38 protein-coding genes are annotated in these 42,482 nt (G+C 31.0%); 29 read left to right on the top strand and 9 right to left on the bottom strand.

Annotated elements, in window-relative coordinates; all coding sequences use genetic code 11:
* Positions 1-105: 105 nt before the first annotated feature.
* Positions 106-1,059 carry a 2-hydroxyacid dehydrogenase gene (locus tag IF125_RS11815; RefSeq protein WP_171623389.1) on the bottom strand — a complete coding sequence of 318 codons (954 nt, stop codon included), beginning with the start codon at positions 1,057-1,059 and terminating at the stop codon, positions 106-108.
* Positions 1,060-1,226: 167 nt separating this feature from the next.
* The gene (locus IF125_RS11810; RefSeq protein ID WP_225542648.1) at positions 1,227-2,099 is read right to left on the bottom strand and encodes a diacylglycerol/lipid kinase family protein; all 873 of its coding nucleotides are present in this window, start codon (positions 2,097-2,099) and stop codon (positions 1,227-1,229) included.
* A 111-nt stretch (positions 2,100-2,210) separates the two neighbouring features.
* Between IF125_RS11810 and IF125_RS11805 the strand changes: the two genes are divergently transcribed.
* Genes IF125_RS11805 through IF125_RS11790 form a run of 4 tightly spaced genes read left to right on the top strand, consistent with a single transcriptional unit; the run spans position 2,211 to position 6,608 of the window.
* Positions 2,211-2,639, top strand: a complete 429-nt coding sequence (locus IF125_RS11805; RefSeq protein ID WP_225542647.1) for a SufE family protein — start codon at positions 2,211-2,213, stop codon at positions 2,637-2,639.
* 26 nt (positions 2,640-2,665) lie between these two features.
* On the top strand, positions 2,666-4,516 hold the full coding sequence (locus IF125_RS11800; protein ID WP_225542646.1) for a monovalent cation:proton antiporter-2 (CPA2) family protein: 1,851 nt from the start codon (positions 2,666-2,668) through the stop codon (positions 4,514-4,516).
* Positions 4,497-5,501, top strand: a complete 1,005-nt coding sequence (locus IF125_RS11795; protein ID WP_225542645.1) for a glycosyltransferase family 9 protein — start codon at positions 4,497-4,499, stop codon at positions 5,499-5,501. Before IF125_RS11800 ends, IF125_RS11795 begins: the two co-directional genes overlap by 20 nt.
* 57 nt (positions 5,502-5,558) lie before the next feature.
* On the top strand, positions 5,559-6,608 hold the full coding sequence (locus IF125_RS11790; protein WP_225542644.1) for an alkaline phosphatase family protein: 1,050 nt from the start codon (positions 5,559-5,561) through the stop codon (positions 6,606-6,608).
* A gap of 32 nt (positions 6,609-6,640) precedes the next feature.
* Here IF125_RS11790 and IF125_RS11785 read toward each other — a convergent pair whose 3' ends face one another.
* The 4 genes from IF125_RS11785 to rpiB all read right to left on the bottom strand — a co-directional run bounded on the left by IF125_RS11785 (position 6,641) and on the right by rpiB (position 11,527).
* Complete coding sequence (locus tag IF125_RS11785) at positions 6,641-7,324, bottom strand: LysE family translocator (RefSeq protein ID WP_225542643.1); 684 nt, start codon at positions 7,322-7,324, stop codon at positions 6,641-6,643.
* Positions 7,325-7,365: 41 nt separating this feature from the next.
* Positions 7,366-9,525, bottom strand: coding sequence for a ribonuclease R (gene rnr, locus IF125_RS11780; protein WP_225542642.1), 2,160 nt, complete (start codon positions 9,523-9,525; stop codon positions 7,366-7,368).
* Between the two features lie 332 nt (positions 9,526-9,857).
* A complete protein-coding gene (asnA, locus tag IF125_RS11775) occupies positions 9,858-10,862 on the bottom strand; it encodes an aspartate--ammonia ligase (RefSeq protein ID WP_225542641.1) in 1,005 nt (334 codons plus the stop codon).
* Positions 10,863-11,086: 224 nt separating this feature from the next.
* Positions 11,087-11,527, bottom strand: coding sequence for a ribose 5-phosphate isomerase B (gene rpiB / locus IF125_RS11770; protein WP_171623402.1), 441 nt, complete (start codon positions 11,525-11,527; stop codon positions 11,087-11,089).
* Between the two features lie 541 nt (positions 11,528-12,068).
* Between rpiB and IF125_RS11765 the strand changes: the two genes are divergently transcribed.
* From IF125_RS11765 to IF125_RS11755, 3 genes are all read left to right on the top strand, one after another.
* Positions 12,069-13,259, top strand: coding sequence for a phosphoglycerate kinase (locus IF125_RS11765; RefSeq protein ID WP_225542640.1), 1,191 nt, complete (start codon positions 12,069-12,071; stop codon positions 13,257-13,259).
* Between the two features lie 575 nt (positions 13,260-13,834).
* Positions 13,835-14,986, top strand: coding sequence for an ABC transporter ATP-binding protein (locus tag IF125_RS11760; protein ID WP_225542639.1), 1,152 nt, complete (start codon positions 13,835-13,837; stop codon positions 14,984-14,986).
* 13 nt (positions 14,987-14,999) lie between these two features.
* Positions 15,000-16,733 (top strand): hypothetical protein, encoded by a 1,734-nt coding sequence (locus IF125_RS11755; protein WP_225542638.1) that lies wholly within the window; start codon positions 15,000-15,002, stop codon positions 16,731-16,733.
* Positions 16,734-17,017: 284 nt separating this feature from the next.
* Here IF125_RS11755 and IF125_RS11750 read toward each other — a convergent pair whose 3' ends face one another.
* Positions 17,018-17,614 carry a hypothetical protein gene (locus IF125_RS11750; protein WP_225542637.1) on the bottom strand — a complete coding sequence of 199 codons (597 nt, stop codon included), beginning with the start codon at positions 17,612-17,614 and terminating at the stop codon, positions 17,018-17,020.
* A 243-nt stretch (positions 17,615-17,857) separates the two neighbouring features.
* On the opposite strand from IF125_RS11750, the gene IF125_RS11745 reads away from it, so the two are divergent.
* From IF125_RS11745 to IF125_RS11690, 12 genes are all read left to right on the top strand, one after another.
* Positions 17,858-18,859 (top strand): AAA family ATPase, encoded by a 1,002-nt coding sequence (locus IF125_RS11745; protein ID WP_394369891.1) that lies wholly within the window; start codon positions 17,858-17,860, stop codon positions 18,857-18,859.
* A 23-nt stretch (positions 18,860-18,882) separates the two neighbouring features.
* A complete protein-coding gene (locus IF125_RS11740) occupies positions 18,883-19,755 on the top strand; it encodes a DUF58 domain-containing protein (protein ID WP_225542635.1) in 873 nt (290 codons plus the stop codon).
* The gene (locus IF125_RS11735; protein WP_225542634.1) at positions 19,755-20,720 is read left to right on the top strand and encodes a BatD family protein; all 966 of its coding nucleotides are present in this window, start codon (positions 19,755-19,757) and stop codon (positions 20,718-20,720) included. Before IF125_RS11740 ends, IF125_RS11735 begins: the two co-directional genes overlap by 1 nt.
* A gap of 2 nt (positions 20,721-20,722) precedes the next feature.
* Positions 20,723-21,739, top strand: coding sequence for a vWA domain-containing protein (locus tag IF125_RS11730; RefSeq protein ID WP_225542633.1), 1,017 nt, complete (start codon positions 20,723-20,725; stop codon positions 21,737-21,739).
* Positions 21,739-22,749, top strand: coding sequence for a vWA domain-containing protein (locus IF125_RS11725; RefSeq protein WP_225542632.1), 1,011 nt, complete (start codon positions 21,739-21,741; stop codon positions 22,747-22,749). Before IF125_RS11730 ends, IF125_RS11725 begins: the two co-directional genes overlap by 1 nt.
* Before the next feature lie 17 nt (positions 22,750-22,766).
* Positions 22,767-23,618, top strand: a complete 852-nt coding sequence (locus tag IF125_RS11720) for a tetratricopeptide repeat protein (RefSeq protein ID WP_225542631.1) — start codon at positions 22,767-22,769, stop codon at positions 23,616-23,618.
* Positions 23,618-25,417 (top strand): BatD family protein, encoded by a 1,800-nt coding sequence (locus IF125_RS11715; protein WP_225542630.1) that lies wholly within the window; start codon positions 23,618-23,620, stop codon positions 25,415-25,417. Before IF125_RS11720 ends, IF125_RS11715 begins: the two co-directional genes overlap by 1 nt.
* Positions 25,418-25,576: 159 nt before the next feature.
* Entirely contained in the window at positions 25,577-26,203 is a 627-nt protein-coding gene (locus IF125_RS11710) for a tetratricopeptide repeat protein (protein ID WP_225542629.1), read from the top strand.
* Positions 26,204-26,269: 66 nt separating this feature from the next.
* Complete coding sequence (locus IF125_RS11705) at positions 26,270-27,511, top strand: sensor histidine kinase (RefSeq protein ID WP_225542628.1); 1,242 nt, start codon at positions 26,270-26,272, stop codon at positions 27,509-27,511.
* 7 nt (positions 27,512-27,518) lie between these two features.
* Positions 27,519-28,271 (top strand): LytR/AlgR family response regulator transcription factor, encoded by a 753-nt coding sequence (locus IF125_RS11700; protein ID WP_225542627.1) that lies wholly within the window; start codon positions 27,519-27,521, stop codon positions 28,269-28,271.
* 46 nt (positions 28,272-28,317) lie between these two features.
* Positions 28,318-28,932 carry a MarC family protein gene (locus IF125_RS11695; RefSeq protein WP_225542626.1) on the top strand — a complete coding sequence of 205 codons (615 nt, stop codon included), beginning with the start codon at positions 28,318-28,320 and terminating at the stop codon, positions 28,930-28,932.
* 14 nt (positions 28,933-28,946) lie between these two features.
* The gene (locus tag IF125_RS11690; protein ID WP_225542625.1) at positions 28,947-29,147 is read left to right on the top strand and encodes a hypothetical protein; all 201 of its coding nucleotides are present in this window, start codon (positions 28,947-28,949) and stop codon (positions 29,145-29,147) included.
* A 46-nt stretch (positions 29,148-29,193) separates the two neighbouring features.
* Here the strand turns inward: IF125_RS11690 and rnpA are convergent, their stop codons facing one another.
* Positions 29,194-29,574: a ribonuclease P protein component gene (rnpA, locus tag IF125_RS11685; RefSeq protein ID WP_171623417.1), complete on the bottom strand. Its 381-nt coding sequence runs from the start codon at positions 29,572-29,574 to the stop codon at positions 29,194-29,196.
* Between the two features lie 112 nt (positions 29,575-29,686).
* Between rnpA and IF125_RS11680 the strand changes: the two genes are divergently transcribed.
* From IF125_RS11680 to IF125_RS11655, 6 genes are all read left to right on the top strand, one after another.
* Positions 29,687-30,097, top strand: a complete 411-nt coding sequence (locus IF125_RS11680) for a BrxA/BrxB family bacilliredoxin (protein WP_171623418.1) — start codon at positions 29,687-29,689, stop codon at positions 30,095-30,097.
* Positions 30,098-30,248: 151 nt separating this feature from the next.
* Positions 30,249-31,166 carry a T9SS type A sorting domain-containing protein gene (locus tag IF125_RS11675; RefSeq protein ID WP_225542624.1) on the top strand — a complete coding sequence of 306 codons (918 nt, stop codon included), beginning with the start codon at positions 30,249-30,251 and terminating at the stop codon, positions 31,164-31,166.
* A gap of 252 nt (positions 31,167-31,418) precedes the next feature.
* Positions 31,419-32,414 carry an aspartate-semialdehyde dehydrogenase gene (locus tag IF125_RS11670; RefSeq protein WP_225542623.1) on the top strand — a complete coding sequence of 332 codons (996 nt, stop codon included), beginning with the start codon at positions 31,419-31,421 and terminating at the stop codon, positions 32,412-32,414.
* Between the two features lie 111 nt (positions 32,415-32,525).
* Complete coding sequence (locus tag IF125_RS11665) at positions 32,526-34,781, top strand: CotH kinase family protein (RefSeq protein ID WP_225542622.1); 2,256 nt, start codon at positions 32,526-32,528, stop codon at positions 34,779-34,781.
* A 134-nt stretch (positions 34,782-34,915) separates the two neighbouring features.
* Positions 34,916-35,458: an RNA polymerase sigma factor gene (locus IF125_RS11660; RefSeq protein WP_225542621.1), complete on the top strand. Its 543-nt coding sequence runs from the start codon at positions 34,916-34,918 to the stop codon at positions 35,456-35,458.
* Positions 35,455-36,492 carry a hypothetical protein gene (locus IF125_RS11655; RefSeq protein WP_225542620.1) on the top strand — a complete coding sequence of 346 codons (1,038 nt, stop codon included), beginning with the start codon at positions 35,455-35,457 and terminating at the stop codon, positions 36,490-36,492. Before IF125_RS11660 ends, IF125_RS11655 begins: the two co-directional genes overlap by 4 nt.
* Before the next feature lie 26 nt (positions 36,493-36,518).
* On the opposite strand, the gene IF125_RS11650 is transcribed toward IF125_RS11655, so the two are convergent.
* Positions 36,519-37,451 (bottom strand): bifunctional riboflavin kinase/FAD synthetase, encoded by a 933-nt coding sequence (locus tag IF125_RS11650; RefSeq protein ID WP_225542619.1) that lies wholly within the window; start codon positions 37,449-37,451, stop codon positions 36,519-36,521.
* A gap of 188 nt (positions 37,452-37,639) precedes the next feature.
* Between IF125_RS11650 and atpD the strand changes: the two genes are divergently transcribed.
* The 4 genes from atpD to IF125_RS11630 all read left to right on the top strand — a co-directional run bounded on the left by atpD (position 37,640) and on the right by IF125_RS11630 (position 42,326).
* A complete protein-coding gene (gene atpD, locus IF125_RS11645; RefSeq protein WP_188319401.1) occupies positions 37,640-39,148 on the top strand; it encodes a F0F1 ATP synthase subunit beta in 1,509 nt (502 codons plus the stop codon).
* A gap of 87 nt (positions 39,149-39,235) precedes the next feature.
* Positions 39,236-39,529, top strand: a complete 294-nt coding sequence (locus tag IF125_RS11640; protein WP_225542618.1) for a F0F1 ATP synthase subunit epsilon — start codon at positions 39,236-39,238, stop codon at positions 39,527-39,529.
* Positions 39,530-39,983: 454 nt separating this feature from the next.
* Complete coding sequence (locus IF125_RS11635) at positions 39,984-41,291, top strand: O-acetylhomoserine aminocarboxypropyltransferase/cysteine synthase family protein (RefSeq protein WP_225542617.1); 1,308 nt, start codon at positions 39,984-39,986, stop codon at positions 41,289-41,291.
* A 27-nt stretch (positions 41,292-41,318) separates the two neighbouring features.
* The gene (locus IF125_RS11630; protein ID WP_225542616.1) at positions 41,319-42,326 is read left to right on the top strand and encodes a homoserine O-acetyltransferase family protein; all 1,008 of its coding nucleotides are present in this window, start codon (positions 41,319-41,321) and stop codon (positions 42,324-42,326) included.
* The last annotated feature ends 156 nt before the right edge of the window (positions 42,327-42,482 follow it).

Here is a 42,482-nt window from a genome sequence, read left to right as displayed (position 1 = left end):
TAAATGCTACATCATATTTTACTTTTCTTGTCATAAAAAATGCCCCCAAAAGTGTCTAACTTTTTGGGGGCAGTGTAAATTCGGAACCTTTTTTATTCTATATGATTAACAATTATTCTTCCATTGAATAATTTTATCTCGAATAAATTCTGCTAATTTTATTTTACTTTGGTGTGTCCAACCTGCAATATGTGGTGCGAGAACTGCATTATCTGCTTCAATTAAATACTGAAATTCTTCTGGTAATTCTGAAGCAACTAATTTCTCGAAACTTGATTTTTCAAATTCCAAAACATCTAACGCAACACCCATTACTTTTCTATCTTTCATTGCTTCAACTAAATCTTTTGTAACGACAGATTTTCCACGAGCTGTATTCACAAAATAAAATGGCTTCTTGAATTTCGAAATAAATTCAGCATTTACCATTTTCATCGTTTCTGCTGTTTGCGGCGTATGCAAACTTACGACATCAACTTGTTCAAAAAAATCAGCTAATGAAACTTGTTTCGCAAAATCATTTCCTTTGTTTGGTAAAATATCATAACAAATGACATTAACCTCAAAGCCCTGCAATCGTCTCGCAAAAGCATTTCCCATATTTCCGTAACCAATAATTCCGACCGTTTTACCTTTCAATTCGTCTCCACGATTTTCTTCGCGTTTCCAAATTCCGTTACGAACTTCGTTATCAGCTCTTCGCAGATGATGCATTAACATCAAAAGCATACCAATTGCATGTTCTCCAACAGAATCTCTATTTCCTTCTGGAGAATTAAATAAAATAATATTCTTTTGCGCTGCAAAATCTTCATCAATATTCTCCAAGCCTGCCCCTACTCTACCAATAAATTTTAAGTTAGTTGCTTTACCCAAAAAAGTTTTATCGATTGGAAATCTACTTCTAACAATTAATCCATCATAAAGATTAATTTTTTGTTCAATAATTTCTTTGGGTGAACTATAATCTTCATCAACTATAAATCCTGCTTCTCGAAGTCCTTTATTCAAACATTCATGATTAGAATCTATTGCTAAAATTTTATATGCCGTATTCATTGCAAAAGTTTTATCAAAGTTACAACGATTGACTTTATCTAAACAGAAATAGTAAAAAAAATGGTTGTAAACAAAACGTTTATAACCATGTTAATAAGCTTTTAAATAACTTATAATAAAAAGATTAAATTGTTAATTAAATCATTATTTATCGATCAATTATAAACTTAATGAATAATTTTTAACGCATTTGGTAAGACTTTAACTTTCACTTGAGGTGAATTAGTTTGATGTATTTCTCCATCAAGTTGATACGTAATCGGTAAACCATCTAAGGTTTCAATTTTGAATTTTTTTACTTTACGGTATTGAGCTTTTTCTAACAAATCAATTTTTTTAGCCAAAACTAAAACGGAAAAATAAAATTGTTCGAAAACATCTAAATCTTCAATCATCAACAAATCCAACTCTCCATCAGATAAATCTGCTTTTGGTGTAAAAGAGATACCATATCCCGCAATGTTTGAATTAGAACAGAAAAGATAATAAAAACTCTTCTCGATTATAACATCATCTATATAAAGACGAAATAATTTTGATTTGTAATTCAACAATGTTTTAACAGAAGCATCAACGTAACCAGTAATTGTTCGCTTTTGATTCTCTTCATACGTTTTGATTACTTCAGCATCAATTCCAAAACCAAGATTACTAAAAAAATAGTTATCCTCTACCCGACCAACATCTATTGTATGTACAGAATTTGTTTTGATAATTTCAATCGCTTTGTTGATATCTTTCGGAATATTCAAATTAGTTGCTAAACCATTTCCAGAACCTGCAGGAATAATTCCTAAAGCAATATTTGTATTCACCATTGCACTCGCTACTTCATTGATTGTTCCATCTCCACCGCACGCAACAATCACATCCGATTTTTCTGCTATTGCTTCTTGTACCAATTCTTTTGCATGAAATTGATAAGCGGTTTCTTTTAAAACTATTTCGTCAGAAGCATCAAATTTTGATTGTAGAAAATCGATTGAAATATCATGTTTTGCATTTCCAGAATTTGGATTTACAATGAAAGTGTACCTCATTTTTTAGGAATTGAATCTTATTGGACAACAAAAATAAGAAAACTAAAAGAATCGAGCGATTTAACGTGTTTTTTTGGATAAAAACTATCAAAAACTTTCTAACTTTGTCTTATGAAAATTAAAGAAATTCAAAACGAAATAGTAGACGAATTCTCATTTTTTGATGATTGGGAACAACGTTACGAATATTTAATCGAATTAGGGAGAAGTTTAGAAGCATTAGCTGAAGAAGAAAAAACAGATGATAAAATTATCAAAGGCTGTCAGTCTTCTGTTTGGTTAGATGCAAAACTTGATGGAAACACCATCAAATTTAAAGCTGATTCTAATGCCATTTTACCAAAAGGAATTGCTGCTTTATTGGTAAGAATGTACGACAAGCAAACACCAAAAGATATTTTAGAATCGGATACAGATTTTATCAACGAAATTGGTTTATCAGAATTTTTATCTCCTACTCGTGCAAACGGTTTATTGGCGATGATTAAACAATTCAAATTTTATGCAATTGCATTTCAATCGAAACAAAATAATAGTTAAAACTATAATCAAAGCAACCTAAAATAATGGACGATTTTCTTGGACAAGCATTTATATTTTTATTTTCAGCTGTAATCTGCGTACCGATTTCTAAAAAACTTGGTATGGGTTCGGTTTTAGGATATTTAATTGCGGGTGTTTTAATTGGACCTTATGTCCTAAAATTTGTAGGTAATGATGGAGCAGATATCATGCATGCAACAGAATTTGGTGTAGTAATGATGCTCTTCCTTGTAGGATTAGAACTTGATCCGAAAGAATTCTGGAAGATGAAAGATAAAATCATCAGCTTAGGAGGAATGCAAGTTTTGGGAACAATTCTAATTGCAACATTGGTTGGAGTTTTTGCGCTGAAAATGAATTTACCCTTGGCTCTTTCCATCTCATTTGCTGTAACGATGTCTTCTACTGCGATAATTATGCAAACACTTAGCGAAAAAGGATTGACCAAAACTAGTATTGGTAAGTCGACATTCTCGGTGCTTTTGTTTCAAGATATAATGGTTATTCCAATATTAGCAATCATTCCGCTTTTGGTTGGAGATTCGCTCATACAATCAATCGGAGACGATTCAAAAAGCTTACTTGTTGGAGGTCCAGCCTTCATGAAAACTTTAGTAATTGTAGGAGCTATCACTTTTATTTATGTAATTGGTCGATATATTATTACACCTTATTTCAAATATGTAGGACAGTTACAAGTACGTGAAATTTATACAGCATCTGCGTTACTTTTGGTAATTGGCGTTTCAGTTTTAATGCAAAAAGTAGGTATTTCACCTGCTTTAGGAGCTTTCATCGCTGGTGTAGTTTTAGCAAATAATGAATATAAACATCAGTTAGAAAGTGATATCGAGCCGTTTAAATCATTGCTATTAGGAATCTTTTTTATTGCAGTTGGATCAACAATAAACTTCAAATTAATTGCAGATAAACCATTTATGATTCTTGGATTAACATTCGGAATTATGTTAATAAAATCTTTGGTTTTATGGCTAATTGGAATCAAACACAAATTTGATTTTGATCAAAAATGGTTGTTCATTTTATTATTATCTCAAGTCGGAGAATTTGCTTTTGTAATTTTAGCATTAACTCGAAATTTAGATATTTTAAGCAAAGAATGGTATGATATGATGTTGGCTACAACGGCCATTACAATGGTTATCACGCCTTTACTTTTGGTATTAAATGAAAAATTAATTCTAAAATATTTTGGAGTCAAAACAAAAGTTAAAACCATTATTCAAAACGATAAAATAACGCCAAATTCTGCTGACGGAGAAATTATTATTGCAGGTTTTGGTGATTTTGGGAATACCATAAGCCGTGTTTTGAAAAGTACTGGAATAAAATCGATTGTATTAGATAATGACAGCGAACGTGTGGAGAAAATGCGTAAACAAGGATTTAATGTATTTTATGGCGATGCAACAAATATTAATTTATTAAAATCTGCTGGAGCCGAACATGCAAAATATTTTGTAGCTGCTTTAGATCCACCAGAAATCAATCAAAAATTAGTGTATATCGTTCGTAAAAACTTTCCAAATCTCGAAATTATTGTCCGTGCAAAAAACCGTAGTTATGCCTACAATTATTTAAAAGATGGGTTGAATGAAGTGTACAGAGAAAACTTTTTCTCATCTGTTTATGTAGGAAGACAAATTCTAATGAAATACGGTTTTAGCTATGATGAAGCTGCTAAAATTGGAGAAATTTTTATTAAAAGTGATCGTAAATCATTGCGAAAAATCGCAAAACATGCCGAAAATTCAGATCAATATTTTGAAGCTTCTAAGCAAGAATTTGAGAAACAAATGAAAATGGTTGCAAAAGAAATTAACAACAGAAATCATGGAGAAAACGAATCGTAAAAAACTATTAGTTTTACGTTTTTCTGCTTTGGGTGATGTTACGATGATAGCTCCTGTTTTACAAGAATTTATTGAACAAAATCCAAATATTGAAGTTTATGTTGCTTCGCGTCCTTTTATGGAAAATATTTTCAAACAATTTCCACAAATTAAATTTATTCCGGTTGATTTAAACAACAAATACAAAGGCTTTTTTAGCTTATTCAAATTATACAATGATTTAAAAAAATATAACTTTGACTATATCGCTGATTTACACAACGTTATCCGTTCAAAAGTTATTACCGCTTTATTTAGATTAAATGGAACGAAAACAGCAACTTTAGACAAAGGACGTGCTGAAAAAAAAGCATTGATTCATCAAGAAAATCGCGTTTTTAAGCAATTAAAATTAACGACAGAACGTTATGCAGATGTTTTGCGTCAACTCGGTTTTAAACTCAATTTAACACATCACATCAAACCAAAATCAATCAAAGAACCAAAATCGATTGGTATAGCGCCTTTTGCTGCATTTACAAGTAAAATGTATCCAATTGAAAAGATGAAAATCGTAACGAAGAATTTAGCCGAAAAAGGTTATAAAATCTATCTATTTGGTGGTGGAAAAACTGAAACAGACGAATTAAAAAGTTGGGAAAAATTCAATCATAATATCACTTCTTTAGCTGGAACCGTTTCTTTTGAGGAAGAATTACAAGCAATTGCAAAGTTAGAAGCGATGATTTCGATGGATAGTGCAAACATGCATTTGGCTTCGTTGATGGGAACGCGAACAATTTCTATATGGGGCGGGACACATCCTTATGCAGGATTTTTAGGTTATGGTCAAGCAATGGAAGATGTGATTCAGGATGAAACGTTAAAATGTCGACCAACTTCTATCTTTGGCAAAGATCCAAAAGGTTTTGAAAATTTTGATTATTTTCAAAATTTAAGTGCAGAAGATGTTTATCTACAAATTGTTAAAAGACTAGAAAAATAAATAATTTAAAAGCATCATTAAGATGCTTTTTTTATTTTTTAAAAAAATTAGAATCAAATGAAATATACCGTTCTTATTCTTGCCTTTTTCTCCAATTTAATCTTTGCACAAGAACCAAAAGTTATCGTCATAACTATGGATGGAGTAAGGTGGAAAGAAGTTTTTCGTGGTGCTGATAAATACTTAATTAATCGTCCAAATTTTACCTCTTCAATGAATTATCATAAAGAAAAATATTTTGTTGAAGATTCTCTACAACGTAGAAAATTATTAATGCCTTTTACATGGAACTATATTGTAAAAAAAGGTGTTATTCTAGGAAACAGAGACGAAAAAAATCATGTCAATTTTACGAATAAACCACTTTGGTCGTATCCTGGTTATAATGAAATTATTACTGGAAAACCTGATGATATTAACATTATTAACAACGATGATATTTTAAATCCTAATATTTCTGTTTTTGAAATTGCCAATCAAGAAAAAAACTTTATCGACAGAGTAATGGTTTTTGGTAGTTGGAGAATGTATCCGTTTATTTTTAATCAAGAGCGTTCAAAATTAAAGGTTAATGCGGGCTATGCGGATAGTTTTAACACCACTAAATCTGAACGAGAAATTCTTATCGAACGCTTTCAATCAGAAACACCAAAACAATGGTGGGGAACAAGATTTGATATTTTTACGCACGAATTTGCTTTAGAAGCCTTGAAAAATCAAAAGCCTAAATTACTTTTTATTGGTTACGGAGAAGCAGATGACTACGGGCATAATGCAGATTATGATCTTTATTTAAATGCAATTAATCGCAATGATCGTATGATTGAGGAATTATGGAATTATGTACAAACTGATCCTTTTTACAAAGATCAAACAACTATTATCGTAACAACTGATCATGGTCGTGGAGATTTTTACGAATGGGTAGATCATTCAAAACACGTAAAAGGTTCGTCAAACAGCTTTATAATGCTTTTAGGCCCTTCTATTAAAAAGGAAAATTTTACAAAAAAAGACTATTATTCTACTCAAATTGCGCAAACAATAGCTGATTTATTGGAAATAAAATGGCATAATCCTGATGCAGGAAAGTCTTTATTCAATTAAAAAAACCACCTTTTTGAGGTGGTTATATATTTCTAATGGGTTTGTTCTTGATTAATAAGCTGATGCTCTATCTTTTGATCGATTTCTTTGAAGAATCCGAAGCCTTTCAGAATGATAATTAATCCAAAGATTAATAGACAAATTCCAACTCCTTTTCGTACCATAAATACTTTCTGATCGGTAAATCGTTTTTGTAATTTTCCAGCTAAAAATATTTTCCCCAAATCAATTACAAAATAAGTAGTCAACACCACTCCCATATAGAGCATAAAATCACTAGGATTTGGATATTGAATCATGATTGAAGAAACAATTACAAACCAAAAAACAATCACACCAATATTCAATAAATTCATGATAAATCCATTGATGAAAGTCCTCATATAATTATTGGTTACAAATCCTGCTTCACCTTCCATATGTAATTTTGGTTTAGAGAAATACATAAAAATTCCATAAATCAAAACAAAGAAACCAGCAATAATATAGATGCGATAAAACTTAGGATGACTTGTTACATAATCTGCAAAGTCTTTGCTCCCAAAATAAGCAGCAGCAATACATAGAATATCCGCTGCTATTACTCCCAAATCCAATACTACAGCGGTTTTCCAGCTTCTTCGTAAACTTGTTTCGATAAGCAAAAAAAATACTGGTCCAATAAGGATTGTACTCAATAAAAAACCTATTAGTATGGCCGAAAATATTATTTCCATAACTTAATTAAGGTCTGCAAGATAAGTTTTAATTATGAAACTTAAGCATCAACCAATTCAAAATCTAATTGCTTCTTAATTAAATCTGCACTTAAAACTTTGATTCTAACTGGGCTTCCTAATTGATATTTAACTCGTGTACGTTTTCCAACTAAGGCATGATTTTTTTCATCAAAAACAAAATGATCACCTTTCATCGCACGCGATCTGATTAATCCTTCGCAACGAGTTTCTGGAATTTCAACGAATATTCCATAATCCTGAACTCCTGTAATAAACGCATCAAAAGTTTGACCTACGAATTGCTCCATGTATTTAACTTGCATGTATTTAATCGATTCTCTTTCGGCTTCTGCTGCAATTTTCTCACGAGAAGAACAATGTTTTGCCTTCTCTTCATAGGTAGAAGCTAATGGCGATTTTTTACCATCCAAATAATCTTGTAACAAACGGTGTGCAATCATATCTGGATAACGACGAATAGGCGACGTAAAATGAGTATAATAATCGAATGCTAAACCGTAATGTCCTATATTTTCTGTTGTATATTTAGCTTTTGCCATTGTTCGCATTGCCAAAGTCTCAACCATATTTTCTTCTGGTTTGCCTTTTACATCAGCTAACAATTTATTCATCGAATTGATGGTTGTTTTACGATCTCCAATTTCTAATTCGTAACCAAACTGACGAATAAAATTCTTTAAATCTAGTAACTTATCTGGGTTTGGATCATCGTGAATACGATAAATATAAGTATTCGAGTTCTCTTTGCCGTTTTTATCTAAACTAATAAATTCTGAAACTTTTCGGTTACATAACAACATGAATTCTTCAATTAGTTTATTCGAATCTTTCGAAATTTTAAAGAAAATTCCTTGTGGATTATGCGCTTGATCCAAATCGAATTTTACTTCAACTTTATCAAAATTAACTGCTCCATATTTTAATCGCTTTTGGCGCATTGTTTTCGCTAAACGATCTAAGGCTAAAATCTCATCTTTAAAATCTCCATCTTCTCCTTCGATAATAGCTTGTGCTTCTTCGTATGTAAAACGTCTGTCCGAATGCGTTACAGTTCGACCAAACCACGTGTTTACAATCTTCGCATTGTCGTCCATTTCAAATACTCCTGAAAAGGTAAATTTATCTTCGTTTGGACGTAAAGAACAGGCAACATTCGACAAAACTTCTGGTAACATTGGTACTACTCTATCAACTAAATAAACAGAAGTTGCACGTTTGTAAGCTTCTTGCTCGATTAACGAACCTGGACGAACATAATGTGTGACATCGGCAATATGCACACCAATTTCCCAATTTCCATTATTCAATTTACGTATAGATAAAGCATCATCAAAATCTTTTGCATCCTTCGGATCAATCGTAAATGTTGTTACATTTCGCATATCTCGGCGACGGGCAACTTCATTTTCTCCGATAGTTGTATCCAACTGATTTGCTTCTTCCTCTACTTCTTCCGGAAATTTAGCTGGTAAATCATATTCAAATAAAATTGCATGAATTTCAACATCTGTATCGTCTGGATTTCCTAAGACTTTAGAAACTTCTCCAAACGGAGAATTAGAACCTTCTGGCCAATTCGTTAAACGAACCACAACTTTTTCTCCTGATTGAGCTCCATTAATACGCTCTTTTGGAATAAAAAAATCGTGATTTCCATTTTGCATCGTTACAAATCCAAAATTTCCGTTTTTTCCTAATTCGAAAATTCCAGTAAATTCTGTTTTATTACGTTCTACAATTTCAACAATTTCACCTTCTGCACGAGAAGAATTTTTGTTCTTTTTAGGATAAACATAAACACGAACTGTGTCGCCCTTTAAGGCATTTTTTGTTTTTCCTTTTTGTACAAAAACATCTTGTTCCAAACCATCAATCACAATGTAAGCACTTCCCGAAGAAGTTAAATCGGCAATTCCAACCATATAATCATTGGTTGCATTAATCTTGTATTTTCCTCTTTCGACTTCAGTTATTTTTTTATCAGCTAATAAAACATTCAAATTTTTGATTAATAATTCGACATCAATTCGATTCGTTAAATTTAAAGCTGCTGCGATTTGTTTGTAATTTAAAGGTTTATTTGGATTTTGAAATAAAACTTCGATGATAGACTTCGTAAACTTTGTTATGTTTTTGTCTTTTTTCGCCTTTGTATTTTTAAAATTTTTTCTTGGCATAATTTGTTTTCTGTAAAATCTCGAGATTTATTTTCGAGATTTATTTTAAAATAGTTAATAAATAAACATCTTAATTCATTGATTATTAATTTAGTTTTAATAACTATTGATAAGATGTTAATAAACAACATAACCACTGCAAAGGTAATATATCCTTTTTCTAAAATAACAATTTACAGCCAATTCTATGTTACATAAAAGATAAGATTACTTTTAACACTTCGATTTATTGCGAAAATTGAGCCAAAATCATATAATATTTAAAAACAATGTTAATTGCTATATTAAAACCTAAAAAAAGCAGTTTCTTAAGTTGAAACTGCTTTTTCTATTTATAGTAATTCGATACTTTCCTCTTTTAATTTTTCTTTAATTTTACCGTCCCAAATACTTGCTTGTACTTCGCCGATGTGACGCGATTTTAACATAAACATACACAAACGAGATTGACCAATTCCTCCTCCTATGGATTCTGTTAATTGATCGTCTAACAACATCGAGTGAAATAATAAGTTTTTACGGTCTGTTGAGTTTCTAATCTCCAGTTGTTTAGTCAATGCTTTTTTATCTACACGAACTCCCATCGAAGAAAGTTCAAAAGCAGTTTCTAAAATTGGATTCCATACTAAAATATCGCCGTTCAAACCTTTAAAACCTTCGCTGTTTTCAGTACTCCAATCATCATAATCTGCAGCGCGCGAGTCGTGTAATTCTCCGTTACTTAGTTCACCTCCAATCCCATAAATAAACACCGCTCCAAATTCCTTACAAATTGCATTTTCTCGCTGTTTAGGAGTAAATGTTGGGTATTTTTGTAACAAATCTTCTGATGAAATAAACGTAATTTTATCTGGTAAAATTGCTTTTAAGCGAGGATACTTAGCCTCTACACCTTGTTCTGTTTCTTTAATTACTTTGTAAATAGATTCAACTGTTTGGAAAAGATAAGCTAACTGACGGTCTTGAGGAACAATTACTTTTTCCCAATCCCATTGATCCACATAAATAGAATGTATTGGCGAATAATCTTCATCAGGTCGTAATGCGCGCATATCTGTTATAATTCCTTCTCCTGGTTCTATCTCCAACTCTTTCAAACGAATACGTTTCCATTTAGCCAAAGAATGTACAACTACAGCATGCTGATCATTTAAAGATTTAATCGGAAATTTTACAGGTCTTTCGATATTATTCAAATCATCATTAATTCCTGTACCATCCAAAACTACCAATGGTCCTGACACAGGAATTATGTTTAATTCTTTTTGTAATCCTTTAGAGAATTCTTCTTTAACATAAGAAATTGCTTGTTCCCGAAGTAATAATGCTCTGCTCATCTTTTAATCTTTAAATTCTTTCTGGGTGTAAAAATAGAACAGCTTTTTATATAAAATTTACTATTGACTTAAATTGGTTTAAAAATAGTTAATTAAAAATGCAATTTATTAATTATTATTTAATATTTAAACTTATAAATCACTTTAGGTTTAATATTTAAAATAAAAATCGATCAACTCTTACGAATTGACCGATTTTTTATCTTATATGTACCTATATAAAATTATCCGTTACAAGAACACGCTATTTTATCTACACGTCCTTGATGTCTACCACCTTCAAATTCTGTTGCTAAAAATGTATTCACAATTTCTTCTGCATATTCATACGCAATAAAACGAGCAGGCAATGTCAATACATTTGCATTATTGTGTTGACGAGCCAAACGAGCTATATCCGTCATCCAACACAATGCAGCACGAATTCCTTGGTGTTTATTTGCAGTTATGGTAACGCCTTGCGCACTACCACAAATCAAAATTCCGAAATCTGCTTTTCCATCTTCTACAGCTTGTGCCGTTGGATGTGCAAAATCAGGGTAATCAACACTTGCTGTTGAGAACGTTCCAAAATCCTCAACTTCAAATCCTTGACTTGTTAAAAAGGGTACTAATTTCTCCTTATAATCGAACCCAGCATGGTCCGCTCCGATTGCAATTTTCATTTAATTAACAGGTGTTTTTTGTTTTTTGTTTTAAATAATTGTAAATCAAACGTTAAGTAAAAGTAACAACTTGTTAAAAGATGATTGAATAAAACTAATAACTTTTCGACACAAAAATTTGGAAATCTGATTCAAAAAATCAATTAGAAATAAATCAATACAAGTCAAGTAAAAGTTTTCATTTTGGCACAAAAGATTTGCACACGGTTATTGATAGTTTTCACAAAACTTCTTTTTAACAAAAGTTGTTTATCAACCAAAATGATAAATTGTTGATAGCTGATCTAACTCTTTCATTACAAAACAAAATTACGAATAATAGCTTGTTAATTGCTATTAAATAAAATTTATCTCACTTTAGTTATCCACATATTAACAGTGCTAATAGTAGTAACATTTTTCTTTTTTTTAAAATTTAAAAATTAATTAATCTATTATAATATTTATGAATTGTTAATAGTTGAAAATTGTATTGAATGATTTTAAGTGCGAAAATGAAACTTTGATTACTTTTGTGAAGTACAAATTTCAAAAGCAAAAAATGAAAACAATCAACGACTACAATTTCGAAAATAAAAAAGCATTAATCCGTGTAGATTTCAATGTTCCACAAGACGAAAACTTAAATGTTACCGATGATACACGAATTAGAGCTGCCAAACCAACGATCGATAAGGTATTGAAAGATGGTGGAGCAGTTGTCTTAATGAGTCACCTGGGACGTCCAAAAGGAGAATTCAGTGATAAATATTCATTAAAACACATTGCCTCTAAAGTTTCAGAAATTCTTGGCGTTGATGTAATTGTTGCAAATGACGTTATTGGCGATGATGCAAAACAAAAAGTTAATAATCTAAAATCAGGCCAAGTTGTATTATTAGAAAACGTCCGTTTCCACAAAGAAGAAGAAGCTGGTGACAAAGATTTTGCACAAGCTTTGGCTCAATTTGGAGATATTTATGTGAATGATGCTTTCGGAACAGCACATCGTGCGCATGCTTCTACAGCAATTATTGCAGATTTTTTCCCAGAAAATAAATGTTTTGGTTTGTTAATGGAACAAGAGTTAACAGCTATTAACAAAGTGTTAGCTGATGGTGAAAAACCTGTAACAGCGATACTTGGAGGAGCTAAAGTGTCTTCTAAAATTACAATTATCAACAATATTTTACCTGTTATTGATAACTTGATTATTGGTGGTGGAATGACATATACTTTCGTTAAAGCGAATGGAGGAAAAATTGGAAATTCGTTGGTTGAAGATGATAAATTAGATTTAGCGAAAGAAATTTTAACTGAATGTGAAAAACATAACGTAAAAGTATATTTGCCAATCGATAATTTGATTGCTGATAATTTTAGTAACGAAGCGAATACACAAGTGACAAAAGTTGGTGAGATTCCTGATGGATGGATGGGAATGGATGTTGCTGATGAAACAATCAAACAAAATGCAGAAGTGATTAAAAATTCGAAAACAATACTTTGGAATGGTCCTTTAGGTGTTTTTGAAATGTCAAATTTCGCAAAAGGAACGGTTGCTTTAGGTGATACAATTGCAGAAGCTACAGCAAATGGCGCTTTCTCTTTAGTTGGCGGTGGAGATTCTGTTGCTTTCGTAAAACAATTTGGTTACGACAACAAAGTGAGTTACGTTTCAACTGGAGGTGGTGCAATGTTAGAATCGCTTGAAGGTAAAGAATTACCAGGAGTTGCTGCAATTCTAAATTAAGAAACAGCATTTTTTCAACATAAATAAAAGTCGAGCTTTTGCTCGGCTTTTTTTATGTTTTTGAATTCATTGAACTTTACTTTTTCATCAGTAGCTTCTTCACTTTACTATCGTTTCGTTCAGAATAATATTTTTTTGAATGACATTAAATTTCTGACATTTCAAAGTATTGAGAAATCTCAAACTCTTTTCACAATGTGATTCTAAAAAAATCAGTTTTGATAATTGTTGATAGTAATATATTTATAATGAATGAATTAACTACTATTTAACTGAGTTATCAAAAGATTGTTTGTAAGATAGAGTTGATACTATTTTGTTAATAGTAAATAATTGTATTTAAATAAATTAAAAGCTTATAAACGTAGTTTATTAAAACTTGTGAATAAGTCATTTTTTTGAATTTAAATAAGACAATTATGCTAAAATTGTTAATTATAAAATATTGGTAATCAAAAAAATAAAAAGTTATTAAGATAGATTATCAAGAACTGTTAAAAGTGAAATTTCCCTACAAATAGCCATATATTTATAAAAAAGGATCATTATATTCGTAATGATTTAATAATCAATCTATGAATGAATTTAACCAACGATTAAATGAAGTAGAAAACCATTTGCAACACAACGATCTCGGTTTAGGTTATCGACGATTAATCGATTGTGTATTGGATTTGGGTGAAATATCTTTTTATAAAGAGATTATTTCGTTTTCGAACCAATATTATAACGAGCAGTATTCAAATGAATTTAAAACTACAAAAGCTCTACAACTTATTGAAAAACTAAAAAAAGTTACGCCTCCACCCTTTCGAGAAGAGGAAATTTTGATATCAACAAACAAGGTTGAAAAAGCTTACCATCGCCGAAATTTTAAATTACATCCCATAACTTTCGATTTAAAATCGCGTGAAGTAGTTGGATTAGTTGGAGAAAACGGAAATGGTAAAACAACTTTACTGCGTTTGATTTGTGGCGAATTAAAACCAACTTCTGGCGAAATAAATTATCATTTTTCAACATCAGAACCATTTAGTTATGAGCTAAAAACGAAATTGGTTTATGTACCGCAACGTATCGAAGTTTTATATGGTTCGTTGATGGAAAATCTTCAATTTACGTTAACATGTTATGGGATTTATAGCAATAAAAATTGGTTATTAGCCAATGTGATGTTAGCACGTTTAGGGCTTTGGCCTTATAAAGATTTACAATGGGGACAATTATCATCGGGTTATAAAATGCGATTCGAGTTGGCGCGTACATTATTGCGTCGTCCAAAAGTTTTGTTGTTAGATGAACCTTTGGCAAATTTGGATATTTTGGCACAACAAATTATTCTCGAAGATTTGAAGTATTTATCGCAATCAATCCGAAATCCATTTGGTGTTATATTGAGTTCTCAACAATTGTATGAAGTTGAAAAAGTATCTACAGAGGTTCTATTTTTAGAACAAGGAAAACTTAAAATACAAGGAGATACAAATGATTTGGAAGGAGAATTTACGATTGTTGAAATAGATGTTGATAATACAAAAGAAGAGTTATTAACAGCTTTATCGGGTATCGAAATTAAGCAAATCAAATTTAACGGAGGTTCGTATATTGCTTATTTTGATAAGGGAATTTCGATAAATAATATTCTATCAGAAATTGGAAAATCAACCTTAAAAGTAAAATACATCAGAGATATTTCGAAGTCAAGTCGTCGCTTTTTTGTCAATTAAAACTAAATAAATCATGTTTAAAAAAATAAATCAAACTTTAATTACAAAATATCCGTTGATTTGGAATCTGAAATTTATTTGGATTTTACTAACTGTATTTATTTTTAATCTTATTGCATTTATCAATGGTTTTTTATTTTTCAATAAAAAATCTCAACTACAAGAAAGTGGATTATATGAAACCTTTTTCAATTCAGGAACTATATTTTTTTATATTTTAATAGGTGTATTAATTACGGTTATTTGGCTTTACTTTTATTTTAAAAATAATCGTTTCAAATCAAATTATCCAACTTCAAGAAACTATTTGTTCAAAGAGTTTTTAGCTGTTTTCTTCATCTTCTTTTTGATGATGTATGTTCCAAATTCGTTTAAAACTGGATTGAAATTACGCGTTTCAAATTATATGTCAGAAGAACAATATTTGAAAGATATTGATGTCATCAACCGTGCGCAAGGTTTTGCATTACAACCAACTTTTGGTTATGATAATTATTCGAGAAATTTGCCTGTTTCTGTTTTTGATTCGTTGGTTTCAGAAAAAGAAACAAAGGAATTGTATGAAATAAACAAAAAGGAATATTTAAGAGAAAATCCGACATATTCGTATAATGCTTTTTTAAAACCTTATTTTAGAAACCCAGAATTTGAAACTTTATTAGCAAATCATTTTCCTCAACGTAAAAGTTATTCTAAAATTATTTTTAATGAAATATATCAACCATTATTCAAAGTAAAATCTAATGAATATAATCCAGCGATAGAAGCTACTTATGTAGCTTCAGAACCAGTTTATGCTATAGATTCTGTTTCAGTACAAGTTTCAACTGCTGAAAATCCAAACGTTTATTACAATTTAGCGAGTTTATACAACTATAGTTTTTTAACATTCCAAAACCCGAAAGATTCAACTTTTAATCATCAATTTTACGATGAACAATGGATGGCTTTGTTACAAAAAAATGATCGTAAAGAAATTGAAAATTTATTGAATAATTATACTGATTTACTCAAAAAACAAGAAATTGGTTATCAGTTCAAACATAAAAAATGGATCGATTATATTCCTCAATATCCCTATTATTTTATTGATCATAAACTTGATTATATTAATTCATACCAAGACGAAAACAGAAAGCAAAAAGATTACATAAACCAAGATAGTTTGAACAGGGTATATGAAAACATTGAGTTTTCGAAATATCAATCCACTTGGTTAAATCATATTCAGCACTATTTGTTAACCGCTTTAATTTTTACTGTTCTTGTTATTTCGTTTAGATTTAGTTCGTTCAAAGTTTGGTTAATTTCCTTGATTGGATCAGGAATCTTAGGAATTCTTGGAAGTGTTTTCGGAATTTCTATTGATGCGAGTATTGGTCACACAAAATATACACCCTACATTATTTTATTGTTTTTCTACATTGCATTTATTGTGATTATAATTTTAGGATTGCGTTCCAAAAAATACAAAGTTCTAACAGGTGTTAATCTAAATTGGTTTGTTGCGATAAATATCTTTATCGCTATTGCGATGTTGAGTTTTTACACCGATATTCGAGCAGAAATGTTGTATAATCCTAATTCAGGTATTGGAATTTATGATTTGAGACAAACAAATAATGAATTATTGATGTTGCAAAAATTATCAGAAATCTTTCTATTTATTAATCCAATCTTATTTGCGATAAGTTTTTATTTCATTATTAATCTTTACAAAAAATGGCAAGCCATGCCAGAAGAATAAAAATGAAAAAAAATAAATCAAAAAAGCTGTTTTTAATTCATTAAAAACAGCTTTTTTGATTTAAAATTTAGATAAATTTTTTAATTAGTTTGTGTTTATAGTTCGTCTTTTTTGTTCCAAAGCAGGCGATTGTTTTTGATTTGTTGATTCGCGTTTTTCAGGAGACATTTGCTCTGCTTTTTTAGCATTATTTTTTCTTTTCAGTTTTCGTTGTACTTTTTGATTTTACAGGAGTTTTTTATCCTGAGCAGATAAAGTTACAACAGCCATTAAACTTGCTAATACTAGTAATTTTTTAATTCTTTGCTTAATAATTTTCCAGTTGATTCATAAGCCGAAGCAATTCGTCCATATTCCATAACAAAATCATTTTTTCCAGAAGTTCCTTTTATTTTATCTGTTTTTATAGATAATAAAATGTGAGAAGGATTTGCAGTTTCAATAAAATGAAGAGTTGTACTCAATTTTGCTGGTTCTATCGCAATTCCCGCATGATAACCTGGGTAAATCCATTCCGAATTGATGATTAAGGTATATTTAGCAGAAGAATTTTTTACAAAATTTATTTTTTTTGATTTTGTTGTTCCTTTTATAAATTTATCTAAATAAGTAGAATTTTTGTTTTCATTCCAATCTGCCAGCCATTCTTTCCAATAACTTTCACCTCTTTTTGGATTGTCCAATACATCTTTTTCTCGTTTTTCTAAATATTCAGTTTCAGTTTTATTTTCATTATAAAACTTCACATTGTCAAAAACAAGTTCGACATTGATTTCTTTTTGATCGCTTAGAAAATTTGTATTTCCAGATAAAATTTGAAATTTTTGTCCAAAAGATAAAATGCTTAGCATTAAGAAAATAGTCAATAAATAATTCTTCATAGTGTATTAATTTTAGTAAAAATATAAATATTCTTTAAATTGTTTTTGATAACTCTGAGTACGAAAATTTATTGTTTATAAATAGTTTGTAAGTAATATAAAATATTTTATAAAAAGAGTGGTCAAAACGTTTGGTATACTACTTTTGTCTTAACAAAGTTTAACAATATTGTATGAAAGTTTTAAACTCTAAATGAATTGTATTTGTTACTTTTAGAGGAAATTTGAATCAATTATATAAACATTAATTTCAACGAAATTTTGGATATACAACAACTAAACCTACAAATAGAGGCAAAAAGCGAAAGCATTGCAAGGTTAACAACGGAAATTAATAAAACGATTATTGGACAAGAAAAAATGATTGAAAGTCTATTAATCGGATTACTTGGAAATGGACATGTTTTATTAGAAGGAGTGCCAGGATTAGCAAAGACTTTAGCGATTAAAACGTTATCTGAAGCTGTAGATGGTTCTTTTTCTCGTATTCAGTTTACTCCCGATTTATTACCTGCAGATGTTGTTGGTACTTTAATATATAACGTAAAAGAAAACGATTTTCGAATAAAAAAAGGGCCGATTTTCGCCAATTTTGTATTAGCTGATGAGATTAACCGTTCGCCAGCAAAAGTACAATCTGCATTGTTAGAAGCGATGCAAGAACGTCAAGTTACGATTGGAGACGAAACGTATCCTTTGCAAAAACCTTTCTTGGTTTTGGCTACTCAAAATCCAGTGGAACAAGAAGGAACTTATCCCTTACCAGAAGCGCAAGTTGACCGTTTTATGATCAAAACGGTGATTACTTATCCGGAATTTGAAGCAGAACGCTTGATTTTGAGAAATTCGATTAATCAAACTTTTCCAAAAATAGAGAAGGTTATTTCTGTTCAAGAATTATTGGATGCACGCGAAATGGTGAAACAAGTTTACATGGACGAAAAAATAGAAAAATATATTTTGGATATTATCTTCGCTACTCGTTTTCCAGAAAAAGTGGGATTAGAAAAATTGGTACCAATGATTTCATTTGGTTCTTCTCCTCGTGGATCAATCAATTTGGCGCAAGCTTCAAAAGTGTATGCATTTTTGCGCAAACGTGCTTACGTTATTCCAGATGATGTACGTGCAATAGCTAAAGATGTGTTGCGTCATCGTATCGGAATTAGCTACGAAGCAGAAGCAGAAAATGTTTCGCCAGAAGAAATTATCGACAATATCCTAAATGTTGTTCCAGTTCCTTAAATCTATTCTAAATCTTTTAAACATTGGATGCAAAAGAAATCATCAAACGTGTAAAACGTATTGAGCTAAAAAGCAAGCGCAAAGCGAGCAACCTTTTTATGGGTGAATACCAAAGTTCATTCAAAGGAAGAGGTATGATTTTTAGCGAAATTCGTCCTTATCAATATGGTGATGATGTTCGTAATATTGATTGGAATAAAACGGCACGATACAACGAACCTTATGTAAAAGTTTTTGAAGAAGAACGCGAGTTAACCATGTTTTTATTGGTTGATGTTTCAAATTCTGAAAACTTCGGAACGCGAAAACAAATTAAAATGGAAACAATTGCTGAATTGAGTGCAACATTAGCTTTTTCGGCAATTACCTATAATGATAAAGTAGGTTTGATCTTATATTCGGATCAAGTCGAAAAATTTATTCCACCCAAAAAAGGAAAACAACATGTATTGCGTTTGGTGAGAGAAATTGTTTCTTACGAACCAAAAAGCAAAAATACAGATTTGTCTGTGACATTAGAAACTTTTATGAATTTAGTTCGTCGAAAATCGAATGTTTTTATTTTGTCAGATTTTATTGATTCTTCTGATTACGAAAAAGCATTGCGAATTGTGGCAAAAAAGCATGATGTAACGGGAATCCGTGTTTACGACGAAAAAGAACAATCTTTTCCTGATATTGGTTTGGTCCATGTACAAGATAACGAAACAGGAGAAATCCGTTTGATTGATACTTCATCTAAGAAATTGCGTCAACAATATGCACAATATTATTACGATTTAGATCGACGCTATCAATCTATTTTCAAAAAAAATCATTCGGGTGCAATTAGTATTCGTACCGACGAAGATTATATTCGCCCATTGTTAAACTACTTTAAAAGTCATAAAGCCTAATGAAGAATTTATTGCTTTTAGTCAGTTTTTTTATCTTAAACTTTTCATTTGCGCAAGAAATTATGCCCAAATTGGATCGCACAACGATTAAAGTTGGCGAACCAATTCAATATGAAATAAAAATAGATTTCAAAAAAGGAGATAAAATTGTTTTCCCTACCATTTCAGATTCCTTAAATTATCACATCGAGGTTTTAGATCAAAAAATTGATACGGTAAAAACAGAAGGAAAATCTGAAATTGTTCAGCAGTTAGAATTGACAGGTTTTGAAGCAGGAAAATTTACTATTCCATCTTTTATCATTCAAAAAAATGACAAAGATTTAACCACTAAACAACTTGAGATTGAAATTCAAGATGTTGAAGTTGACACGAGTAAAAATGCTATTTTTCCAATTAAACCAGTCATGGAAGAAGAATATTCTATTCGTGATTATTGGAATAAGTATTGGTTGTATGGAATTATTGCGTTCATATTTTTTATAATTGCTGCAGTTTTATTAATCTTATATATTCGTGCCAAGTCAAAACTTTCTGGTGATAAACTATATAAAACGCCTTATGATGAAGCAAAAGCAAGTTTGAAAGCGTTAGATGCAAAAAAATATTTGAAACGTGGTGAACAAAAAGAATATTACACACAATTATCATTTATTGTTAGACGATATTTAGGAAGAGTATATAATTTTTCTGCTTTAGAAATTTTGTCTGATGATTTGGTGAAATATATTGCAACAAAACAGGATGTTTTACCAGATGATGTTCAGAAATTTAAACAATTTTTGTTCGATGCAGACTTGGTAAAATTTGCCAAACAAGAGTTTGATGATTCTACAAATAATATGCACCGAAATTGGGTAGATGAATTTGTAGAGCGTATAAAACCAATAGAAATACCTGAAAATGAAGATCTATATAAAGATCAAGTGACAGGCGAAAAATATAAACAGTTTAATAACAATTAGGAATGCTAAATTTTGAGTTTCAAAATCCTTGGATCTTACTCTTATTACTTGCTTTACCTTTCTTTATTTTTAGAGAAATTCGTAAAACGAGTCAGAAAAAAGCATCCTTAAAATTACCATCACTAAAAGCATTTGGTGGTGCGAAAAGTTCGTTAGCAACATACAAACCTATTTTATTTTTGATGCGAATAATTGCGATGGCCTTATGCATTGTAGCATTAGCTCGTCCACGTTATGTTGATGTGACTACAAAAATAAAATCTGATGAAGGTGTTGATATCTTATTAACAGTTGATACATCGTTGAGTATGTTAGCACGCGATTTGAAACCAGATCGATTAACAGCGCTAAAAGATGTTGCAAAAGATTTTTCACTTGGAAGAAAAACAGACCGAATAGGTTTAGTCGAATATTCTGGAGAAGCCTTAACACGTGTTCCGCTTACAACCGATCGTGATGTATTAACACAAGAAATTGAGATGTTACATTCGGGCAGTTTGGCTGATGGAACTGCTATTGGAATTGGTTTAGCAACAGCAGTTAATCACCTTAAAAATAGTAAAGCAAAATCGAAAGTAATCATATTGATTACAGACGGTGTCGAGTCGATTAATCCTTCGGGAGATTTGATGTATGTATCACCAAGACAAGCAGCTGATATCGCCAAAGATAAAGGAATAAAAGTGTATACTATTGGTATCGGAACAAACGGATTGGCACCTATGCCAATTGGTTACGATATGTTGGGCGATTATGTATTTGAGATGCGTCCTGTACAAATTGACGAAAAATTGTTGGAAGAAGTTGCTGATAAAACGGGAGGTTTATATTTCCGAGCGACCAATAATGAAAGTCTTAAAAATATTTATCAAGAAATTGATAAACTCGAAAAAACAGAAATTAACGAAGTCAAATATTATAACTATACCGAATTGTTTGCTCGCTTTTTATTGCCAGCATTTATTATTTTGGTCTTAGAAGCTATTTTGCGAAGAACCTTTTTTAAAGAATTAATCTAATGCAGTGGGGAGAATTACATAATATTTGGTTGATTATTTTATTGTTTATCGTTATTTTTTTATCGATAACAGTATTTCAATGGCGCGAACGTGTAAAGAAAACATTTGCTGATAAAGAATTATTTCCATTTGTTTTTCCAATCACTTCTTCTAAACGTTATGGTTTTAAAATTGTCGTTTTTTGTGTCGCTTTATTTTTGATGGTTATCGCGTTGATGGATCCGCTTTACGGTGAAAAAGAAGTACAAGTAAAACGGGAAGGAATAGATATGGTTTTCTTATTGGATCTTTCTTCAAGTATGAATGCGCAAGATGTAGCACCTTCTCGATTAGAAAAAGCAACGAAGTTAATCACCGAAACACTTGGACAGTTAGGCGGAGATAGAGCTTCTTTGGTTGCTTTTGCAGCGAATGCGTATACGATTTCTCCGTTGACAAATGATTATGCTGCGATTGAAAGTTATTTGCAAAATGTTAATACAGAGTTAATTTCGAGCCAAGGAACAAATTATTTGAATGCGATTCAAGAAGCTACAAAAACATTCAAAGGTTCGGCGAATACAAGTAAATTAATTGTCTTAATTTCTGATGGAGAAGACAATGAAAATACCGTTAATCAAGCATCTAAAATTGCAAAAGACAACGGGATACATATTGTTACAATTGGTGTGGGAACAGATAAGGGTGCACCAATCCCTATGTACTATAATGGCTACGCCGAAGACTATAAAAAGGACGAAACAGGCTCTACAGTAATCACAAAATTAGAAGATAAAAATCTTCGCGAATTAGCACAAGATACAAACGGAACGTATATTCATCTGGATAATACACAAGATGCTTTATCTGCTCTATCAATGTATAAAGCTCGATTAGATAAAAACGAAATAGCAAATGCCACAACAAGAGATATGAATCACATTTATCAATGGTTTTTAGCGGTTGCGGTGTGTTTACTTTTTGTGGAATTATTAACATCTGAATATAAGATTTTTAACAAAAAGAAATAGTAAGTTTGTATGGTAAAATGATGTATTTTTTAAAACAAATAGGATTTTTAGGAATAATGCTTTTATCCGTTTTTGGTTATAGTCAATCGAAAACGAAAAGCTACATTATTGAAGGAAATGAGTATTATCAAAAAGGAAAATTTGATAATGCAGAAGTTGCCTATAAAAAAGCTTCGATGGAAGATCCAACTTCTGTCAAAGCAAATTATAATTTAGGAAACGCTTTGTTTCAACAAAAACGCTACAAAGAAAGTATTGCTCATTACAAGCGTTCTGCAGAAATTTCTAAAACAAAGAATGATAAACATCTTGCTTATCATAATTTAGGAAATGCATTTATGCAAGAAAAAGATTATCAAAATGCGGTTGATAATTATAAAAAAGCCCTTAAAAATGATCCAAAAGATGATGCCACACGTTACAATTACGCCTTAGCAAAAAAAATGTTAGAAAAGGAACGTGAGAAACAAAAAGATCAAAATAACAAGGACAATAAAGATCAGAATAAGCAAGATCAAAACGATCAACAAAAACAGCAACAGAATAATCAGAACCAACAAAACCAAAATAAGCAGCAGCAAAATCAGAATCAAGCACAAAATCAACAATCTGATCAGCAAAAACAGCAAAATGAGGAAGGAAATCCGAAAGCTGGCGGCGAAAATGGAAATAATAAAGGACAAGGAAATAATTCGTCTCCAGAAATAACACAAGGAAATAATGGAGATGGAAAAGAACAAGATAATGCAAATAATAATTTGAGTGATGGTTTACTAAAAGCATTGCAAAATCAAGAAGCTAAAACGCAACGAAGAATTATTCAGCAAAAAGCAGAAAAACAACGAACAACAACATCTAAGGATTGGTAATGACAACGGCAAGAGTTTTAAATAGTTTTTTAGTATTTGCCCTAACGTCTATTACAGCGTTAGCACAACAAATTACTTTTAAATCTGATGCAGATAAAACGCAGGTCAGTTTAGGAGAAGCATTTAGTGTGGGCTTTTTTATCGAATCTAATACTGATAGTTATACGATTGATCAACCAATGAAATATCCTCCGCACAAAGGATTACAAATTGTTGGAGAACAACGTTCTCAAAACGTGTCGTATATAAATGGTCGAGGAATAATAGAAGATGGAATTATCTTAGCTTTTGTAGCAGAAAAAGAGGGGAAATATAGAGTTGGAGCTGCAAAAATTGTCATTAATGGGAAAACGTATACATCAAAACCTGTTGATGTTGTTGTAAAAGGAACTGGATTAACCCACAATAATTATAGAAGTAATACTTCGCAACCTGTTTTTTTACAAAGTAAAGTTTCGAAAACAAATCCTTATGTTAACGAACAAGTTAGTTTATCGGTAAAATTATATGCAAAAGATTTGTCATACTTAAACCGTAAACAGAATTTTAGACAAGGTAATTTAGATGGTTTAAGCCCTAAAATTGTTAAAAGTTCTCCAGAAAATATCAAACAAGAAATAGTTGCTGGTAAACAATATTTTTCTGAAGAAGTTGCACGTTATTATGTATTTCCTCAGAAACCAGGAAAAATAGAAATCGATCCGTTTTCAGTTGATGTCGTATTGCCTACAACCTATGGTGCAGAAGCGGTAGAAGTGCGTAGTAATCCTGTTGTAATTAACGCTAAAGAATTACCAGAAAATGGTCGTCCAAAGAATTTTAGCGGTGCAGTTGGGCAATTTAAAATGAATGCTTCAGTTGATAAAAAAGAAGTTTCAACGAATGAAAGTATCAATTTTGATATTGAAATTGTTGGAACAGGAAATTTCAATACAATCAATTTACCTGAAATCAATGCACCTAAAAACGTAGAAAAATTTGCACCTAAAAAACGTGATGCCTACAAAACTTACGATACGGGAATGAAAGGAAAGGTAGCTGAACAAACTGTTCTTGTTCCAAATTATGGAGGAGAATATACAATCTCACCAGTTGAATTTAGTTATTTTGATCCTGCAAAAGAAAAATATATCACGTTAAAATCTGACTCAATTCAACTAAATGTTTCAGGTTCTAAAAATGCAGACTCTACCAAAACTCTAACATCAAACAAAACATCAGACTCTACAATTTTAGAAAAATTTGATGAAATTAAAAACGATGTTAAAGAAGGAAAAAGTGGCTGGTTGTGGTTAACTGGAGGTGTGATTATTTTAAGTGCAGGAGGTTTATTTTTGATGAAAAATAAAAATAATTCAACAGAAAAAGAAAAATCTGAACCAAAAGTAAAACCAATCAACGAACAGAAAAATTTCGAAGCTTTTCAACCAAAAATAGAAACACAAAAATTCACATTGGTAGAAAAACCAATAATCAATTCTAATCAAATTTCAGCTGAATTAGAAGAACTGAAGCAGAAAATAAAAGCAGAAGATCAAAAAGATTTTTATCAATTACAAGAAAATATTTTGTGTAATGTGGCGATGAAAAATACGAATACAGATTTAGCTAATTTTTCGGATGAAATTATTGCTGAAAAATTACTGAAAAATGGTGTAAGTGAACTTGCTGTTGAACAATGGACTTTGTTGTTGAATAACGCTAGACAAGCTAAGTATGCGTATGGTGGACTGAATCAAAATTTAGACGAAGTTTTCGAAGCAACACGAAATGTAGCAGAAGAATTGATGCGAAAATAAATTTCAAGTTTTTTAGATCATAAAAGGGATAATCTCAATTTTTGAGTTGTCCCTTTTATTTTACAATTCATCCACAATATTTAACAGCTCATCAACATATAATTTCAAAATTAATTGGTAGTTAAGAACTTTGATTCAACAAATTAAAACACACCAATTATGAAAACAATCTTCTTAACTATCGCAACATTATTTTCAATATCAGCTTTTGCACAAAATAAATTTGAATCAGATTTGAGTACTATTTTAGTCGAATGGAACAAAGGAAATCATTCTTCAGAAGCTAATTTTAAGCAATTAATCAACGACTATCCGAATGAATGGTTACCAAAATATTACTTGTCTTTATCTGAAATCCTAAAAACGTTTGAATCGAATGACGCAGATTATAACGAAAAAATTTTATCACAAGTAAAAATTCAATTAGATGATTTATTGAAAATTAATCCCTTAAATACAGAGATTTTAAACTTAAAAGCCTTGTATTTAACAGCAGAAATTGTGCAGAATCCAATGCAGAATGGAGCTGTTTATTATGACAAAGTTTTACAAACCTATCAAAAATCGTTGGCATTAAATCCGACAAATCCGCGTTCTGTTTTAGGATTGGCAGAGTTTAATATCAATTCGGCAAAGTACAGTGGAATGGATATTACACAAGATTGCAAAAATGTAAAAAAATCTTTAGCTTTATTTGATGCTGAAAAACCAAAGAATAACGAACCAAAATGGGGTAAAAATCGTGCGCAAAACTTGTTGAATAATGAATGTAAAACTGTACAATAATGATAGCTTTAGTAGCACAGTTTATTCACGAAATTATTTTTTGGTTGATTAACTTAATTGCTTGATATGAATAAAAATCAAAAAATAGTATTAATTATTTTTTCAATAATATTTACATTCATTTTTTTATTGATTGAATTTAACGTTACTGAAAGAGCGTACGTAGTAGAATCAACTAAAGGTTTAGGTAAAATTATTGGTTATTTAAGTAGATTTTTAATTTTAGGATTGATCATTTACAAATTTGTAAAAGGTATAATCGTTTCAGATAAAAAATTGATTCTACGAAATACGCTAATTCTGTTTGTTGTGAATATTTTGGTTTATAGCATCATTTTTTTAACATCTCCTAATATTACGATGAATCAATTTTTTCATCCCGAAGCGTTAAAATATTTTGTTGGCTATTTTTCTTTCAGTATTGCGGCATCGTTTGTAAACACTAGTGTTTTTAACGATTTCAAAAAAAATAATAAACAAATAGATAATCCTAAGAGTGAGATTTGGAAATATTTTGCTCAATCAATTGTTTTTACTCAATTACTTTATTTTGTTTTTGTAAACTTTGACAATCTATTTTTTATTAAAAAAGTATTTTATAGTCATTGGATAAATTATTTTTTAGTTGGAATTATAACAATTATATTCTTGTTATTCTTCTATTTTCTTGAGCGAAGACGTTACAAATTAGAAACTAAAATAGTTCTTGAATCCACAAAAGCCGAAACGGCTACCGCAAATTTCGAAACCTTAAAAAATCAATTAGATCCTCATTTTCTTTTTAATAGTTTGAATGTTTTAACAGGTTTAATTGAAGAAAATCCAGCTAATGCAATTGATTTTACAACGTCGCTTTCTAAGATTTATCGCTATGTTTTAGAACAAAAAGACAAAGAAGTTGTTCCGATTCAAGAAGAAATAAATTTTGCAAAAACGTATGTTAAGTTACTCAAATTGCGTTTTGAGAATAGCATTGATTTTGAAATTGAACAAACAACTTTCTTTGAAAACGAATTTATTGTTCCGCTTTCTTTGCAGATTTTATTAGAAAATACGATTAAACATAATGTGGTTTCGGAACAAAAACCATTAAAAATAAAAATTTATAAAAGAGATGATTCATTAATTGTAGAAAATTCTTTTCAACCCAAAGATTCCATCAAAGAATCGACAGGAATTGGACTGAAAAATATTATTAACCGTTACCAACTAATTTCAAATCGAGAAGTGAATATTGAAAAAAATCAAGAAGTTTTTCAAGTTCAACTTCCTATTTTAACTCAAAATGAGAATACTGAATTAACATAAAAAACGAATGAAAATCTTAATTATAGAAGACGAAAAGCCAGCTGCGCGTTTATTAAAGCGACGTGTAGAAAAATTGGGTTATCAAATTCATGAAATGCTACATTCTGTTGAAGAAAGTGTTGCTTGGTTGAAGGCAAATCCGCATCCAGACTTAATTTTTTTGGATATACAATTGTCAGATGGTTTGTCCTTTGATATTTTTAATCAAGTTAAACTCTCTTCCTCTATAATTTTCACAACAGCTTATGATGAATATGTATTGAAAGCTTTTAAATTAAATTCGGTTGATTATTTGTTGAAACCAGTTGACGAAGAGGAATTGAAATTTGCAATAGATAAGTTTGAAAAACAATTTCAACAAGCTTCTTCAAGCTTTAATTTGAATGAATTGAAAAGTCTATTTTCATCACAACAAACTGAAAATTATAAAGAACGTTTTTCCATTAAAATCGGAACTTCCATAAAAATTATAGAAACCGAAAACATCGAGTGTTTCTTTAGTGAGAACAAAGCTACTTACATACATACAAAAGACAATCGTAATTATGTAATTGATTTTTCTTTAGAAAAAGTAGAAGATCAACTCGATCCAAAGAAATTTTTTAGGATTAATCGTGGTCAGATCATTCACATCGATTCGATAAAAGAAATAACAATGTATTCTAACTCAAGATTAAAAATAGTTTTAAATACTTATAACGAATTGGATTTGATAGTGAGTCGAGAAAAAGTAACTGATTTTAAAAATTGGTTAGAATAATAAAAATTCTTTATTTTGTAGACAAATTAACATCTAAAAAAATAGAATGAATAATATTGTTTCTTTTTTCGAAAAACTTTCTATTAGTGAGATCGGAACCACATTTGCGGTACTTTTTGCAGTTATTGATATTCTGGGAAGTATTCCGATTATTGTAGGAATTCGAAGTAAAGTGGGACATATACAATCGGAGAAAGCTACGATTGCAGCTGGTATTTTATTGATTTCTTTTCTATTTTTTGGAACCAAAATTTTAAAATTAGTAGGTGTTGATGTTCAGTCGTTTGCTATTGCTGGTGCTTTTGTGATTTTTATCATCGCGTTAGAACTGATACTGGGAATTGAAATACAGAAAGGCGTCGAATCTAACTCTGCATCCATTGTCCCTATTGCGTTTCCGTTGGTAGCAGGAGCTGGATCATTGACAACAGTTTTGTCGCTTCGTTCGCAGTATGCAGATATTAACATTGTGATAGCTATTATTTTAAATATGTTAATCGTATATTTGGTGCTGAAATTTGCAGGTAAACTCGAAAAATGGTTGGGACCTGGAGTTTTATCGGTACTGAAAAAAGTATTTGGAGTGATATTATTGTCAATTGCAATAAAATTATTTACCTCAAATATCGGTGCTTTGTTTATGAATGAAATTAATTTTTAAAAATTCATTATCTAATGAAAACATATATTTATATCGCAACAATCGTTTTGTTGATAGGATTAGGTTATAACCTATATGAGATGGATTATAAAGCTGGATTGATGGCTGAAGCTAACTTTCGTAGTGTTTTAGGAATTGGAGCTTCTGTTTGTGGATTAATTTTAGCATCTGTTTATTTTAGCTTTTTCCGCTTACAAGCAAATCTTAAGAAGTAAACTATTTATCTGTAGAAATAAAATAAAAAAGATTAACCCGAAAAGGTTAATCTTTTTTTGTTTGTATCGCTTCGTTTAACTTTTCTAATAATATTTTGACAGAATTTTCAATCACTTCAAAAGGTTGATGTTTAGATGAAGTATAAATCATCACCATATCGATCGAATATTGATCTGAAGTTTGAATTAATAATTTATTTAATCGATAAGCTTCTTTTACACGACGCTTCAAAAGATTTCGATCTACTGCGTGTTTAAATTTTCTCTTCGAAACACTCACTCCTACTCGAATATCATACTCTTCTTTTGGCTTGATTTTGTAGACAAATCTGATGGGATGAGAAACAAATGTTTTTCCATCAGAAAACAATTCATCGAATGCTTTTCTGCTTTTAAGTTTCTCATTCTTACCAAAAGTCAATTTCATATTGCTAAATTCTACGTAAATTTGTAACTGCAAAAGTAAGTATTCTAAAAAGTTTTAGAATTATGTAACTTTGAAAATAATTTATTTTTATTAAAACAAAAAAAAGAAGAATATGTATCCAGCAGAAATAGTAATGCCGATGAAGGCTCAGTTAACTTCTAATGGTTTCGAAGATTTAACAACTCCAGAACAAGTAGAAGCAGCAATCAAACAAGAAGGAACAACTTTGGTAATGGTAAACAGTGTATGTGGTTGTGCTGCAGGTGCTGCACGCCCGGGTGTTGTAATGTCGTTGAATAATGAGAAAGTTCCAACACATTTAACAACAGTTTTCGCAGGATTTGATAAAGATGCTGTAGCAAAAGCGCGTGAGTTTTTTGCACCATTTCCTCCAAGTTCTCCAGCTGTAGCTTTGTTTAAAGATGGTGAATTAGTTCATATGTTAGAGCGTCATCATATCGAAGGACACTCTGCAGATGCTATTGCAGAAAATTTAAAAGCTGCCTATAACGAGTTTGCTTAATACGATATAAATCTTATTAGGATTTATTTAACCCATAATCATTGTGATTATGGGTTTTTTATTTTTTTTTTTGTTAATTATTTTGAAATTGTAATATAATTGTTTAGTTTTATTCCATATTAAACAGAAATAACACTAAAAATTAATAATTATGAAGAAAATTTTTACGCTTTTATCAATTGCAGCATTATCAACATCGTACGCTCAAACATTGAAATTAGAAAAAGTAGCAGAAGGATTACCAAAAGCATCTTCTCAAGCTCCAGTTCACAAAGCGAACGAGCAAACACTTATCCAATATAAGGATGGAGAAAATTTCTCTGATTCGACACCTGTTTGTGCAGGCGCTATTAATCATGATTCTAGATTTTTTAAATTGTCAGATTATGGAATTACAGGAGCTTTCACTGTAACTAAAGTTGATTTCGTAGCTTCATCTTTTGCAAAAACAGCAGTTTGGGCAGAAGTAGTAACAGTAGCTGAAGGAACGAATATTAAAGCTGCTGAAATACCAGGTTCGGCACTTACATTAACAGATGCTTATGGGTCTATTACGACAGTTGGAGGTGAAAATAATTGGGAATCTATTCCATTAATGGAAACAGTTGAAATTCCTGCAGGAGTAGATTTTGGAGTTGCAGTAGGTTATGTATTTGAACAAAATATTTGGTTTGGTAATAACGAAGGTGGAGAAACAGCACCATCATATATTGGTTGGCCAGACTCTGAATGTGTAAATGATGATGGAGCAAGTACAGTAGCTTCAGTTGGTTTCCCAGTTAGTTGGATTATGAATGTAACAGGAAATGTAGAAGGTTTAGGTACTGTTGAGTTAGGATCTAATAAATTAGCTGTATATCCAAACCCAGCAACAACAGAAGTTAACGTTAAATTAGAAGGATCTAAAGTTGCAGACGTTACAGTTGCTGATGTAACAGGACGTGTAATTCCAGTAAGCTTCTCTAAAGATGGTAAAGTTGATACATCAAGATTAGCTGCAGGAGTTTACTTCTTAAGAGTTAAAGATGACAAAGGAGTAACAAGAATCCAAAAAATCATCAAAAAATAATTTTTGATAACAAATTTTATACAATTATAGAAAAGTGGAGCAATTTGTTCCACTTTTTTTATGTTCAAAATTCTTTCAAAAAGATGTTTTATAAATTATAATTCTAAGAAAAGTACAAATCCCTGAATTAACATCATAACATAAATTATATCATATCATATTGATTGCTAAACCAATGAAAGAGAGAAAAATGTATTGAAATTATCAGTAAATTAGCATTTCGAAATATATTATACATTATTTAATAAACAAATGAGAATAGCAGTCGTAGGCGCTACCGGAATGGTCGGCAGAGTTATGCTCCAAGTTTTGGAAGAGAGAAATTTTCCAATCACTGAAATTATACCAGTAGCATCAGAAAGATCAATAGGAAAAACTATTGAATACAAAGGAAAAGAATACAAAATTGTATCAATGCAGGATGCTGTAGAAATGCGACCAGATATCGCAGTTTTTTCGGCAGGTGGAGAAACTTCCAAACAGTGGGCGCCTAAGTTTGCAGAAGTTGGGATAACTGTAATTGATAATTCATCGGCTTGGAGAATGGATCCTAATTGTCCGTTGGTTGTACCAGAAATAAATGCAGATATTTTAACACCAAACGATAAAATTATCGCAAATCCTAACTGTTCTACAATTCAGTTGGTAATGATTTTAAATCCTTTGCACAAAAAATACGGAATTAAGCGTGTCGTTGTTTCTACTTATCAATCGGTTACAGGAACAGGAAAAGATGCAGTAGAGCAATTGAATGGTGAAATTGAAGGTCGTGATGTAACAAAAGTATATCCTTATCAAATTTTCAAAAATGCATTACCACATTGTGATGTTTTTGATGAAGAAACAGGTTATACAAAAGAAGAATTAAAATTAACGAGAGAACCTCGTAAAATTATGCGTGTTGATGAGATGAATATCACAGCAACTGCAGTTCGTGTTCCTGTGCAGGGAGGACATTCGGAATCTGTAAACATCGAGTTTGAAAATGATTTTGACTTAGCTGAAGTTCGCAAATTATTAGCAGAACAAGAAGGTGTTACCTTACAAGATAATCCTGATACAAATACTTATCCAATGGCCTTCTATTCGGAGGGGAAAGATGATGTTTTTGTAGGACGTATTCGTCGCGATTTATCCCAACCCAATACACTAAATTGTTGGATTGTTGCCGATAATTTACGTAAAGGTGCTGCAACAAATGCAGTTCAAATTGCCGAATATTTGGTGAAAAATAAATTAGTAGGATAATAATAAATTAGAACTATTCTATAATAAAAGAAAATCTGATATAGCATATTATATCAGATTTTTTTACGTAATAAAATGTATTTTTGAATATAATTGAAAACAATATAATATATGAAAAAAACATTTACAATTTTATTTTTAAATATTTTAATTTTTAATTTTGCGCAAACTTTAGATCCACCAAAATTTTCACATGAAAGTGGATTTTATGATAAAGATTTTAATTTAGAATTATCTCATTCAGACCCTAATGTTAAAATTGTTTATACAATAGATTCTTCAGAACCAGATATTAATAATTTAGAAGGGAGAACCTATAAATATAAAAAACAATATCCTCAGTATCCACATGATACTCCTTTTGAATTCTTTGAAAATTCTCTAAAATCAAATTTATACTTAAATTCAATTGAGGTATATGATAGATCGAATGAAGAGAATAGAATTTCTAATATCTCAACTTCTTTCCAAAAAGATCAGTATTTTCCAACGGAAAAAATGGATAAAAGCTTTGTAGTAAGAGTTAAAGCCTATAAAGACGATAATTCATATTCAGAAACTATTACCAATGTATATTTTATCAATAAAACGTATACTTTACCTATTGCTAGTATTAATGTGAATGATGATGCTTTATTTGGATATGAAAATGGATTATTTGTAGCAGGAAAAAAGTTTGATGATTGGAGATTAACTAATTCTACTGATATAGCAGGATCATGGACTACTGCAAATTATTGGAATTCAGGGTCTACTTCTGAAGTTCCTGTTAATTTTATTTACTTAGCTGACCAAACTGTAAAAATTAATCAAACAGTAGGAGTAAGAAATCATGGAAATGGCTCAAGACATTTAAAAAATAGATCACATCGCATTTATGCTAAATCTGACTATGGAAAAAAAGACTTAAAGTATAATTTTTTTAGCGATTATGATATTGATACATTCAAACGATTAATTTTAAGAAATTCAGGACAGGATACATATAGTACTTTATTTAGAGATGCTTTTGTACAGAAATTGAATGAGCATTTGAATTTTGATACGCAAAACTATCAGCCTGTATTAAGCTTTGTTAATGGAGAATTTTATGGTATTTATAATTTAAGAGAACGTTATGATGAAAAATATTTAGAAGAGATCTATGGAATTAAAGAAAAAGATATTGATTATATAGAACAAACTTCTATTGTTGAAGCTTCTATAGGTGATCTTAAATTTTATAATGAAACTCTTGATTTTTTTAAAAATAATGATATATCAATTAATAATAATTATCAAAGAGGTATTACCTACGTAGATGAAATAAATTTTACAGATTATCATATAGCACAAATTTTTGCAGCTAATTATGATTGGCCATATAATAATAACGAATTTTTTAGAAAAAGAATTAATTATACGCCAGATGCTATTTATGGACAAGACGGAAGATTCAGATGGTTAATGAAAGATCTTGATATAAGTTTTAATGGAGATCAAGATTGGGTACCCAATTCGTATAAGCATAATACACTACAACAAGCAATATCTTCGATTAATCACGGAGGTGAGATATATGAAAATCATATATTGATAGGATTATTAGAGAATGAAAATTTTAAAAATTATTTTATTAATCGCTTTGCTGATTTATTAAATACAACATATAAAAAAGAACATGTTATTGAATTAATCGATTTAATGCAAAATAATATTCGTCAAGAAATGCCTCAAAATATTAGTCGTTGGAATTTAATTAATTCAATAGAGGATTGGGACAAAAATATTGAAATAATGAGAGAGTTTTCTCGTTTAAGGCCACATTATCAAATAGAACACTTATCTGAATTCTTTAAATTAAATGGAACTTATAACTTAAAAACTGAAACTAACAATATATCTCAAGGATTTGTAAAAGTTAATACAATTGAAATTAATAATTCTACTATAGGAATTGGAGATGATTATCAAACGTGGTCTGGAAAGTATTTTCAAAAGGTTCCGTTGGTTGTTGAAGCAATAGCTTTACCTGGATATAAATTTTCGCATTGGGAAGGAGATATAAGTTCGACAAATCAGAAAATTACTATCAACTCTGAAAAAGATGTCTATGTTAAAGCTATTTTTGAAAAAACGTTAGGTGTTGGCGATTTAGATAAAGTTGATTTTATACTATATCCAAATCCAGTACAAGATATATTGAATATAGCTTCAAATTCTAAAAGTAAAATTGAATATAAGATATCAAATATTATTGGACAAATAGTTGAACATAACTCAACCAATAATCAAAAAATTGATGTAAGTAAACTTAAACAAGGTGTTTACATTATCCAATTAACTCAAGATAATAAAAGAACAACGAAAAAATTCATAAAAAAATAGTTTATAAAGTCGCTTATTCAGCGACTTTTTTTATGTTTAATGAATAAGTTTTCAGAACTTTAACAAAGTTTTTACGTTAATAAAACAACCATAAACGTAATTTACGCATCTAAATAGTAAGAAAGAAAGGGATTTTGGACGAGAAACAACTGATAAAAGCTTGTATCAACAATGATTCGAAAGCACAAAGGCTGCTTTACGAAAAATACGATGCGCTTTTTTTTGCAGTTTGTAAACGTTATTTTACAGATATACAACAAGCGGAAGATGCTTTGGTAAAAGGCTTTTTGAAGATATTTCAAAATCTCAAACATTACTCCTTCGAGGGAAGCTTTGAAGGTTGGATGAGACGAATTATGATCAACGAATGTCTGATGGAATTGCGAAAAAATAAAATTTTTCATCTCAATGTAGACGATTACTCCTCTTCTATTTCATCCAATCAGGAGGCTTCGCAACAAATAGAGGAAGATGATGTGATGAAACTCCTCGATTATTTGCCAGATGGCTGTCGTCTCGTGTTTACCCTCTACGTTATTGAGGGATATAAGCACAAAGAAATTGCTGAAAATTTAGGTATTACAGAAGGTACATCGAAATCGCAACTCAATTTAGCGAAGACGAAATTAAAGGAAATGTTAAGTAAGAATGAACATATAAAATCAAATTTATCGTGAACACAAATGATCCAATAGAAGATTTATTCCGATCAAAAAGTAACGAAACTGTCGGTGAAAAACCGAGAGATTTGGTTTGGAAACGTATTGAGTTTGGTTTACAGAACGAAGAAAAGAAAAAGAAACCTATTCGCGTATTTATTTCAAGCGTTTGGTTTTCAGCTGCTGTTTTTGCATTAATTGCGATTCCTTATTTTGTACTTTTTATCGAAAATATTAATTCAGAAAACAGAAAAAATTCGCTTCAAGTTGTACAAACAAATGTGCCAGTTATAGAAAAATCCTCAATTGAAGAAGAAATAACAATTGTTGATTCGAAAGATAAAATAGTAGAAGAATCGATTGAAATTGTTAAAAATAAGAAAGTAACGAAACAACCGACATACAAAATCATCGAAGAGAAAACCGTAGGAACAATTGCAAATGAAAATTATTTACAAGATTATTCACTTGTTTCTGCGCCAACAATTGAAGCTCCTTTATCTGCACCACAAGCAATGGAAACTCGTTCTCAAGTTTTGGATTCGATTGAAAATCAGGGGCAATTTGCAAAAGCGAATTTGAATAAGATTTCAAAGGATTCTATTATTTCTGATCGATTCGGTGGTAAAGTTTCTGGAGTTGTTGCTGCTAACGGTGTAAAAAGACAGATTACAAAACAAAAAGATACTTCGGAAGTGATGAAAATGACTGTAGTAGCAGAAGATAGAATAAGTAACACTTCTTTGGAAACAGCCTCACTTTTAGAAGTTTTTCCAAAAAAATCAAAAGTTAATAAATCAACAATTATTTATAAACCATTAAAGTTTACGGTAAAGTCGGATATTCTTCGGACAAATTTTAAATTGTTGAATGTTTCAACATCATCAAAATTAGTGTTTGAAAGTTCTACAAATAGTGTGATGATAACTTTCCAAAAAGTGAAAGATAAAATTACGTTGACAACAAATCAACCCAAAATGGATGCAGTTTTATTAGGAATATTAGAAAAGAATAAAAAAGAAATTTTTGAATATTATTCAAAACCAAAATAAGAAATAAAGGTTCGCAATGCGAACCTTTATTTCTTATTTCCATATAAACGTATTGCGTTTTCTTTGTCTTGATTCATGGCAGCAATTAATTCGTCAAGCGAATTAAATTTCTTTTCATCTCTTAATCTTTCTAAAAATTCGAGGCGAATAGTTTCTCCATAAATCGTTTGATCAAAATCCAAAATATTCACTTCTACTCGATGTTCTCTCGTATTTGTTACTGTTTCTCTAAATCCGATGCTCAATAAACCTAAATATTTTTGATTATCCACAAAAACATCAACTGCATAAACGCCATCTTTTGGAATTAATTTATTGGGATCAACTTGTAAATTAGCTGTAGGAAAACCAAGTGTACGCCCAATTTTATCTCCATGAACAACTTTTCCAGATAGCGGATAATTGTAATTTAACGCTTTGTTCGCATACGAGATGTTTCCTTCGATAAGTGCATTTCTAATTTTTGTAGAACTTACCGCCACATCATTTTCTTCAACAGCCTTTAGTTGAATCAAATTGAAACTATATTCTTTCGAAAGAACTTGTAATTGCTCAAAATTTCCTTCTCTATTTTTCCCGAAATGATGATCGTAACCAATCACTAATGTATCAATATGCAATTGATCAACAAGAAAATTTTTGACAAATTCTACCGAAGTAACTTGTGAGAATTCTTTTGTAAACGCTTGAATAATCAAATGTTCTAATCCAAATTGACGCAAAACATTTTCTTTTTCTTCTAAAGTGTTCAAAAATTTAAGATCACAATTTGGCTGTAAAACCATTCGAGGATGTGGATTAAACGTAATCAAAACACTTTCTCCATCAATTTCTTTTGCAATTGTATTGAGTTGTTTTAGAATAGATTGATGACCAATGTGTGCACCATCAAACATGCCCAAAGTAAGGACAGGACGTTTGATAGATTTGATTTCTTCTAAGGATTGATAAACGTTCACTAAAAATGATTTTGCACAAAATTAAGGCTTTCAAATCGAACTTCAAATCTATTTTTAATTTCCTTTGATTGTAATGTTTTGATTATTAATCAAAATATTATGACAAAAATCTTAAAAAGTATACAAATAATACAATGTTTTTAACTTACCTTTGCACCCAAATAAAATAAACTAAATCATTTCATATAATGGCAAATCAAAAGAAAGGTAAGATTGCACAGGTTATTGGACCTGTAATTGACGTTATTTTTGATAACGCAGAAGGCCTTCCAAATATTTATGATGCATTAGAGGTTCCTCGTCAAGGAAAAGAAACATTAATCCTTGAAGTTGAGCAACACATCGGTGAAGATACTGTACGTTGTATCGCAATGGATAGTTCTGATGGTTTACAAAGAGGTCAAGAGGTTATCGCATTAGGTAAACCAATTATGGTTCCAATTGGTGAGAACATCAAAGGACGTGTATTTAATGTAGTAGGAGATGCTATTGATGGTTTAGAAAATTTAGATAAAGATAACGGTTTACCTATTCACCGTCCTGCTCCAAAATTCGAAGAATTATCAACATCTGCAGAAGTTTTATTCACAGGTATTAAAGTAATTGACTTAGTTGAGCCTTACGTAAAAGGAGGTAAAATTGGATTATTTGGTGGTGCCGGAGTAGGTAAAACAGTATTAATTCAGGAGTTAATGAACAACATCGCTAAAGGACACGGAGGTTTATCTGTATTCGCAGGTGTTGGAGAACGTACTCGTGAAGGAAATGACTTAATGCGTGAGATGATCGAAGCTGGATTAATTAATTACGGTGAAGAATTCATGCAATCAATGGAAGGTGGATCTTGGGATTTATCTAAAGTTGACCACGAAAATATGAAAGAGTCTAAAGCTGCTTTCGTATTCGGACAAATGAACGAACCTCCAGGTGCACGTGCTCGTGTTGCTTTAACAGGTTTAACATTAGCTGAATATTTCCGTGATGGTGATGGACAAGGTCAAGGACGTGACGTATTATTCTTCGTAGATAATATCTTCCGTTTTACACAAGCAGGTTCTGAGGTTTCTGCCTTATTAGGTCGTATGCCATCTGCTGTAGGTTATCAACCAACATTAGCAACTGAGATGGGGGCTATGCAAGAGCGTATTACATCTACTAAAAACGGATCTATTACTTCTGTACAAGCTGTATATGTACCTGCCGATGACTTAACTGACCCTGCGCCAGCTACAACTTTCGCGCACTTAGATGCTACAACGGTATTAGATCGTAAAATTGCTTCATTAGGTATTTACCCAGCGGTAGACCCATTGAACTCTACTTCTCGTATCTTAACACCAACAATTCTTGGAAAAGAACATTACGAAACAGCTCAACGTGTAAAAGAAATCTTACAACGTTACAACGCTTTACAAGATATCATCGCGATCTTAGGTATGGAAGAGTTATCAGAAGAGGATAAATTAGTTGTACACCGTGCACGTCGTATCCAACGTTTCTTATCTCAACCATTCCACGTTGCAGAACAGTTTACAGGTATCCCAGGTGTTTTAGTAGACATCAAAGATACAATCAAAGGATTTAACATGATCTTAGACGGTGAAGTTGACCAATATCCTGAGGCTGCATTCAACTTACGTGGTACAATCGAAGAAGCGATTGAGGCTGGAGAAAAAATGTTAGCAGAAGTTAAATAATATTTTTATATAACAATATAGAAGAGTGCTTACGTTTCTTTTACTCTAAAAGTTACTAAGTACTCTTTTTTTTAAAACAATAGGATTATGCACTTACAAATTATTACGCCAGAATTCGTAGTTTTCGATGCAGTAGTAGATGCTGTTACTTTACCAGGAAAAGATGGTGAATTTCAGTTATTAAACAACCACGCTCCTATCGTTGCAACTTTAGGTGAAGGAACAATCAAAATTTACGTTCACACAAAAACTTTCGATGATTTCGATAATATTTCAGGTAAAGTTTATAGCTCTCCATCAAATGAGTCTACATTATTATTAGACATTAAAGGAGGAACAATTGAAATGAACAACAATAAAGTAATCGTTTTAGCAAACTAATTACTTTTTTTGAACAAATATTACAAAAGGAGATCAATTTTGATCTCCTTTTTTGTTTCCTCATAATTATACTCGATAATTTCTTCAAATAATATTCTATAAAATTTAGATTAATAGTTTTTCCAGTATTGATTTACCTATAAAATATAAACTTATTTTAATTAATTAAATATTATAGAAATGTTTTCTAAAAATAGTTTTAATATTTTATAATTTAGAAAATAATTCTAATTTCACTTCATCAAAAAAGGAGTTACAAAAGGTAACCAAAAATGAGCTAAAATTTTTCAGATGAAGTACAATTCTCAAAAACATTCTTTTGGACACGGTGTCCTACTTCAAAATATTTATAATTGTGTCAATAGTAAAATCCGAATGTGTTATTGTTAATTTAATACAACAAACCTACTCTACCCTACAATTTAATTAATTATCACATTCAAATCATTTTATTATGTCAACAGAAAAAAAATTACATTTCGATACATTACAAGTTCACGCAGGTCAAGAAGTCGATCCAACAACAGGTTCGCGCGCAGTTCCTATTTATCAAACATCATCTTATGTTTTCAATGATGCTGAACATGGAGCAAATTTGTTTGCGTTAAAAGAATTTGGAAATATTTATACACGAATTCAAAATCCAACAACAGACGTTTTTGAAAAACGTATCGCAGCATTAGAAGGTGGTGTTGCCGCTTTAGCAGTTGCATCTGGTCAAGCAGCACAATTTATTGCATTAAATAATATTTTAGAATCTGGTGATAACTTCGTTTCTGCTTCTAATCTTTATGGAGGAACATACAATCAATTCAAAGTTGGTTTTAAACGTTTAGGTGTCGAAGTACGTTTCGCAGAAAATGCAGATCCTGCGATTATCGAATCATTAATTGACGAAAATACAAAAGCAATCTATACCGAAACAATCGGAAACCCGAGTTTCAACGTACCCGATTTCGAAGCAATTTCAGCTATTGCAAAAAAATATAACCTTCCTTTAATTGTTGATAATACATTTGGAGCTGGTGGCTATATTTTCAAACCATTAAAACACGGTGCAAATATTGTAGTCGAGTCTGCTACAAAATGGATCGGTGGGCACGGAACTTCTATTGGAGGCGTGATTGTAGATGGTGGAAATTACGATTGGGGCAACGGAAAGTTTCCACAATTTTCAGAACCATCGGAAGGTTATCATGGTTTAGTTTTTTCTGATGTTTTCGGAATTAATGGTCCTTTTGGAAATATTCAATTTATTATTCGTGCACGTGTCGAAGGTTTACGTGATTTTGGTCCTGCCATTTCTCCATTCAATTCTTTTTTATTGATTCAAGGTTTAGAAACATTGTCATTAAGAGTGCAAAAACATTTGGACAATACGTTAGAAATTGCGCGTTGGTTAGAATCTCATCCGCAAGTCGAAAAAGTTAACTATCCTGGTCTAATTTCATCTCCAAGTCATCAATTGGCAAAAAAATATTTGGAAAATGGTTTCGGAGCGGTTCTTTCATTCGTAATCAAAGGAAATGCAGAACAAGCCAATCATTTTATAGATAGTTTAGAATTGATTAGTCATTTGGCAAATGTTGGCGATGCAAAATCTTTGATTATTCATCCGTCAGCAACAACTCATCAACAATTGAGTGATGAAGAACAACAATCTGCAGGTGTTTACCCAGGATTATTGCGTCTTTCTGTCGGTATAGAACACATCGATGACATCAAAAATGATCTTCAACAAGCGTTTGATAAAATTAAATAATCCGTTACTTTCGAATATAATTTAATAATGAATTTTCAACAATATCATTATAATCGACCTTTTCAATTAGAAAATGGTCAAACTTTAGAAAATTTAACCATTGCCTATCACACGGCAGGAACTTTAAACAACAAGAAAGATAATATCATTTGGGTTTGCCATGCACTTACGGCAAACTCAGATGTTTTTGATTGGTGGGCAGGTCTTTTTGGAGAAAATGATTTATTTAATCCAAAAGATCATTTTATTATTTGTGCAAATGTCATTGGATCCAATTACGGAACCACAAATCCAATGTCTATAAATCCGGCTACAAATACGCCTTATTACAGAGATTTTCCAACGATCACAATAAAAGACATGGCCAATGCGCATCAACTTTTAGCCGATTATTTAGGAATTTCGACCATTCATTTGTTAATAGGCGGTTCGCTTGGTGGTCAACAAGCCTTAGAATTTACTTTGCTTGACAAGTTAAAGGTAGATAATTTGGTTTTGCTGGCAACAAATGCAGTTCATTCTCCGTGGGGAATTGCGTTCAACGAATCTCAGCGTTTGGCAATAGAAGCCGATCCAACTTTTAATGATATGACAGAAGATGGAGGGAAAAATGGATTGATTGCGGCGCGAACAATTGCGATGCTTTCTTATCGCACCTATTCTATATATAATGAAAAGCAAAAAGATGATCATTCGGTTTATACTGATTTCAAAGCGTCATCCTATCAAAAATACCAAGGACAGAAATTAGCAAACCGATTTAATGCGCACTCCTATTGGACGCTTTCCAAAGCCATGGATTCACAAAATATTGCTCGAAATCGAAAAAGTTTAGAGAATTCACTTGCTCAAATTTCGTCTAAAACCCTTGTGATTGGTATTTCTTCGGATATTTTATTCCCACCTACGGAGCAAAAATTTATCGCGAATCATATTCCAAATGCAACATATACCGAAATAGAATCTTTATTTGGGCACGATGGTTTTTTGGTTGAACTCAAAGAATTGAATAAAATCCTAAATCATTTCGTCTAAATAATAAATGAAGCTCGAATTTTTTAAGCTTTTTTATGACTAATTTATTTCGCTTCGCGAAACCTTTCCCGAGTTCATTACCCAAAAGTAGCCGCTGCCCATTTGCTTGATTCAGCAAATCGTCACCGCCTAATCATTCCATGCAGTGAAAATACA

This window comes from Empedobacter stercoris, from assembly GCF_020281205.1.
GTDB classification, from domain to species: Bacteria; Bacteroidota; Bacteroidia; order Flavobacteriales; family Weeksellaceae; genus Empedobacter; species Empedobacter stercoris.
Note: the sequence above shows the minus strand (reverse complement) of the source record. Positions and strands in the feature narration are given on the sequence as shown.

Bases quoted from the DNA above. Each gene is read 5' to 3' on its own strand.
- asnA (WP_225542641.1), bottom strand. From the start codon at position 10,862: ATGAGCAGAGCATTATTACTTCGGGAACAAGCAATTTCTTATGTTAAA.
- IF125_RS11805 (WP_225542647.1), top strand. From the start codon at position 2,211: ATGAAAATTAAAGAAATTCAAAACGAAATAGTAGACGAATTCTCATTT.
- IF125_RS11680 (WP_171623418.1), top strand. From the start codon at position 29,687: ATGTATCCAGCAGAAATAGTAATGCCGATGAAGGCTCAGTTAACTTCT.
- IF125_RS11635 (WP_225542617.1), top strand. From the start codon at position 39,984: ATGTCAACAGAAAAAAAATTACATTTCGATACATTACAAGTTCACGCA.
- IF125_RS11795 (WP_225542645.1), top strand. From the start codon at position 4,497: ATGGAGAAAACGAATCGTAAAAAACTATTAGTTTTACGTTTTTCTGCT.
- rnr (WP_225542642.1), bottom strand. From the start codon at position 9,525: ATGCCAAGAAAAAATTTTAAAAATACAAAGGCGAAAAAAGACAAAAAC.
- IF125_RS11760 (WP_225542639.1), top strand. From the start codon at position 13,835: ATGAATGAATTTAACCAACGATTAAATGAAGTAGAAAACCATTTGCAA.
- IF125_RS11725 (WP_225542632.1), top strand. From the start codon at position 21,739: ATGCAGTGGGGAGAATTACATAATATTTGGTTGATTATTTTATTGTTT.
- IF125_RS11675 (WP_225542624.1), top strand. From the start codon at position 30,249: ATGAAGAAAATTTTTACGCTTTTATCAATTGCAGCATTATCAACATCG.
- IF125_RS11640 (WP_225542618.1), top strand. From the start codon at position 39,236: ATGCACTTACAAATTATTACGCCAGAATTCGTAGTTTTCGATGCAGTA.
- IF125_RS11730 (WP_225542633.1), top strand. From the start codon at position 20,723: ATGCTAAATTTTGAGTTTCAAAATCCTTGGATCTTACTCTTATTACTT.
- IF125_RS11710 (WP_225542629.1), top strand. From the start codon at position 25,577: ATGAAAACAATCTTCTTAACTATCGCAACATTATTTTCAATATCAGCT.
- IF125_RS11665 (WP_225542622.1), top strand. From the start codon at position 32,526: ATGAAAAAAACATTTACAATTTTATTTTTAAATATTTTAATTTTTAAT.
- IF125_RS11695 (WP_225542626.1), top strand. From the start codon at position 28,318: ATGAATAATATTGTTTCTTTTTTCGAAAAACTTTCTATTAGTGAGATC.
- IF125_RS11670 (WP_225542623.1), top strand. From the start codon at position 31,419: ATGAGAATAGCAGTCGTAGGCGCTACCGGAATGGTCGGCAGAGTTATG.
- IF125_RS11735 (WP_225542634.1), top strand. From the start codon at position 19,755: ATGAAGAATTTATTGCTTTTAGTCAGTTTTTTTATCTTAAACTTTTCA.
- IF125_RS11800 (WP_225542646.1), top strand. From the start codon at position 2,666: ATGGACGATTTTCTTGGACAAGCATTTATATTTTTATTTTCAGCTGTA.
- IF125_RS11700 (WP_225542627.1), top strand. From the start codon at position 27,519: ATGAAAATCTTAATTATAGAAGACGAAAAGCCAGCTGCGCGTTTATTA.
- IF125_RS11715 (WP_225542630.1), top strand. From the start codon at position 23,618: ATGACAACGGCAAGAGTTTTAAATAGTTTTTTAGTATTTGCCCTAACG.
- IF125_RS11785 (WP_225542643.1), bottom strand. From the start codon at position 7,324: ATGGAAATAATATTTTCGGCCATACTAATAGGTTTTTTATTGAGTACA.
- IF125_RS11750 (WP_225542637.1), bottom strand. From the start codon at position 17,614: ATGAAGAATTATTTATTGACTATTTTCTTAATGCTAAGCATTTTATCT.
- IF125_RS11790 (WP_225542644.1), top strand. From the start codon at position 5,559: ATGAAATATACCGTTCTTATTCTTGCCTTTTTCTCCAATTTAATCTTT.
- IF125_RS11810 (WP_225542648.1), bottom strand. From the start codon at position 2,099: ATGAGGTACACTTTCATTGTAAATCCAAATTCTGGAAATGCAAAACAT.
- rnpA (WP_171623417.1), bottom strand. From the start codon at position 29,574: ATGAAATTGACTTTTGGTAAGAATGAGAAACTTAAAAGCAGAAAAGCA.
- IF125_RS11815 (WP_171623389.1), bottom strand. From the start codon at position 1,059: ATGAATACGGCATATAAAATTTTAGCAATAGATTCTAATCATGAATGT.
- IF125_RS11705 (WP_225542628.1), top strand. From the start codon at position 26,270: ATGAATAAAAATCAAAAAATAGTATTAATTATTTTTTCAATAATATTT.
- IF125_RS11765 (WP_225542640.1), top strand. From the start codon at position 12,069: ATGAAAACAATCAACGACTACAATTTCGAAAATAAAAAAGCATTAATC.
- IF125_RS11755 (WP_225542638.1), top strand. From the start codon at position 15,000: ATGTTTAAAAAAATAAATCAAACTTTAATTACAAAATATCCGTTGATT.
- atpD (WP_188319401.1), top strand. From the start codon at position 37,640: ATGGCAAATCAAAAGAAAGGTAAGATTGCACAGGTTATTGGACCTGTA.
- IF125_RS11690 (WP_225542625.1), top strand. From the start codon at position 28,947: ATGAAAACATATATTTATATCGCAACAATCGTTTTGTTGATAGGATTA.
- IF125_RS11720 (WP_225542631.1), top strand. From the start codon at position 22,767: ATGATGTATTTTTTAAAACAAATAGGATTTTTAGGAATAATGCTTTTA.
- rpiB (WP_171623402.1), bottom strand. From the start codon at position 11,527: ATGAAAATTGCAATCGGAGCGGACCATGCTGGGTTCGATTATAAGGAG.
- IF125_RS11630 (WP_225542616.1), top strand. From the start codon at position 41,319: ATGAATTTTCAACAATATCATTATAATCGACCTTTTCAATTAGAAAAT.